This is a genomic window from Microbulbifer rhizosphaerae (genome assembly GCF_014191725.1).
GTDB classification, from domain to species: Bacteria; Pseudomonadota; Gammaproteobacteria; order Pseudomonadales; family Cellvibrionaceae; genus Microbulbifer; species Microbulbifer rhizosphaerae.
This window is the reverse complement of the sequence record NZ_JACHWZ010000001.1, coordinates 115343-173013: the sequence shown is the minus strand read 5'-3', so window position 1 is coordinate 173013 and position 57671 is coordinate 115343. Positions and strand designations below refer to the sequence as shown.

Below are 57671 nucleotides of genomic sequence, written 5' to 3'. Positions count from 1 at the left end.
GAGTGCGAGTTTATTGCGCTTGAGCATCGGTTTCCCCTTCCTTTTTTATTGATATAAAGGTTTGGTTAGAAATTTTCTTTACCTTGCACCTCAAAATGATAGCGCTGTCATTATTTAGAATGATAGCGCTGTCATTTTCGGCGTCGACAATACACAGAAAGAAAATAAAAAGCTACCGCCTCGGTGCTAATTTTGCGAAAGGTTTGATTGATTTAGCACAGGTCCGGTAAGCAATCTGGAAAAAACTTTGTGAAACAATAAGTTATAGATAATTCAAAGAATTCGAGCGAAGCGGAAAATAATTACTTATGACAGCTGAGGCATTTCCACTTATTCGGACTTGATCAGAAAACCGTCAGAATGGAAGGCTTATTCAAGGAAGTTCTTTTGAAATATCTGTCCTGCCCCACGCTTGGCGCAGGGCAGAGACAGACCGGTTAAATATTACTCAATTTCCTTGATACGCATAGAGCTGGTGTGGCCGCCCACGTTCACACGTTCGCCCTGAGTGATCAGAATCCGCTGGCCCTTTTGCAGGTCCAGGCGGGAGCCCAGCACTTCGATGATCGAGTCGGTCAGGTGACCCAGGGGCACCGAGGCGGGATCGAATTCCACCGCTTCCACGCCGCGCAGCAGCACCAATTGGCGCGCCACCCGCGGGTGGCGGGTGAGTGCGTAGATGGGCAGGTGGGTGGTAGCCCGGGACATGATGCGCGGGGTGCGGCCGGACTCGGTGAGCGCAGCCACCGCGCATAGGTTCTCGACCCGCGCGGCCACATCGATGGCCGCCTGGGCGATCACCGTGTCGATGCGGTCGGAAGCGCTCTGGTTTGCGGCCGGTCGCGGTACGCTGCCCAGGTACTGTTCCGCGCCCACGATCACCTCGGCCATGGATTCCACCGCGGCCACCGGGAAGTCGCCGGCGGCAGTCTCGGCGGAGAGCATCACCGCATCGGTGCCGTCCAGCACCGCGTTGGCCACGTCCATCACTTCGGCGCGGGTGGGTGTGGGGCTGGTGATCATGGATTCCATCATCTGGGTCGCGGTGATCACGCCGCGGTCCAGGGCATTGGCGCGGTTGATCAGCTTTTTCTGCACGCCGATCAGGGCCGGATCGCCGATCTCCACACCCAGGTCGCCGCGGGCCACCATAATGGCATCGGCGGCGAGGATCAGATCGTCCATCTGCTGGTCGTCGGCCACTGCTTCGGCCCGCTCCACCTTGGCGACGATGGCTGCCTGGCTGCCCGCCTTCTGCATGGCCTGTCGCGCGGTCTCCAGGTCCTCGGCGCAACGGGGGAAGCTCACCGCTAGGAAATCCACATCCAGTTCGGCGGCGAGAACGATGTCCCGATAATCCTTTTCTGTCAGCGCGGGGGCTGAAAGGCCGCCGCCGAGAAGGTTGATGCCTTTGTTATTGGACAGTTTGCCCCCTTGGAGCACCCGGCAGAAAAGTTTCTGCGGAGTGGTACCGGTGACTTCCAGGCGGATCTTGCCGTCGTCCAGCAGCAGGATATCGCCGGCCTTGCAGTCGCTGATCAGGGTCGGGTAGTCCACACCCACGCGGTGCTGGTCACCGCCCTCTGCCGGACAATCGGCATCCAGGGTGAATTCGCTGTTGTTCTCCAGCCAGATACTGCCCTCGGCAAAGCGGGCAATACGGATTTTTGGACCTTGAAGATCCCCCAGTACCGCGACCAGCTTGTTTTGCGCGGTGGCCGCGCGGCGCACTTCCGCCACGCGGCGGCGGTGGTCGTCGGCGGAGCCGTGGGAGAAATTGAGGCGCACGATATTGACACCGGCACGGATCATTTCTTCGATCACATTGGGCTTGTCAGTGCCCGGGCCGAGGGTGGCGACGATTTTAGTATGGCGAATCATAGTAACCAGTTAGAGTTATTTGGTGAGACTAGAGAGATTAATACCCTCTCCCGTATGCGGGAGAGGGGAAAATGAGCGCGGGCCTCACGGCCCGACGCGGAGCTGGAGCCTTCAGCTCAGCTAAGGAGCCTTCAGCCCGCCTAAAAAAGCTCCGAGCTCCCGGGGTATCAGACAGTTTCGGCTACGCGCTCCTGCAACTGCAACGCTTCCGACATCGCCAGGCTGGTGTCCAGCATGCGGTGGGAGAAGCCCCACTCGTTGTCGTACCAGGCCATCACCTTGACCAGGTTGCCGTTGACCCGGGTGTGGTTGGCGTCGAAGTGGCTGGAAGCCGTGGTATGGTTGAAATCCACGGATACCAGCGGCTGGTCACAGTAGGTCAGTACGCCGCCGCTGGTTTCCGCCGCTTGCTGCATAATGCTGTTGACCTCTTCCACGGTGGTTTCGCGCCCGGCGATAAACTGGCAGTCCACCAGGGAAACATTGTTTACCGGCACACGCACGGCCATGCCGTCGAGCAGTCCCTTGAGTTCCGGCAACACCAGGCCCACCGCCGCGGCCGCACCGGTTTTGGTGGGGATCATATTGTCGGCGGCGGCGCGGGCGCGGTAGATGTCCGCATGCACCGCATCCTGGGTGTTCTGATCGTTGGTGTAGGCGTGCACGGTGGTCATAAAACCGCGCTCGATGCCCAGCTCCCGGTGCAGCGCCTTGGCCACCGGCGCGAGGCAGTTGGTGGTGCAGGAAGCGTTGGAAACCACTTTGTGGTCGGCGGTGAGTTTGTCATCGTTTACGCCGTAGACCACAGTGAGGTCTGCATCCTTGGAGGGCGCGGAAATCAATACGGCTCTGGCGCCGGCGGCCATATGTGCCGAGGCCGAGGCCTTGTCTGTAAAGCGTCCGGTACATTCCAGCACCAGGTCCACCCCAAGTTCTTTCCAGGGCAGTTGCGCCGGGTCGCGCTCCTGGCACACCCGTACGCGGTCACCACCGATCACCAGCGCATCGCCATCGACAGATACCGGCGTGTTGAAACGGCCGTGGATGGTGTCGAAACGGGTCAGGTGCGCGTTGGACTCCACCGGAGCCAGGTCGTTGATGGCCACCAGCTGTACGCGGTCGCGATAGCCGGACTCGTAGATAGCACGGGTGACGTTGCGTCCGATTCTGCCGTAGCCGTTAATGGCGATCTTTATTTTCATCTCGCTTTACCTTCAATATTTTGGATTTTCCAATCAACCGCGCTTTCTCAACCTTTCAGCGCGGCTGCCTCTTTCGCCAAGCGGGTAATCTCCCCCCAGTTCTTTTCCACGACCAGGGAGGAAGCCGCCATCCAGGAACCGCCCACACACATCACGTTGGGCAGCGCCAGGTATTCCGCCGCATTGCCCGGGCCTATTCCGCCAGTGGGGCAAAACTGCACCTGCGCCAGGGGACCGGCAATGGACTTCAGCATGGGCACGCCACCCGCCGCCTGGGCGGGAAAGAATTTCTGGTAGCGATAACCCCGTTCCAGCAGGCGCATTACTTCAGACGGGTTCGCAGCGCCGGGCAGCAGCGGTACAGTGGAACCTTCCGCGGCATCCAGCAGTTTTTCGGTGGCACCCGGGCTTACCAGGAAGCTCGCGCCGGCGTCCACGGAACGCTGTAAATCATCACCGCTCAGTACAGTGCCCGTGCCCACATGGGCGTCCGGCAGGTGTTTGGCTATCCGCTCCACCGCCGGCAGCGCCGCCTCGGTACGCAGAGTGATTTCCAGCACGTTCAGTCCACCTTCCACCAGCGCTTCGGCCAGCGGCAGGGCGTCTTCGACATTATCGATAACCAGGACCGGGACAACTCCAGCCTGCTCCAGTATTTCGGAGATATTCTTTTGCATCATCAAATTCCAAATTGCTCTTTGTAGCGGACCTGCGGCCCACGGACCGGGCAGAAACCCGGCGTTTACGGCGCCCAGTAAACAGTGACCGATTTAAGGCCCTGCTTGAGAATACTGCGCACCGGCATTTCCAGTTCGTCGCTGCCCAGCAACGCCTCGCGGTAGACCCTGAGTTTCTCCTCACCGGTGATCAGCAGCTTGATATCCCGCGCCTGCAAAATTGCCGCAAGGGTCAGGGTCATACGCTCGGTGTGGCTGCCGGTGACTTCACTCTGCTGCGCGGTAATCGCGCGGCAGAGCTGATTGGACTGTGGGTCCAGCGCCTCCTGCAGACCCCGGGCATGGGGAAACAGCGAGGCGGTGTGACCGTCGCTACCCATTCCCAGTACGCAGACATCGAAGGGTCTGGGCAGTTCGCCGTAGGCCTGCTGGCAATCCGCCTCACCTTCCGCGGCGGTGGCGTGGGGCGTTTTCATTCCCAGGAAGGGTGCTCCCGAGGCGTTGTTCTGCAGCAGGTTGTCCTCGATAAACGCGTGGTTGCTGCCGCTGGCCGTTTTGTTCACCCAGCGCTCGTCCACCAGGGCGACTGTAATCTGCGGCCAGGGAAGCGGCCTTTTTGACAGGGCCTGGTACACGGGCTTCGGCGTGCTGCCACCGGAAACCAGGAAGGCCGCCTGACCGCGCTCCTTGATCCCCAACTGCAGCGCACTGGCGCAGTCGTTGGCCAGGGCCAGTACCAGACGCTCGCGATCCGGATAAAATTTCTCTTCTACCATTGCGCCCACCCCGATGTTATTGCGCGTTGAACCAGTGGCGCCCGTCCTGTTCCAGCAGATCGCCGGCCGCCTGTGGGCCCCAGCTGCCGGCCCGGTAGAGCTGCGGCTGATTATTGGTCTCGTGCCAGTGGTCGATGATCGGATCCACCCAGGCCCAGGCTGCGGCCACTTCGTCGCGGTGGATAAACAGAGCGGAGTTGTTGGCCGCCGCATCCAGCATCAGGCGCTTGTAGGCGTCGCTGCGGAAGGTGTCGTAGGTGTCCGACAGGGTGAGGTTCAGCTCCACCGGACGCAGCTCCATGGTCAGGCTGTCCATTTTCTTCGCCATCAGCACCAGCTTGATGCTCTCCTCGGGCTGCAGGCGGATCACCAGTCGGTTGGGTAATACATCCCCCGCCTCTGGGCTGAATACCCGGTGAGAGACTTTTTTGTACTGGATTACGATTTCCGCACAGCGCTTTTCCATGCGTTTGCCGGTGCGCAAATAGAAGGGCACACCCGCCCAGCGCCAGTTGTCGATATGGGCGCGAATGGCGACGAAGGTCTCTGTACTACTGGAGGCCGCTTCCAGCTCCTCCAGGTAGCCGGGCACCAGTTGGGTGCCCAGGCCGCCGGCCACGTACTGGCCGCGCACGATATTTTTGTCCACCGTATTACCCGCCAGCGGGCGCAACGCTTCCAGCACTTTGATTTTTTCGGCGCGAATATTTTTTGCCGACATGCTGTTGGGGGATTCCATCGCAATCAGGCACAGCAGTTGCAGCAAATGGTTCTGGACCATATCGCGCAACGCGCCGGTCTCGTTGTAGAAACCGGCCCGCCCTTCCAGGCCCACGGTTTCCGCGATGCTGATCTGGATATGGTCGATGGACTTGGCGTCCCAAAGGTGCTCGAACAGCACGTTGCTGAAACGCAGCGCCAGCAGGTTCTGTACGGTTTCCTTACCCAGGTAATGGTCGATACGGAAAATATTCTCTTCCGGGAAATAACTGGCGATCTTGCTGTTGATTTCGTCGGAGGTCTGCGCGTTGTAGCCGAGGGGTTTTTCCACCACCACCCGGGACTGACCGTTGATCAATCCCTTGAGAGACAGGTTTTCGCAGCAGGGACCGAATACCGCCGGTGGAATCGCCAGGTAGAAGAGCCGCACGCGATCCTCTTCGGCGCGGAGGATATCCGCCAGCTGGTCCCAGCGATCGTCCGGCTCGGCGATGTCCAGGGCCACTGCACGCAACAGTTGGCTGAAAGCCTGCCAGGCGGAATCGCTGTACTCGCCGTCGCGCAAATGGGTCTTCAGTGCCTCTTGGGCAGTGTCCAGGTACTGGTCGGCGTCTTCCTGGCGACGGCACACCGGAAAAATGCGGCAGCCTTCTGCCAAACTGCCCTCCAGATGGGCTCGGTACAGTGCGGGAATCAGCTTTCGCAGGGCCAGGTCGCCGCCGCCGCCGAATAACACCATGTCGAAAGGAGTAGCCATAAATTTGCTCTTAAAATTTCTGTATTTTCCCCGGTGCTCCGCCGCCATAAACGGCTATCGCGCACCGAAAAGCATCAAAACAATATGCTGCCACCGCTCTCCGCACCGCTGGCCAGCGCGCGCATATTGGCGAACAGTTCGCGTCCGGTACCGCGGGCGCTGGCAGACAGGTCGCACTCCGCCGGTTCCCGTGCAGCCAGTTCGGCGTCTTCCACATCTACACGCAGGATACCCGCCTCACAGTCCAGTTCGATCAGGTCGCCGTCCCGGATTTTGGCGATGGGGCCGCCGTCGACTGCCTCCGGGGATATATGGATCGCCGCCGGCACCTTACCGGAAGCACCGGACATACGCCCGTCGGTAATCAGTGCCACCTTGAAACCGCGGTCCTGCAGCACGCCCAAGGGCGGGGTCAGCTTGTGCAGTTCCGGCATGCCGTTGGCGCGGGGGCCCTGGAAGCGCACCACCGCAATAAAGTCTTTGTCCAGTTCGCCGGCCTTGAAGCTGTCGATCAGTGCGTCCTGGTCGTGGAACACCACCGCCGGAGCCTTCACTTTCAAATATTCCGGTTTGAGAGAGGAAATCTTTATCACACTCTTACCGAGGTTGCCCTCCAGCAATTGCAGGCCGCCGTGGCTGGAGAAAGGATCGCTGACGGGGCGGATAATCGTCGTGTCGCCGCTCTTCTCTGCGGTCGGGCGCCACACCAGGCCGCTCTTGTCTTCGTTGAGGAACGGGTCGTAGCAATAAGGTTTGAGGCCGGAGTCGCCCAATACCGTGTGTACATCGTCGTGCAGCAGGCCGGCGTCCAGCAGCTCGCGAATCAGGAGTTGCATGCCACCGGCGGCGGCGAAGTGGTTGATGTCCGCAGTGCCGTTGGGATACACGTGGCACAGCAGCGGCACGATGTCGGAGAGTTCCGCCATATCCTGCCAGGTCAGCTGAATGCCCGCCGCGCGGGCCATGGCCACCAGGTGAAGAGTGTGGTTGGTGGAACCACCGGTGGCCAACAGGCCGACGATGCCGTTGACAAAGACTTTTTCCGTGAGAATTTTCGAGAGGGGCGTGAACTGGCTGGGCTCGGTGATCCGCACCAGTTGTTTTACCGCTTCATCATTGAGCGCGTTGCGCAACTCGGTGCCGGGGTTTACGAAGGAACTGCCGGGCAGCTGCAGGCCCATGATTTCCACCAACATCTGGTTGCTATTGGCAGTACCGTAAAAGGTACAGGTGCCCGGGCTGTGGTAGGAGGCGCTCTCCGCTTCCAGCAGTTCCTTGCGCCCTACCTTGCCCTCCGCATAGAGCTGGCGCACCCGCACCTTTTCCGCATTGGACATTCCGGTGGGCATGGGCCCCGCCGGTACGAATACCGCCGGCAGATGGCCAAAGGCCAGTGCACCGATCACCAGTCCCGGGACGATCTTGTCGCAGATCCCCAGGTAGAGGCCGCCCTCGAAGACATCGTGGGACAGGGCCACCGCGGTGGACATGGCGATCACATCGCGGGAGAAAAGTCCGATTTCCATACCGGGGCGACCCTGGGTCACGCCGTCGCACATGGCGGGTACGCCGCCGGCTACCTGCGCGCTGGCACCACTGCGCATCGCAGCTTCTTTCAGCAGCTGCGGATAGGTACCGTAGGGCTGGTGCGCCGACAGCATGTCGTTGTAGGCGGTGACTATTGCCAGGTTGGGCCCGCGCCCGGAGGCGATCAGGTTTTTGTCGCGGTCGCTGGAAGCGGCAATAGCGTGCGCCAGGTTGCCGCAGGACAGCCGGGCGCTGGCGCGCCCCTCGATATGTTCGCGCTCTACTTGAGCGAGGTATTCTGCGCGCGTCTCCTCGCTGCGCTGGATAATCCGCTCGGTAACCGCCTGGATTTTGCTTTGTACCATAAAGATCCGTAACTCAACTGGTTGTGTAGGATGGGCAAAGCGAAGCGTGCCCATCGCACGCGTTAACTCGCTGTAACAGACGGCAAATCCGAGCGCTGCGGCGCCGGCCTTTGCCCGCCGGTAGCCTTCGGTCAGCGGCGCGATGGAACCGCCAGCCGGGTAGATCGCTACTTTCCAATTGTGTTGTAGCGCCGCAGCCAGCCCTTTCCCCAGTTCCACGCCACACAGGCACGAGAATAAATTTCCAAAATATGCCCCCAGACAAAAAATCTTGTGCTCATGCAGGGCAATCAGTGCATCCAAAGGTACGAAGCCAGCAGCTTGTGTAGCAGAATTGTGTTGCGCGGAAACCCTCGAAACCGGTGGCAATAGCAAGGCCGCCATTATGTAGTAAAATTACAAACACTTTCAAGCGCCTCAATTCACTTTCCCCCTGGAAGGATACCGCCGCATCTTCGGCCTTTCCCACTTCCGGCAAGCCTGCGCGCAATCTGGGGTGTAGAACCGTGCGCCGGGTGGGAAAGTTGGCGCTGTTTATTCCTCTCTAATGACAGGCATTGCGCCTCTCGCAAGAAATGATAACGCTGTCATCCAATAAGGAGCCCCATCACAAGATGGGTTGTCAATTGGTTTTGTAGTTTTCCTTCACGATAGGAACGAACGCACCTCCCCAGTCCCCGGTGTTAGAATGCCCGCCTCGGCCAAAATAAAGACAGGCGCCACCGATGAAAGCCACGATCAACGACGTCGCCGCACAGGCGGGCGTCTCCATCAAGACCGTTTCCCGGGTGATCAACAACGAGCCCTCGGTTCGTCCGGCCACCAGGAAAAAAGTGATGGAGGTGGTGAAGGCGCTCAACTACCAACCCAACCTGGCGGCGCGCAACCTGGCCGGGAGCCGCTCCTACACCATCGCATTCATCTACGACAACCCCAACGCCTACTACGTGATCGATATGCAAAACGGCATACTCAAGGCCTGCAAGGCGCGCGGTTACGAACTGCTGATCCACCCCAGCAATTCCAAATCCGCCTCGGTGCACGACGAACTGAAAACCCTGGTGGAGCACTCAAAAATCGCCGGCCTGGTGCTCACCCCGCCCTTCTCTGAAACCCAGGCGGTGATCGACACAGTCAAATCGCTCAAAGTGGATTACGTGCGCATCGTCTCCAGCGCCGCTGCGCTGGAGGACGAGGAAAACTGTATCCAGGTGGACGATAGCGCCGCGGCTTTCGGTCTCACCCGGCACCTGTTGCAGCTGGGGCACAAACGCATCGGTTTTCTCTGCGGAGGCGAGGAACACGTATCCACCTACGGCCGCCTGGACGGCTACAAGCGCGCCCTACAGCAGGCGGGTATCGCCGCGGACCCGAACCTGATCCTGAAGGGGGAATACTCCTTCGACTCCGGGGTGCAGGGGGCCACAACCCTGTTGCAGTCCGCTGAGCCACCCACGGCGATCTTTGCCAGCAATGACGAAATGGCTGCGGGTGCACTGTTCGCCGCACGTCTGATGAATATCGATATCCCGGAACAGCTTTCCATCGTCGGCTTCGAGGACAGTCCCTTCTCCCGCCAGACCTGGCCCAAACTCACCACCGCCCATCAGCCCAACAACGAGATCGCCAAGTGCGCTGCAGCGCTGGTACTGAGCAAAGCGCGCGGCAAGGGCGCAGCGGAAAGCGGCACCGCGACCAAGGAGGCGGGAATCGTGCGCGAATTCATTCCGTCGCTGGTGGTGCGGGACTCCAGCGGGCCGGCGCCGACTTGAATGCGGAATGCGGAATGCGGAATGCGGAATGCGGATCTGGCTCCATTCCACACAAAAAGGAAAGCCCTCACAGGGAGGGCAGGATGACTAGATAAGAGGCGCGCTACTTCCAGCTGCGCATCTTGTGCCCCTTGAGTGCGTAGAACAGGATAAACAGATAGCAGGGTAGCGCGATCCAGTACCCCATCCGGGTTTCACCAGTGGCCTCCGCTATGGGGCCAAAGCCGAACAGCGGAATGATCGCGCCGCCGGCGATCCCCATAATCAGCAGTGCGGAGCCCTGGGCGGTAAACCTGCCCAGCCCCTCCAGCGCCAGCGGCCAGATGGAGGGCCATACCAGCGCATGGGCCAGGCCCATCAGCGCGACAAAGGTCACGGTATCGGGTACAACCGGAACACCGCTCCAGCCCCACAGCACGCCGGCGATCCCGGTACTTTCGGAAGAGCCGAATACCGCACCCAGGACACAGAGGCTGCCGGCGACGGCGGAACCCAGCAGGGCCTGCTGCTGGCCGATAAAGCGTGGAATACCGAAGACCCCGATCAGGTAGCCGATCACCATAAACACCATGGTGTAGGAAGTCAGCGAGGAGAAGTTGGCCAGGCCCAGGCGCTCGCCGTACAGGCCGATGGTGTCGCCGGCGATCACCTCCACGCCCACGTATGTGAACAGCGCCAGCGCGCCCAGAACTACCTGGGGAAATTGCAAGACACCGGATTTGCTTTCGCTGTCTTCGGTCTTGTCTTCCTCGATATCCGGCAGGCCGGAAAATTTGACCAGCCCCACCAGCAGCGACAGCATGATGGCCATGTAGATATAAGGCATGACCAGGCGGCTGGACACCTCTTCCAGTTTCGCTGAGCGCTCCGCCTCTTCCAGCCGGGCAATCGCCTCGGTATTGAAATCGCTCAGCCCCGAGAGTACCAGGGCGGTAAATGCGATCGGAGCGAGCACCCCCGCGCCCTTGTTTAGAATCCCCATCACCGCGATGCGCGTAGCCGCGCTTTCCGCCGGGCCGAGCCTGACCACGTAGGGATTGGAAGCGGTCTGCAGGATAGTCAAACCGGCGCCGAGGCCGAACAGCCCCAGCAGAAATATCGGAAAGCTGCCCGTCTGCGCCGCGGGGATAAATACCAATGACGCTGCCGCCATAATTGCCAGGCCAATCGCCATACCATCCTTGTAGCCGGTGCGGCGCAGGATATACGACATCGGCAGTGCCATCACCGTGTAGGCGATATAAAAGGCGAAGGTGACGAACAGGGCCTGAAAATCATTCAGGTTGCACAGGATTTTCAAAAACGGGATCAGTGACCCGTTCAGCCAGGTGACAAAACCAAAAATAAAAAACAACATACCGATAATCGCCATCGGCAACAGACTGCTTCTCGACCTACTCTGGGTTGCTACTGCGGTTTCCATAGGAGCACCTTCTTTATCGTTATGATGTTTTTTGGAAATTTATTTTTAAGAGCCTGTTCAAAGGCTTCGAAAATTCGACCTCAGTGCGGGGCCGGTATGGATGCCTCTTTCCGAGACACGGGCTGGGCGCCCCCCTTAAATACGTCCCTGTACGCTCGTAATCGGCATCCATGCCTCATACGGTCCCGGAAAGAGGCATCCATACCGGCCGGGCGAGTTTCGCGCGAGATTCCAAACAGGCTCTAAAAAACTTTCCTGCCACCTATCCAGGTTTTCTCAACCTCTAACTTCTCATTCAGCAAAACCATGTCTGCAGGCCCGCCGGCTTCCAATCGGCCGGCTTTCAGCCCCAAAAACTGCGCCGGGTAGAGAGCGCCCATGCGCAGCGCCTCGGCCAACTCCACACCACACCAGTCGCGGATATTGCGTACAGCCCCAATCATATCCAGGTGTGACCCGGCCAGTTCACCGGTGGTTGAGGTAAGCCTGTCACCCTCCCGGGTCACCACCCGATCAAATAATGGAAAACTGGTTTCGTCGCTGCCCACCAGGGACATGGCATCGGTTACCAGCATGATTTTTCCACGCGGCTTGGCCTTGAGCGCCAACTGCATGGCCTCGGCGCAGACGTGGTGGCCGTCGGCGATCAGTCCGCACCAGGCGTCGTCGGTGATCAGCGCTGTTCCCACCATCCCCGGCTCGCGGGACTGCAGCGGCGACATGGCATTGAACAAATGGGTAAAGCCCGTGGCCCCCACCGCCACTGCCGCCGCGGCCGTCGCGCCGTCGGCATTGGAATGGCCCAGGCAGACTTTAACGCCCAGGGAAACCAGCTTGCGGATATCGTCCACCGCGACATTTTCCGGTGCCAGGGTGACCACCTTGACCCCCAGGTCGTCGCGGGCGTAGATGGCCAGCTCCTCTTCGCTGAGGGGACGGATAAAGTCCGCTTCATGGGTGCCCTTCTTCGGCTCGCTCAGGTGCGGCCCCTCGAAATGCACCCCCAGCACACCGGGCACACCCTCACGCAAGGCGGTGCTGACCGCATCTGCGGCCCGTAACATCACGTCCACCCGGTCGGTGATCAAGGTGGGCAAAAATCCAGTGGTGCCGTAACGCGCGTGAGCCGCGCCAATTTTGCCCAGCGCGTCCACGCTGGGGTCGTTGTTGAACAGTACCCCGCCGCCGCCATTGACCTGTACGTCCACCAGCCCCGGGGCCAACAGGCCTTTAAGGCGCTCCGCAGCGGCGGCCGCCTCGCCGCCCAGGGACTGAATACGCCCCTTGTCGTCCACAACGAGCGAAACATCGCGATGCATCTGTTCGCCGTCGAAAAGCTGTTCCGCGATCAGTGTGCGCGCCACAGGAAACTCCAAATTCAGCGGGTCAAAGGGTCCGGGTGACTTTTTTCAGCCCGGCGGGTTCGTCCGGGTTGATGCCGCGGCTGATCGCCACATGGGCCACGTCGATATAAAAACGTTGCAGCAGCGCCAGCGGAGCCACTCGCGGATGCACCCCCTTGCTCGGCACGTGCAGGTTCACCAGGGTGCCGCCGCGGCGGATGATGTCGGCGATCTGCTCGCTGTGTGCCTCGAAGGATTCGTCCTCGATGGGCACGTTGACCACGGTGAGCTTCTGCTCCACCAGGGTCACCGGACCGTGCAGGAATTCCGCGCTGGAGAAAGACTCCGCGTGGATATTGCATACTTCCTTCAGCTTCAGGGCCAGCTCCCGGGTAATGGCATAGCCGGGGCCGCGGCCCAGCACCACCAGGTTTTTTACCGACGCCAGGTCCTCCGGTCGCAGCTGGATGTCGGAGTGGACCGCCTCTTCCAGGGTCTGCGGCAGTGTGCCCACCGCGTCGAGCAATTCCTCGTCGCGAGTCCAGTTGGCCACCAGCTGCAGCACCGCGGAGAGGGTCGCCAGGTAGCTCTTGGTGGCGGCGACCGCTTTTTCCGGCCCGGCCTTCAGCGGCACCATCAGGTCGACGATATCGCCGATGGGCGCCGTTTCGTCGTTGACCAGCGCCACCGTGTAGGCGCCCGCCTCTTTTGCCATTCTGGCCTGGGCGAGGATGTCCGGGCTGCGACCGGACTGGGAGATCACCAGCACCAGCGCACCCTCCAGCTTGAGCTTTCTGCCGTATACGCTGGATACCGAAGGCGCCGCGGCGAAGGTAGGCGTACCCGTTTCGATCTCGATCAGGTACTTGGCAAAAACCCCGGCGTGGTCGGAGGAACCGCGCCCCACGATCATCACAAAACGCGGCGGCTCGCGGCGCAGGCGCTCGCCCAGTTGCGCCATGGTGTCGACGTTGTTGCGCAATTGCTCGGCGATGCGCCCCGGTGCTTCGCGGGCTTCGGTTTCCATTACGGTGGTGGCCATCGGTGTCGCCTCGGAGGGAGTTGCTGCAGTCATGGAAAGTCTCTGCTCCTCGATCAGCCAAACAGCGCTTTGCTGCCGGTGTTTTTCCCAGATTCTCCAGCATCCCGGGCCAGGGATTGCTGCGCGAAATAAACACAGCCGATTTCCGGCGCATCCAGCGGCTCCGCCAGGCGCTTCACCACATGGTGGGCGAGCCAGGGTCGCAGGCGGGGCGCCAGGCCGCCGATCATGGACAGGCGGGGCGGATTCAGTTCCAGCAGCTTGTCCGCCAGGGCGCTGATATAGGCGGCGCCGTCGCGCACGATGGACACCGCCACCGGATCGCCGGCCTCCGCGCACTCGATCACCGGCACCGCCAGACGCGCGTAGTGACTGGAGGATTTGCCGCCGATCTTCTCGAACACTTCGTTGGCGTCACTGCTGTCCAGGACCTGGAGCAGCTCGCCCTTAAGGCGCGAATCCTCCGCCAGGCCGTCCAGGGCCAGGAACAGGTACTTGACCGCCTCCATGCCCATCCAGGCGCCGCTGCCCTTGTCACCGTGGGGAAAGCCGTGGCCGCCGATCAATTTACTGCGGCCGTTGACCCAGGCGTAGCCACAGGAGCCGGTGCCGGCGATGATCACCGCGCCGTCGCCGCCACGGTGGGCGCCGAGGCAAGCCGAGTGTTGGTCGGTGGTGAGGTACATTTTCCGGAAGGGATTGGCCCAGGAGGCCATCTCGTTGTACAGGCGCGGCATATTTACACCGGCCAGGCCCACGCCCGCCACCAGCTCTCCCAGGGTTTCCGGCGGCAGCTTGGCGTCGGCGAGCGCGAGGGCGGCGGAGCGCACGATGGAGTCGATGGTCTGGGCGTAGCCGTGCAGCGGGTTGGCCGGGCCGGCGACACCGGTACCGAGCAGGCGATTGTCGGCATCCACGACAGAGGCGCGACATTTGCTGCCGCCGCCGTCGATGCCAATAAAAAGTGTACCCCTGTCTCTCAAAGCAACCATCTGTATCGGCCTCTAAGATTTTGTATTGTTATGTGTCTTTACCGGGCTTCCCAATACATTTCCCCCGGAAACCCGGCCGACGCACACCCACGACGAGTGGCGCCAATGCCAATATAGGGGAGATACTACAGTAGAAATGACAGCGTTGTCATCCAGTTTCTGTAAAAATCGCCAACAGAGGGCGCCGACCGAGTTCCTTGCTGTTCAAAAAACACAGGTTCCATGCTGGCGTTGGTGAAGTATATAGGTTCTTGTGTACCAGCTCATATCCACGGCGCCGCAGCCGGCACTTATCCGCACCTGCGGATGATGTGGCGTGCGGCGGAGTTCTGTCCTCTTCGCCTGTAAGCAGGCTCCTGAGGGGCACCATGCAGGGCCTTCCTGCAGGGGAATGCCGTTCACCAAATTGTAATAATTTCGTCACGTTTTTCTGCGATAAACCGGCGGCCAAAAACACAGGAGGTCGCCGATGGGGAGTTCGATCAGGCGCGGGGGTATCGCGCTGCTGTTCTGCCAGCTGCTGCTGGCAAATCCGCTGATCGCGGAAACACAAACACTGTTTCGACTCACCGGCTCCAACACCATCGGCGCCGAACTGGCCCCCTTGCTGGTAAAAGGTTATCTGCAACACCTCGGCGCGGAAAACATCCGACAACGCAGCGAGGGCGAGCGCCACTGGATCAGTGCACAACTCAAAGGCCGCGCTGTGGAAGTGCCCGTCGTGGCTCTCGGCTCCAGCACCGGCTTCAAAGCGCTGAACAGCGACAGTGCCGATATCGGCATGGCCTCCCGCAGAATCAAGCAGAGTGAGGTGGAGATGCTGGCGCGTTTCGGCGACCTGGCCGGCGCCGGGGCGGAGCACGTGATCGGCCTGGACGCGCTGGTGGTGGCGGTCCATCCCGACAACCCGGTATCCCAGCTGAGCATCGCACAGTTGCGCAAAATCTACCGGGGTGAAATCCGCAACTGGCGCGAACTGGGCGGCGCCGACCTGCCTGTCCGCCCCCTGCACCGGGACACCGAGTCCGGCACCCGGGCCACTTTCGATGAAGAGGTTTTTGGCGGCAGCCACCCCGCCGCAGGGGTGTACGAAGTGTCCGGCAACGCGGAGACCCACCAGATAGTCCTGCAACAGGCCGGCGCCATCGGCTACCTGCCCTACGCCGATGCCGGAGACGTCAAAAAGCTGGCCATCAAGGCCGGCAAGTTGGCGGCGGTGGTGCCGGACCCGGGCATTATCGCCACCGAGGATTTCCCCCTCACCCGCCGGCTCTACCTGTACAAGAATCCCAGCCGGCACAGGCCCCGGGTCGACGACTTCCTGCACTTCACCGAATCGCCGGCGGGGCAACGCCTTGTGGCCGAATCGGGGTTTATCGATCTCACGCCGGTCGCACTGAAAATTCCCCCCTACCCCAACGCCCCCAACGCCTACCGCGAGTTGATGGCCTCCGGCGAGCGCCTGAGCATCTCATTCCGCTTCGCCGACAGCAGCTCGGAGCTGGACAGCCGAGCGCTCAAGGACCTGCGGCGACTGCAGACGTTTATGGAAGAGCACGCCAACCGCGAACTGAGCCTGACCCTCGTCGGCTTCTCCGACCAGAAGGCCAACAGCACTATCGCCGATATCATCTCGCGTTTTCGCGCCCTCAAGGTGCAGGGCGCGCTGCTGCGCGAACACCAGTTTGGCGACAGCCGGGTACTGGCCCTCGGCGCCTTCGCCCCCCTTACCGCGGACAGCCAGCGGGCACCGGTGAAGAACAGCCGCGTGGAGGTATGGATAAACTGACTCGGCTATGCTTGTGGTCGGCTTACCGGGTGACCGCCACAAGGAAGAACCTATGACCCTAGGGGCAAATCAACTGCCGGACCGGATACTGCGCCTGCTTCCGGCCACAACCCTGTTGTTGCTACTGGCCAGCTGTTCCAGCGTGCAGCTCGCCTATAACCATATGGACCGCTGGATACGCTGGCAGCTGGACGATTATGTCGACCTCAAGGGCACCCAGAAGCAGCAGTTGGCGGCGGCACTCGACAGCTTCCACCGCTGGCATCGGCAGACCCAACTCCCCGACTACGCCAACTACCTGGAACAGCTGGCCGACCGGGTACAGCAGAGCCAGTTCACTTCGGCCGAACTGCAAACCGTGGAAAAGCAGGTGCGCGTTTTCTGGGACACCGCCAGCACCCAGTTCTACGACCTCCTGCTGCCATTGGCCGCGACACTGGACAGCGGCCAGATCGATGAGTTGGAGGAGAATCTGCAGGAAAAGCGCGAGGAATCGCTGGAGAAATGGCGCTCACCGGAAAAAATACAGCGCCGCCGGCTGAAACAGATACGCAAACACAGCCGACGCTGGCTCGGCAAACTCAGCGGCGAACAGGAAGCCCTGATCGCCGAATGGGTCGCGCAGGCGGCATACAACCCGCTGCTGCGCGACCAGCAGCGCCAGCTGTGGCAGGCCCGCGTTATCGAACTCCTGCGCCGCAAGCCCGAGGGCTACCTGCAACAGCTGCGCGACCTCATCGTAAATCCCCAGCAACTCTGGTCCGAGGAGTACCGCCGGATGCAGGACCAGCGCCACCGGCAAATCCGCTCCCTGAGCGAACGCATACTCGCCACCATCACCCCCGAGCAGCGCCTGCACCTGGAGGCCGCACTGCGCAGCCACGCCGGGGATTTTCGCAGCCTCTCCCACGAATAGGATGCAAGAGCTCCCGCGAAACTGCTAAGCTCGCCGCTTCCATTCACCGGCCAAACCAAACGAGGAAACCCCGTGCGTATCGACTCCGCCAGAAGCGACCAGTTGCAAGAGTGGGAAAGTGAACTGAGCGCGCAGTACCAGCGTATCTGCCAACACGAATTGAGCCTGGACCTGACCCGCGGAAAACCCTCCGCGGACCAGTTGCACCTGTCGGACGGGCTGGACGGGATTCTCAACGGAGACTACCGCGCCGCCGACGGCACCGATACGCGCAACTACGGCGGCCTCGAGGGCCTGCAGTGCGCCCGCGAACTGGGCGCGGATATCCTGCAGGTCCCCACCGAAGAAGTGATGGCCGCCGGCAACAGCTCCCTCACCCTGATGTACCACGCGGTGCTCACCGGCTACCTGTTCGGCTTTGCCGGCAATACCCCCTGGCGGGAGATGAAGTCGCCCAAGTTCCTCTGCCCGGTGCCCGGCTACGACCGCCACTTCTCCATCTGCGAACAGCTGGGCATCGGCATGGTGAATGTCCCCATGACCGCCACGGGCCCGGATATGGACGCGGTGGAAGAGCAGATCCGCGGGGACTCCGAAATCATCGGCATCTGGTGCGTGCCCAAATTCTCCAACCCCACCGGGGTTACCTACGACAAGGAGACCGTGGACCGCCTGGCGCAGTTGGGCCAGTTCGCCAACCCCGGCTTCCGCATCTTCTGGGACAACGCCTACGCGATTCACGACCTGGAGCATCAGGTCAATCTGCCCGGTATTCGCGAGGCCACCCACGAGAACGACACCGGCGACTCGGTGCTGCAGTTCGCCTCCACTTCCAAGGTGACCCATGCCGGTGCCGGCCTCGCCTTTGTCAGCGCCAGCGAAGCCAACCTGGCCTCGCTGAAAAAGCAGATGCAGGCCATGACCATCGGCCCGGACAAGGTGAACCAACTGCGCCACTCGCGCTTTTTCGGCGAGTTCACCCTACTCCGGGAGCATATGCAGAAGCACGCGCAGATACTCAACCCGAAATTCGAATGTGTGCAGAGCCAGTTGGAAAAGGCCTTTGCGGATACGGACCTGGGCACCTGGGAAGAACCCAAAGGTGGCTATTTCGTTTCTTTCAATACCCGCCCCGGCTGCGCCGCGGCGGTGATCCAACTGGCTGCGGATGCCGGTGTCAAACTCACCCCCGCCGGCGCCACCTTCCCCTACGGCAAAGACCCCGAGGACCGCAATATCCGCATCGCTCCCAGCTTCCCCCCCCTGGAGGAACTGGATACCGCCATGTCGGTGTTTGTGCTCTGCGTGAAGCTGGCCAGTGTGCGCAAGCAGTTGGGGATGCTTTAGGGCTGGAGAACTTTACCCTGTAGGAGCGGCGGGGCGGCCATCCGCCGTTGGCCGCAATTGGTCTCGGAATTTTCCCGTCACCGATCGCGGCCAACGGCCGCTCCTACAACGTGCTTTCGTCATTCCCGGCGTAGGCCGGAACCCCGGCGCCACTGACTGGATACCGGCCTGCGCCGGTATGACGAGTTAACCTTGATATTCAGCCGTCGAGATAGCGCCTGGCGAATTTCGGATCCACCTGCTCCAGGTCCACCACCACCAGTCCGTCCACCGAATCACAGAAATCCGGGTCCACATTGAAGGCGTGAAAGCTGGTGCCGCCGGGCCGGGTGACCGAGGCATACTTCTTGAAGAGCGGCGGCAACATCACCCCCTCTTCCTTCAGGATTTTTTTCAGCTGCGCCATATCCTCGCCGGCATCGCCACTCAGTACCGGCAAATCCTCCCGCGCCTCCGCAAAAGGCAGGCGCGCGTCCCCCAGCGGCTCATCGGTAGCGAAGTGGTGCAGAAAATAACGCACTATCGCCGACTTGGCGCGCACGGAAAAATTTCCCGGCATGGACACGGGGCCGAACAGATAGCGCACTCCATAGCGCCCCACCCAGCGGCCGATACCGGACCACAGCAGGTCCAGGCCGCGGCCGCGCCAGTACTCCGGAAGCAGGAAGCTGCGCCCCAGTTCCGCGGAGCCGGGCAGGCACTGCCGCGGCGGGCGCGGGTAGTTGAACAGGGTACTGCTGTAGATCTGCTCCGATTCCAGGCGGTCGGTTTTCGCCAGGCGATAGGCGCCGGCGATCTGTTTCTTTTCCCGGTCCCACAACAGCAGATGGTCGTAGTGGGCGTCGAAGGCATCCCAGTCGCGGCTGTGGCCGGTGCCCTCGCCCACCGCGCGGAAGGCGATTTCGCGAATGCGCGACAACTCGCGCATCACCGGGCAGTCCGGCCGCTGGCGGTAGAGCTTGACCGCAAAATCACTCTGCTCGATCAGGGTGTCGCAGCTGTCCATCACCTGCGCCACCTCTTCCCCAGGCTCCGCGGGGGCAATGATTTTCGGGCCCAGCGGGCGCGGGGATTTGTGCAGCCGGTGTACATACCGGCGCCACAGGTTGGCCTGGGCGCGGGGTGTCAGCGGCCAGTCGCGAAAGTGCTCCGCCGCCACCGCACTGCCGATGCGGATATCGATGCCCCGGCTGGTCTGCTTGAACATCTCGCGCACCAGCCACAGGGTCGACAATGGCTTGTTGACCATGGAGAGGCCGTAGAACCACAGGGAATTGCGCCCGCGCACCTGCACCGGCAGTATCGGCGCGCCGGTTTTCTCCGCGAAGCGCGCAAAGCCCGGGTTCCAGCGTCCGTCACGCACGCCCTGGGGCGTGAGCCGGGATACCTCGCCGGCGGGAAAAACGATGATGACTCCACCGCTGTTCAAGTGCTGGTAGATCCCCTCCACATCCGAGCGTCGGGTGCGCCCGTTGAAGTTGTCTACCGGTAGCAGGTAGGAGCGCAGTGGTTCAATATTCCACAGTAGTTGGCTGGCCACTGCTTTCACATCTTTGCGTACCCGCGCCACCATATCGATCAGCGCCAGGCCGTCGAGACTGCCCAGCGGGTGGTTGGAAACGATCACCAAAGGGCCGGTAGTGGGAATCCGCTCCAGCTCAGAGGGGTTTATGTCGTAACGGAAATTGAAGTAGGCGAACACCTGGCGGATAAAATCCAACCCACCCAGATGCGGGTAGCAGCGACTGAAGGTCCGGATCTGCTCCTCGCAGCAGATTTTCTTCAGCGCCGCAGAGGCCAGCCGGCGCGAAGGCTTCTGCGGTGCAGCGCTGTACCAGGGATTTTTCTGCAACAGGTTTTCAAGTTGAATCATGCCGCCACCGCCTCCGTCATGATGTGCGCCAGTTTGGGCGCTCGGTGCCAGTGCAGCAGTTCCAGGCAGCCGTCGGGCTGCTCCACCACGGCGGTCATGGAATCCACCCAGTCGCCGCAGTTGGCGTAAGTGATTTCCTGTCCCCCGGCGCCGCTGTGGCGGATGCCGGCGCGGTGGATGTGCCCGCAAATCACCCCGTCCAGGCCGCGGCGGCCGGTCTCGCGAATGGCGACTTCCTCGAAGCTGTGCATCATGCGCTTCGCCGCCTGCACGCGATTCTTCACATGGTTGGCCAGGGACCACCAGGGCTTGTCGAAGCGCCCGCGCCAGTAGTTGATCCAGCGGTTCAGGCGCAGCATCAGGTAGTAGCTGTGGTCGCCGATGTGGTAGCTGATGGGATTGATATTGATCTGGTGCTCGAACTGGTCGCCGTGGGTGACCCAGTAGCGTTTGCCGTCCCTCGCGGTGTGCACCCAATCGCGCTCCACGCGGATATTGCCCAGGCGCTTGCCCGCCCAGCTGCGCATAGGCGCATCGTGGTTGCCGGGAATATAGATAACTTCAGGCGTCCGACTGGAGAGTTCAGACAGCATGCCCAGCAACAGGGAGGAGGCCTGGCACCAGCTGCCGCGGCCCTGGGACAGGGCTTTCATATCGAAGATATCGCCGACCAGGTAGACGGTGTCGGCGCGGTTCTGGGCCAGGAAATCCGCCAGCCGTTGCGGCTCGCTGTCCCGGCTGCCCAGGTGCACGTCGGAGATCCAGAGTGCGCGATAGCGGTTGCTCATAGCAAAGTCCCAACTTTCGATTGGGGTAACTTTGCAGGGCTTTTCTTACAAAAAAGCGACGGTCAGTTGAAGCTTGTATTGCAGGGAACGCCCGGCCTCTGGTGGCCGGACGGAGCGCTACTCGGTATCGCCGGGATGGCGCATGGGGGCGGGAAACGGGAACTGGGTGACCTTGTCGCCCTTGGCCTCGACGATCTTGCCCACGCCTTCCTTTTCCACCTCGTCGATACGCACGATACTGTGCATGGGGATATAGGAGCGGGTCACCGAGGCGAATTCGCTCTTGAGCTTCTCCTCGCTGGGGTCGACCACCAGTTGAGCCTTCTCGCCAAAGACAAACTCCTCCACCTCGATAAAGCCGTACATATCGCTCTGGTAGATGGCCCGGGCGTAGAGCTCGTACACCTGGTTCTGGTTGTGAAAGATGACTTTGTAGATAGGATTCGCCATATGCGTCTCAAAAAGATCCTGGCCAGGGAAATAGTAGTGTTAACAGGCCCCTCCGGGTCGGAGCTCCGCTCGAAAAAGCGGGCAAGGATAACAGCCCCAAATATAGCCGTCTATGCAGTCCGGGACGGTATCGCTATAATGCCCCACCATTTTGACTGAACAGTTTTTGACCAGGCGCGATATGTCCGAAACCACGCCCCAAACAAGGGTGAAAAAGCTCTATATCAAGACCCACGGCTGCCAGATGAACGAGTACGATTCGTCGCGCATGCGCGACCTGCTCGGAGAGTCCCACGCCATGGTGCCCACCGACGATCCGGAAGACGCGGACGTACTGCTGGTCAACACCTGTTCCATCCGCGAAAAGGCCCAGGAAAAACTGTTCCACCAACTGGGCCGCTGGAAGCACCTGAAGGAGAAGAATCCCGACCTGATCATCGGTGTGGGCGGCTGCGTGGCCAGCCAGGAGGGCGAGGCCATCGCCAAGCGCGCGCCCCACGTGGACCTGATCTTCGGCCCCCAGACCCTGCACCGGCTGCCGGAGATGATGCAGACCAGAGCACAGAAGAACGGCGCCGTAGTGGTGGACGTCAGCTTCCCGGAAATCGAGAAATTCGACCGCCTGCCACAGCCGGAGGCGGACGGCGCCACCGCTTTTGTTTCGATTATGGAGGGTTGCTCCAAGTACTGCACCTTCTGCGTGGTGCCCTACACCCGCGGTGAGGAAGTGAGCCGTCCGGTGGGGGACGTGCTGGAAGAAGTGGCGCACCTGGCGGACCAGGGGGTGCGCGAGGTGAACCTGCTGGGGCAGAATGTGAACGCCTATCGCGGCTATCGTGGTGAAGGGGGCAGCGACGGCCAGATCGTCGATTTCGCCGAACTGATCACTTATGTGGCAGCGATCGACGGCATCGACCGCATCCGTTATACCACCTCCCACCCTGTGGAGTTCTCCGACGCGCTGATCGATGTCTACGCCGAAGTGCCGGAGCTGGTGAACCACCTGCACCTGCCGGTGCAGAGCGGCTCCGACCGCATCCTGATGGCGATGAAGCGCGGCCACACAGCGCTGGAGTACAAATCCAAGCTCCGCAGGCTGAAGAAAATCCGCCCGGACATCTCCCTGTCTTCGGACTTTATCATCGGCTTTCCCGGCGAGACCGAGCGCGACTTCGAGGCCACCATGAACCTGATCCAGGAGGTGGGTTTCGATACGTCCTTCAGCTTCATCTACTCGCCGCGCCCGGGCACCCCGGCGGCGGATCTGCCGGACGACACTCCCGCGGAGGTCAAGAAGCAGCGCCTGCAACTGCTGCAGAACCGCCTCAACCAGCAGGCCGCGGCCATTTCGCGGCGCATGGTGGGGAATACCGAGGGGGTACTGGTCACCGGCGTATCACGCAAGGACCCGGGGCAATTGCAGGGGCGCACCGAGAACAACCGGGTGGTCAACTTTCGCGCCGGCGACCTGGGGCTGATCGGCAGGTTCGCGGATGTGCTGATCGAGGAGGCACTGCCCAACTCGCTGCGCGGGGTCCTGGTGGCCTCGGAATTGGACGGTTCACTCTGACTTACCCCCAGATCTCCCCCTGTAGGAGCGGCCGTTGGCCGCGATCGATATCTGGTGTATCCGCAAAGTCAGATCGCGACCAACGGCTGCTCCCGACCGGACCGCTCCCGACCGGACCGCTCCCGACCGGACCGCTCCCGGCCGGACCGCTCCCGGCCGGACCGCTCCCGGCCGGACCGCTCCCGGCCGGACCGCTCCTACAATTACTGTAATACCTCAACGGTATAAGAGTTCAGACTGCTTAGAATCTATTCGTCACACTCTCCCCTTTCCCATACTGGGAAAATGGGTATACCCTAGCAATGAATCCCTTAAACAAAGGTGCCGGAAACCAATTTGGAAACTCATACCCTTGCTCACAGTATCACTCTTGAGCCCAACGACGCCCGCCGCCTGGCCAGCCTCTGTGGCCAATTCGATCAACACCTGCGCCAGATTGAACAGCGATTGGATATTGAGATCCGCAATCGCGGCAATCAGTTTGCCTTTTACGGGGAGCCCGACTCCGCCCGCGCCGCCGGCGAACTGCTCAGTTCTCTGTATCGGGAAACCGGCGACCGCGACCACCTGACACCGAACGAAGTCCACCTCGCCCTGCAGGAGTCCGGCGTCGAGGAGTTGCTGGAGAAGCCGGCGAGCGAGGGCGCGGAAACGGAACAGGTGGTGCTGATCCGCACCAAGAAATGCTCCGTGCGCCCGCGCGGTCTCAACCAGCGCAAGTATGTCCGCGCGGTGCAGAACAACGACATCAACTTCGGCGTGGGCCCAGCGGGTACCGGCAAGACCTATCTGGCAGTGGCCTGCGCGGTAGAGGCCCTGCTGAAGGACCAGGTGGAACGCATCCTGCTGGTGCGGCCGGCGGTAGAGGCCGGCGAAAAACTCGGCTTCCTCCCCGGCGACCTGAGCCAGAAGGTGGACCCCTACCTGCGCCCACTGTACGACGCCCTCTACGAGATGCTCGGTTTCGAGACCGTGGGCAAACTGATCGAGCGCAATGTGATCGAGGTGGCACCGCTGGCCTATATGCGCGGGCGCACCCTGAACAACGCCTTCGTGATTCTCGACGAGAGCCAGAACACCACCCGGGAGCAGATGAAGATGTTCCTGACCCGCATCGGTTTCGGCTCCACCGCGGTCATCACCGGCGACCCCAGCCAGATCGACCTGCCTCGCGGCCAGGCCTCCGGCCTGCGCCACGCCATCGAGGTACTGGGCAAGGTGAACGGCATCAGCTTCACCCATTTCGGTGCCAAGGACGTGGTCCGCCACCCGCTGGTACAGCGCATCGTCGAGGCCTACGATACCTACGAAGCGGCCCGCGACGCCCTGGCCGGCAAACCAGACGAAGACGCAGCCTAGCGCATGGATCTTCGACTCGACGTGCAGCGGCCCAGCCGCTGCTCCGGCCTTCCCAGCGATGAACAGATAGCGGCTTGGGCGCGCGCCGCGATCGGCGATGCGCGCGAATCCGCGGAACTCAGTGTGCGCATCGTCGACGAGGACGAAAGCCTCGCGCTCAACAGGCGCTATCGCGGCAAAGGCAAGCCCACCAACGTCCTGTCCTTCCCCGCCGATCTTCCCGAAGAGCTGGGCTTGCCCCTGCTCGGCGACCTGGTTATCTGCGCCCCGGTGGTCGCCCGGGAGGCGGACCAGCAGCATAAAGAACCCCCTGCGCACTGGGCACACATGGTGGTCCATGGCACACTGCACCTTCTGGGCTACGACCATATCGAGGACGCGGACGCGGAAATCATGGAAGGCCTGGAAACCCGGTTGCTGGAGGGATTGGGATTCCCCGACCCCTATACGGCAAAAGAATTGGACGAACACGAGTAACCCGGAGCATGGCCACATCCATGACCACAGACGAACCCCCAAGTAGTCGCTCTTCCGGCAAATCCCGATCGGGGGAGAAAAACTGGCTGGAAAAGCTTCTCGGCGCTTTTTCCGCAGAGCCCAAATCCCGAGACGAGTTGCTGGATATCATCAAGGATGCCGCGGAAAACCAACTGGTGGACGCGGAGGCCCTGTCCATCATCGAGGGCGCGCTGGACGTATCCAGCCAGCAGGTGCGGGAAATCATGATCCCCCGCTCACAGATGGTGGTGGTCAGCCTGCAGGACAAGCCCGAGGAGTTCCTGCCCAAAATCATCGAATCCGGCCACTCCCGCTTCCCGGTAATCGGTGAAAGCGTGGACGATATCCGCGGTATCCTGCTGGCCAAGGACCTGCTGCCGCTGGTACTGAAAGGCGTGAAGGAATTCCAGCTCGAGGACATCATCCGCCCGGCCAATATCATTCCCGAGAGCAAGCGCCTGAATATCCTGCTGCGCGAATTCCGCGAGAACCGCTACCATATGGCGGTAGTGATCGACGAGTACGGCGGCGTCTCCGGCGTGGTCACCATCGAGGATATCCTCGAGGAAATCGTCGGCGAGATCGAGGACGAAACCGACGAGGAGGAAGCGGACAGCTTTATCCGCAAGGTGGGCGACAACGATTTTATCGTCAAGGCCCTCACCCCCATCGAGGATTTCAACCACTATTTCGACTGCGAACTCAGCGACGAGGAGTTCGACACCGTCGGCGGCCTGGTCATGCAGTCCTTCGGCCACCTGCCAGGGCGCGACGAAGTCACCCGGCTGGGGAATTTCACCTTCCGCGTGCTCTATGCAGACAACCGGCAGGTGCACCTGCTGCGGGTGAGCCGAATGATGAATGCGGAATGAGGAATGCGGAATGGCGTGGGATGGATAAGCGCAGCGCACCTAGCGACAATCGGAATCAAGCCTGCACCAAAAATTGGAGCCAATCCGGGGACTGAATGAGTAAACATTCCGCATTCCGCATTCCGCATTCCGCATTGGCGGCCGCCGCCGGCGCCCTGCTAACCCTCTCCCTGGCTCCTTTCGGCTGGTGGATCTGCGGCCTGCTGTCCCTCTCGCTGCTGGCCTGGCTGAACCTGCGCGCCGCCGGCGAAGGCCGGCAGCTCGGTGGAGGCCGCAGCCTGTGGCTGGCACTCTGCTACGGCCTGGGCCTGTTCGCCAGTGGCGGCTCCTGGGTGTATGTCTCCATCACCCAGTTCGGCGGCTCCTCGGTGCCCCTGGGCCTGCTGCTCACCGGCACCTTTGTGACCATTATGGCACTGCTGCTGGCACTGCCGTTTTACTTCCTCGGTCGGTTTACCGACAACAAAAGCAGCTTCGCCCTCGCCTTCGCCGCCCTTTGGTTTGTCAGCGAGTGGCTGCGCAGCTGGATCTTTACCGGCTTCCCCTGGTTGTTTGCCGGCTACGCCCATATCGGTACCTGGCTGTCCGGCTGGGCGCCGGTGATAAGCGTCTATGGTATCGGCCTGCTGCTGGCATTCACCGCGGCGGTGATCGCCCTTGCCGCCAGCGGGCGCCTGGCGCCGCTGCTGACCCCGCAAAACAGGCGCGCGCACATCGCCCTGCTGCTGGCAGCGGCCCTCCCCTGGCCACTGGGCGCACTGCTGTCGCAGGTGGAGTGGACGGCACAGGAGGGGAAGGAAATCTCCGTGGGCCTGGTGCAGGCCAATATTCCCCAGGAGAAAAAGTGGTTGCCGGAGTTCCGCGGCGAAACCATCAGCCGCTACCAGGACGGCACCCGGGTTCTGAGCGAACGCGGCGTCGACGTGATCATCTGGCCCGAGGCGGCGCTGCCGCTGTTCTACCGCCAGGCGCCCAACCTGATGCAGGCACTGCAGCGCAACGCGGAAAATAGCGGCATCGACCTGATCAGCGGGGTACTCTACGACAGTGATGACAACGGCCTGCGCATAATACACAACTCGGCAGCGGTATTCGGCCGCAGCCCGCAGGTATATCACAAGCGCCACCTGGTTCCCTTCGGCGAATATGTACCGCTGGAGGAATGGATTCGCGGCACCATCGAATTCTTCGACCTGCCCACCTCCTTCATTCGCCCGGGGGATGAAGGCCAGCAACCGCTGCACGCCGGCGGCGCCAGCTGGGCCCCGCTGATCTGCTATGAAATCGTCTACCCGCAGGTAGTGGCGGACAGCGCCCTCTCCACCCAGGTACTGCTGACCATCAGCAACGACGCCTGGTTCGGCGACTCTATCGGTCCGTTGCAACATATGCAGATGGCGCAGATGCGCGCGTTGGAAACGGGCCGCTATCTGGTGCGCGGCACCAACACCGGCGTGACCGCCATCGTGGACCCCCGCGGGCAGATCATCGACAGGCTGCCGCAGTTCGAGCGGGCCGAACTGGTCGGCCGTATCCGCGCGGTGAGCGGCAGCACGCCGTTTATGCTCGCGGGCGTCTGGGGCGTCTTCGCACTGGCGCTGCCGATGCTTGTTTCCGCGCAGCTGTTGCGGCGCAGAAACACCTCGCAGGCGGATACGCCGCTGGTTGGCGAGGCATCGGACTGAGCCGGTAGTACCCACAGGACGCTAGTACGGCATATAAATTTGCCACTTCCCAGTCCACTTTCACCTAAACTGCGCATAAGCCGTATCACAGCGTCGGCGCCCTCTACCGTTTCGCGCCGACCGCCGATACGCCAAGCCTCTAATCAAATGCCGGCACGGATGCCTTCCCTATGCATTGTTTAATCAGCGGCGGCACTGGCCTGATCGGCCGTCTGTTTTGCCAGTATTGGCTCGCCCGCGGCGATACGATCACCGTGCTCAGCCGGCGGCCGGAACAGGTGCGCGACCTCTGCGGCGAGACGGCCGTGGGCTGCCGCAGTCTCACCGAAGTCCACACACCGGTCGATATCGTGGTGAATCTGGCGGGCGAACCCATCTCGCGCCGCTGGAACAGCAGGCGCCGCGTAGAGATTCGCCGCTCCCGCCTCGAAAGCACCGAAAACCTGGTGGAATGGACCCTCTCCCGGGAACAGCGGCCCTCTTATTTCCTCTCCGGCTCCGCGGTGGGCTACTACGGCGACCGCGGCGGCGACCTGCTTCGGGAAAGCAGCGGTCCCGGGGGCGGCTTCGCTGCGCAGCTGTGCCGCGACTGGGAGGCCGCCACCCTGCCCCTGCAGCGAGCCGGTATCTGCGTGGGCATCATGCGCACCGCCATAGTCCTTTCCACTCGCGGCGGCGCGCTGACGCAGATGCTGCCGGCCTTTCGCCTCGGGCTGGGCGGCCCGCTGAGTTCCGGCGAACACTGGATGAGCTGGATTCACGAGGAAGATATCGTGGGGCTGATGCTGCACGTCATCGACCACCGGCTGTGTCAGCCATTCAACGCCTGCGCCCCCGAAGCGGTGACCAACAACAGCTTCGCCCGCCTGCTGGCCAAGCAATTGCATCGCCCCAGCCTGGTGCGCACACCCGCGTGGACGCTGAAATTGATGTTCGGGGAAATGGCCGAGGAACTGCTGCTGGCCAGCCAGAGAATGGAGCCACGCACCGCCCTGGAAAGCGGCTACACCTTTCGCTTTCCCACCCTGGAACAGGCGCTGGAAGACCTGCTTTCCAGAGGACAGAAGACAGAAGTCAGGGGACAGATGCGTTAATTCGAAGGCCCGGAAAATGAGCACGTCGCTGCGCTCCTTGGACTCGCGCCATCCATGGCGTCGCCCGCTACGCGGGACCAGGCATCTCCAGACTGGATACCGGCCTGCGCCGGTTGACGAGTCAACGGCGCTTGATTCCGCTACGCGGCCTCTATCGGGCGGCTGAGGGCCTGGGCGAGGTAGCGGCGACCCGACTCCCCCACCACCTGCTCGGCGCGGCACTCCATGGGCGCGGTCCCCACCCACTGGGCGTGCCAGCGGTACCATTGGTGCTCGTCGCCCTCTTCACGCAGCTCGACGAAATCCACTTGGGCGGGATCGAGGTTGAACTCGCGCACAATCTGCCCGGCAAAAGTCTCGAAGTTCTTGCTGACCTGGGCCGCCCTGTCCGTGCCGCTGCACAGAAACATCAGTTGACGGTTGTCCTGCTGACCTTGCCTGAAACCCAGCCACACCGGGCGGTTGAGACGATTGTGCAATTGGATTGGGGAAAAAGACGAAGGGATGCCCGTCATCTCGAAAGTACCTCTCTCATTGTTGTCCACAGCCGTCACTCCACTTCTACAGTTGCCGGCAGTCCGATCAATCGACTGTGAGCCTACCGCCCGGACTTTGCCGGTAACGCGCTTTCAACGATCCTGTATTCGGTGTCGGGTTGACTGCTTAAGAGCTGTCATCGCCCCAAAGGTTCCTCAACAGGAGATTCTCACCGGCGGCAGGGCCGTCCAGTGGTACCACCGACGCGCCAGCCATTCCCGCCAGTACACCTGGGTGCGCAGCAGCGCCGGGGCGCTGGGCAACCAGCGCAGCAGTCCGCTCTGCGCCCGGGGCAGCAGTTCGGCCGAAGTGCCCACCGGCAGGGGCTGCACCTGCAGGCCGGAGCGGGCAAACACCTCCGCGGCGCGGGGCATATGCCACCAGTGGGTCACCAGCACCACACTTTCCACACCGGAATCGTGCAGCAGCGCCGCACTGTTGACCGCATTCTCTGCGGTTGTTCGACTGCAATTCTCGCGCCAAGTCACCGGGCGTTGAAACAGCTCCTGTATCACCCCGGCCATCAGTTCGGCCTCCGGGGCCCGCTCCCCCTCGTATACCCGCCCGCCGGAAACCATCAGCGGCAGCTGCGGGGGAGACATTTCCATGGCCCAGATCACCCGCTCCAGGCTGGTGGCAGAAAGGCGCTCGTTACCGGAATTCTCATCCCGGTAACGGCCACCGCCCAGAATCACCACCGCCTGGGGCACCGCCTCCGGCGCCGCCGATATCCTGTCCAGCCGCTCCCCGAGCCAGAAGGAGAAGGCCGGCGTTGCGCAAACCCACAGGACGGCAAAGGAGAGAATAGCAAGAGGCAGTGACAATTTGGCGAAAGGCGAAGTGGCGGGGAAAAACCACAAGACAAAGGCCAGCAACAGGCCCAGCAAAGGGAGGAACGGCGGCATCACCAGAGCGGCCAGAGTGGTGTGCACTTCCACTCCTATTCGTCCAGGCCGCCTTCGATCTGCCGGAAGCAGCCGTAGCCGCAGCGATGGCAGGGAGTTATCTGGCTGTTCTCCGGCGGCATGGCGCGGTAGCCACAGCCCAGGCACTGCAGCTCTTCACCCGCGCCGACCCGCTCCCCGGCCAGGGCCCAGGGCTGGCCCCGCCGGATACAGCGCACCAAGTTGGGCCAGGCGGTCTCGGTAGGGTCGGCGGCATCCAGCAGCCAGTCGCCGGTGCGCTCTTCCAAGGTCCGAATTTCACCGCCCAACCCGCGCATATAGTCTCCGGCACGGTGCAGATCATCTTTCAACCAGGCGCGCAGGAAGGCCACCTTATTCGCGGTGAGATCTTCCACCGCCAGTTCGTCCTCTATCAGGTTCTCCAGGTCCCGGCGCAGTTCTTCTGTCAGGTCCTCGTCTTCCGGCGGCAGCTTCGGTTCCTTCGTCACGGCATCCCTCCTATAATTCGGCGCTTCGGCATCGTAAACGATGTTGCGCCTACAGAGTAGGTTGAATATTTCCCCTCAAATTTCGATCACAGAGTATAGGTCCCCAATCGATGGAAGAGCAGTACAACCCCTCCGCAGTCGAAGCGTCCGCCCAGCAGTTCTGGGAGGAGCAGAAGAGCTTTGAAGTGACGGAGGACCCCAGCAGGGAGAAGTTCTACTGTCTTTCCATGTTCCCCTACCCCAGCGGCAAGCTGCACATGGGCCATGTGCGCAATTACACCATCACCGACGTGATCTCCCGCTACCAGCGCATGCAGGGCAAGAATGTACTGCACCCCATGGGCTGGGACGCCTTCGGCCTGCCGGCGGAGAACGCGGCCATCCAGAACAAGACGGCGCCGGCTGTGTGGACCTACGCCAATATCAATTACATGAAAGGCCAGTTGAAGGCGCTGGGCTTCGGCTTCGACTGGTCCCGGGAGCTGGCCACCTGCCAGCCGTCCTACTACCGCTGGGAACAGTGGTTTTTCACCCGCCTCTATGAAAAGGGCCTCGTCTACAAGAAGAACTCGGCGGTGAACTGGTGCCCCCACGACCAGACAGTACTGGCCAACGAGCAGGTGGAAGACAGCTGCTGCTGGCGCTGCGGCACCACCGTGGAGCGCCGTGAACTGGCGCAGTGGTTCATCAAGATCACCGACTACGCGGAAGAATTGCTCGCCGACCTGGACAAGCTGCCCCACTGGCCGGAACAGGTGCGCACCATGCAGCGCAACTGGATCGGCAAGAGCAAGGGGGTAGAGCTGAGCTTCGCGCTGCCGCGGACCATTGCCGGCGTCGACCACTTCGATGTCTACACCACCCGCCCTGACACCCTGATGGGCGTCACCTACGTCTCCCTCGCCGCCGAGCACCCCATCGCCCTGGCGCTGGCGGATGACAACGCCGCACTGAAAGAATTTATCGCCGAGTGCAAGAAGCAGTCCCTTTCCGAGGCCGATATGGCCACCATGGAGAAGAAGGGGATGGACACCGGTATCAAAGCCATCCACCCGATCACCGGCGAGGAGGTTCCGGTGTGGATCGCCAACTATGTGCTGATGGACTACGGCTCCGGCGCAGTGATGGCGGTGCCGGCCCACGACCAACGGGACTGGGAATTCGCACACAAATACCACCTGCCGATCAAACAGGTGGTGGAGCCTGCGGATGGCGAAGCCATCGACCTGGAAAAGGAAGCCTTCGCGGAGAAAGGCCGGCTGGTGAATTCCGGTCCAGGTTTTGAACAGTTCGACGGACTCGATTTCAGTGCCGCCTTCGACGCCATCGCCGAGGCCCTGAAGGCCGCGGGCAAGGGCCGCGTTACCACCAACTACCGGCTGCGCGACTGGGGCGTATCCCGCCAGCGCTACTGGGGTGCCCCCATCCCCATATTCAACCTGGCCGATGGCGGCGAGATCCCGGTACCGGCTGATAAGCTGCCGATACTGCTGCCTGAGGACGTGGAACTGGACGGTGTCCAGTCGCCGATCAAGGCAGACCCGGCGTGGCGCAAAGACGAGTTGAACGGCGAGCCGGTGGAGCGCGAGACCGACACCTTCGACACCTTTATGGAATCCAGTTGGTACTACGCCCGCTACACCTGCCCGGATTTCGACCAGGGAATGCTGGACCCGGAGCGCGCCAACTACTGGCTGCCGGTGGACCAGTACGTGGGCGGCATCGAACACGCCATCCTCCATCTGCTCTACGCGCGCTTCTTCCACAAGCTGATGCGCGACGAGGGCCTGGTGAACAGCGACGAACCCTTCGAGCGGCTGCTGTGCCAGGGCATGGTGCTGGCGGAATCCTTTTACCGGGAGACCGATGGCCACAAGACCTGGATCGCCCCCACCGACGTGGAAGTAACCCGGGACGACAAGGGCAAGCCGGTCAAGGCGGTGCAGCGTTCCACCGGTGAGGAAGTGATTCCCGGCGGCGTGGTGAAGATGTCCAAGTCGAAGAACAACGGCATAGATCCCCACGCCACAGTGGAGCAATACGGCGCGGACACCGTGCGCCTGTTCACCATGTTCGCCGCGCCGCCGGAACAGACCCTGGAGTGGCACGATGCCGGCGTGGAGGGCGCCAGCCGTTTCCTGCGCAAACTGTGGAAGACAGTGCACAGCCACCGCGCTGCCGGCGGCAGCAATGCAAACATCGACACCGATGCGCTCAACGAACAACAACAGCAACTGCGCCGCAAGACCCACGAGACCATCCAGAAAGTCAGCGATGACTACGGTCGCCGACAGACCTTCAACACCGCTGTGGCCGCGGTGATGGAACTGCTCAACGAAGTGGGCAAACTGGCCGAGCGCGAAAGCGTTCAGGGCCTGGCGGTGGAACGGGAAGCACTGCAGGCCGCTGTACTGCTGCTCGCCCCCGTGACCCCGCATATCTGCCACAGCCTGTGGCAGGCGCTGGGCAACAGCACACCGCTGGTGGACGCGCAGTGGCCACTGGTGGACGAAAACGCGCTGGTGCGCTCCAGCATCACCCTGGTGGTGCAGGTGAACGGCAAGGTGCGCGCGAAGTTTGAAGCCCCGGCCGACGCGGACAAGGAAACCCTGGAGAAGCTGGCGCTGTCCAACGACAACGTACAGAAATTTATCGGCGACGCCACGGTTCGCAAAGTCATCGTCGTGCCGGGTAAGCTGGTCAACATTGTTGCGAAATAATGTGACCGCGCGCCGCCGGGGAAACCGCACACTTCGGGGGATCGGGCAGTGAAAAATCGATTGGCAATCCTGGTGGCCGGCCTGCTGGCCACCGTTCAGGTACAGGCTGCGGAACTGGACAAGGAACTCGTCGGCGACTGGTTGAGCCTGTGCAAAAAGGCCTCGGGCAATTACCTGCAGGTCACCAGCAGTTTCACCGCCGACGGCGATTACACAGCCAAAACGGTTTTTTACACCGATGCCGAGTGCAAGCGGACCATGGGGATGGAAGTCATCTCCAGTGGCAAATACCGGCTCGGTGAGTCAGTATCCGCGGAGGGCGGCGAATCGGCGCGGCAAATCGACATCGATGTGCACGAATTACGCAGTGGCGACATGCAGTTGCCTGGCGGCAAACAGAAAATCCTGCAGATCATCACCATTATCGACGGCAAGCTGATCTTCGGCGATGCGCCTGGAATACAGGCAGTCACCAAAGGCGAGCGGCCGCAGAAACTCAATCACACTTTCTATTCGCGAAAACAATGAAACAAAACTTCAGCCGCATCCTGGTCCTGCTCACCCTCATCGCCACCGCCAGCTGTGGCTGGCACCTGCGCGGCGCGCCAAAGAACTTCCCGCCGGGCAGCCAGCTGTACATCTTCGCAGAGGACCCGCGCAGCGATATCGCCGAGGAACTGACCCGCCTGCTGCAAAACGGCGGCCTGCCCATGGCGGAAACCCCCGAGGAAGCCGACTACGTACTGACCATTCACAAGGAAATAGAGCGCAAGCGCACCGTGGCGGTGGACGCCAGAGGCCGCGCCTCGGAGTACGAACTGATCACCAGCGCCATCTACAGCGTGCGCGACAGCAGCGGCCGCGTCCTGCTGAACCACGCAGAGGCAGACGTCTACCGCACCCTGGAGTGGGACGACAACGAAGTGGTGAGCAAGGGCGAGGAGGAGATCCTGCTGCGCGAGGAAATGCGCCGCGAACTGATCGGCCGCATTATCGACCGGCTGCGCCGCATCGACGTCAATGCACCGGCGGAAGACAAGAGCTACTGATCCCGTGCGCATTAATCCCGGACAACTGCAGCAGAATTTGAACAAGGGCCTGGCCCCCATCTACATCGTCTCCGGCGACGAGCCGCTGCTGGTGCAGGAGTGCTGTGACAGCATTCGCGCCGCCGCCAGGAAACAGGGGTTCAGCGAGCGCGAACTGCTGCACGCGGAACACAATTTCGACTGGGGCCTGTTGCTGGCCTCCGCCGGCAGCATGTCGCTGTTCGCGGAAAAGAAAGTCATCGAGGTACGCCTGCCGAACGGTAAACCCGGCGACAAGGGCAGCAAGGCACTGCAGGAATTCGCGGGCCTCGCCGATGGCGACCTGCTGCTGTTGCTGGTACTGCCCAAGCTGGATCGCTCGCAACTGAACAGCAAGTGGATCAAGACGCTGGACCAGAAAGGCGTGCTGATTCAGGTGTGGCCGGTAGACGCACAGGAAATGCCGCGCTGGATTCACCAGCGCCTGCGCGCCAACGGCCTGGACGCGGAGCCGGAAGCGATCCAGATACTGGCGTCCCGCGTGGAGGGCAACCTGCTGGCCGCCAGCCAGGAAATTGAAAAGCTCAAGCTGCTCAGCACCGACAACCTGATCACCGCCGAAACCATGAGCGACGCGGTCGCCAGTTCCGCCCGCTACGACGTCTTCGGCCTGATCGACAAGGCGCTCGCCGGCGATGCCGGGGGCGCCATCAAAACCCTGCACGGCCTGCGCGCCGAGGGCGTCGAGGCGCCGGTCGTACTCTGGGCCCTGGCGCGGGAGATCCGCAGCCTGCTGGAAATTGGGGAGAAACTGGATCAGGGCCAGCAACTGGCGCGCCTGGTTCGCATCCAGAAACGCCAACCTCTGGTGCAGGCCGCCCTCTCCCGCCTGCGTCCACGCCAGTTGGAAGGCCTGTTGCTGCGCGCCCGCGCGGTGGACTCGGCCATCAAGGGCGGCAGGGACCAGGATCCCTGGACCGGCCTGTTGGAACTCTCACTGAACCTGTCCGGCAAACGCAGCATCTGACCCTAATACCGCTACCTTAAGCCGAAAATCGGCATATGTAGGATGGGCAAAGCGTAGCGTGCCCATCAAGGTCCCGGAAGATGGGCACGCTACGCTCCTTTGCCCATCCTACGACGGAAACAACGCTTAAGGTAACGGTATTAGCATCTGACCCGGATGGCACTGAGTTAAGGATAAACCCTGTGGGAGCCAGCCCTGCTGGCGAAACAAATACTGCCGATAGCACCGCCCCAATCGCCTGCTGGGCAGGCTCCCACAGTACAGGCTTCTAAGTTAAGGCTGGCCCGAAATCTTCACACCGCCAAGTACTGCCGAATCAAACCGTCGTCCAGTTTCGCCATTTGATCGGCGGCGACAATCCGCCCCTTCTGCATCAGGCGGAACTCGCGCCCGACGCGGCGGGCGAAGCCCAGTTTCTGCTCCACCAGGATGACCGTCAGCCCGTCCTCCTCGTTCAGCATCCGGATCACATCGCCGATCTGGCGCACGATGTTGGGCTGGATGCCTTCATTGGGTTCGTCGAGGATCAATACCTTGGGATCGATCACCAGTGCGCGGCCGATGGCCAGTTGCTGTTGCTGGCCGCCGGACAGGTCGCCGCCGCGGCGGTGCAGCATGTCCTTCAGCACCGGAAACAGTTCAAAGATCCGCTGGGGAATCCGGCGCGCTTTATCCTTGCGCGCCGGCAGACCGATCTGCAGGTTTTCCTCCACCGTCAGCAGCGGAAAGATATCCCGCCCCTGGGGCACATAACCGATGCCGAGATGCGCGCGCGCCTGTGCCGCGCGCCCTTCAATGGGCTTGCCCCCGAACAGAATGCGCCCGTCGCTCGCCGGCAACAGCCCCATCAGGCACTTGAGCAGGGTCGTCTTGCCGGCGCCATTGCGGCCCATAATGCAGGTGCACGAACCTTTCTCCACATCCAGGTCGAGATCCCAGAGAATCTGCGTACCGCCGTATTTCTGGTTGAGTTTTTCGATTCGGATCATGCGTCCTCCCCCAGGTAAACCTCGATCACGTCGGGATTGTTCTGCACCTGGTCCATGGTGCCCTCCGCCAGTACCGCTCCCTGGTGCAGTACCGTCACCGTGCGCGCTATGCTGCGCACAAATTCCATATCGTGTTCCACCACGATCACCGTGTGCTCGCCGGCCAAAGAGGTGAGCAGTTCCGCGGTGCGCTCGGCCTCTTCCGCGGTCATGCCCGCAACGGGTTCGTCGATCAGCAGCAGGCGCGGCTCGGCCGCCAGCAACATGCCGATTTCCAGCCATTGCTTCTGCCCGTGGGAGAGAGCGCCGGCGAGTTGGTAGCGCGCATTCACCAGCCCGATGGTTTCCAGCACGCGATCGATGCGGTCGCGCTGCTCACCGGTGAGGGCTGCAGTCAGCGCAGACCAGGCACCCTTGCTGCCTTTCAGGGAGAGCTCCAGGTTGGTGTACACCGTGTGTGCCTCGAACACGGTGGGCTTCTGGAATTTGCGCCCGATACCCAGCTGCGCAATCGCCGCCTCGTCGTGCGCCAGCAGGTCGATGTTCCGGCCGAACCAGGCGCTGCCGCTATCGCAGCGGGTCTTGCCGGTGATCACGTCCATCAGCGTGGTTTTGCCCGCGCCGTTGGCCCCGATCAGGCAGCGCAGCTCGCCGTCATTCACATAGAGATTCAGATCGTTCAACGCCTTGAAGCCATCGAAACTGACACTCAGTCCCTCGACGTACAGGATCACCTGATGTGAGACGTCCACGGCCCGCTGGCGCGGTACCAGAAATGGCCAGGTGGTATCGCGTCGCAGCAGTTCCCGTGCCTGTGCCGTTACATTCATGCCCGAGCCTCCCCAGTGATCGGTTCAGCAGGCGCATCGCCTGCGGAAACTTCGCCTGTATTATTTTCCCCTCGCGTTTCCGCATCTGTCGTCCGGCCGCGCTGCAGCAGGCCGGCGAGGCCTTTCGGCAGCAGTACGGTGACCACCACGAACAGGGTGCCGAGGGCAAACAGCCAGCCGTCCGGCATCACCGCGGTAAAACGGGTCTTGGCGTAGTTCACCAGCAGGGCACCGACTATGGCGCCGTACAAGGTGCCGCGGCCGCCGACCGCCACCCACACCACCACTTCGATGGAATTGAGTGGCGAAAACTCTCCCGGATTGATGATGCCCACCTGGGGCACGTAGAGCATGCCCGCCACGGCCGCCACCAGCGCGGAATAGACGAACAGCCACACCTTGTAGCCTTCGGTGCGGTAGCCGAGAAAACGCGCGCGCGGCTCGGCATCGCGGATGGCCACCACCACGCGCCCCAGCCGCGATTGCACGATGGCACGGCTGGCGACAAAGGTAAGCGCCAATAGCAGTGCCGTCGCCATCAACAGAGCCACGCGGGTGCCATCGGCCTGCAGGTCGAAGCCGAGCATGTCCTTGAAGTCCGTCAGGCCGTTATTGCCGCCGAATCCCATCTCGTTGCGGAAGAAGGCCAGCATCAGGGCGTAGGTGAGCGCCTGGGTCATGATCGACAGGTATACCCCGGTGACGCGCGATCGGAACGCCAACCAGCCGAACACAAACGCCAGCAGGCCCGGCACCAGCAGGGCCATCAGCAGCGCGAACCAGAACTGGTCCATACCCTGCCAGTACCAGGGCAGCTCCTGCCAGTTGAGGAACACCATGAAATCCGGCAGGTCCGGATTGCCGTAGACACCGCGATCGCCGATCTGACGCATCAGGTACATGCCCATACCGTAGCCGCCCAGCGCGAAGAAGGCGCCGTGACCGAGGCTCAGGATGCCGCAGTATCCCCACACGATATCCACCGCCATCGCCAGCATGGCAAAGCACAGGTACTTGCCCATCAGCGTGATGGTGTAGGTGCTCACGTATAGCGGCGATTCGGCGGGCAACAGCAGGTTGGCAGCCGACATCAGCAGCGTGACCCCGAGCAGGATCGCCACCAGTAGCGAGGAACCCTCGCCCGGCGCACGCAGCTGCGCCAGCGCGCCGGCCAGGTTGCCAAACAGGGATCGGTTGTGTTCCACAGTCGTCATTCGGCGGCCCTCCCGCGCTGCGGAAACAGCCCCTTGGGCCGCTTCTGGATAAACAGGATCAGGCACACCAGCACGATGATGTTCGCCAGCACCGCGCCGGTGGCGGGCTCGAGGAACTTGTTGGTCACACCGAGGGAGAAGCCACCGACGAGGGTGCCGAGCAGATTGCCGACACCACCGAACACCACCACCATGAATGAATCGATGATGTAGGACTGCCCGAGATTCGGCCCCACATTGGTCAGCTGGCTCAGCGCCACACCGGCCACCCCGGCAATACCCGAGCCCAGGCCGAAGGTCATGGCATCCACCATTTCCGTGCGTACCCCCATGGCCTTTGCCATGTCGCGATTCTGCGACACCGCGCGCACGTTCAAGCCCAGGGAAGTTTTCTTCAGGGTCACCAGCAGCAGCGCAAATACGGCGAGCGCAAACAACAGGATGTAAAGGCGGTTAAAGGTGACAGAGAACACTGGGTTGATGGCGAAGACGCCGCTCATCCAGCCGGGCGTAACTACCGGCATATTGAGCGGTGAGAAAATCGTGCGCACCGCCTGTTGCAGGATCAGGCTGATACCGAAAGTGGCCAGCAGGGTTTCCAGCGGGCGCCCCTGCAGGTGACGGATGACACCGCGCTCGATCAATACCCCCACACTACCCGAAACCAGGAACGCCGCCGGCACCGCCACGACCAGGGAGTATTCGATGGCACCGGGCATCAGCTGCTGCACCACGTAGGTGGTATAGGCGCCGAGCATGATCATTTCACCGTGAGCCATATTGATCACACCCATCACACCAAAGGTAATAGCCAGACCGATGGCCGCGAGCAGCAGCACCGAACCGAGGCTCAGGCCAAAAAACAGCTGTTCCATAAAATCGTAGAACGCTATACGGCCCTCAATTTCTTCCAGCGACTGCTGAGCAGCTATGCGAATTTTCCTGTCGCTTTCGCGCTCGTCGTCGAGCAGGCGTTGCAACTGGTTGCGCACCGGCGCTTCGAGACGCCCGCTCATCACGGCGATAGCCGACAACCGTGCGTCCGTTACGCTGGAATCGCGCAGCTCCACCATCGCCCGCGCCAGTTCAATCAGTTCGCTCACCCTGTCGCTCTGGCCGGCGTCGGCGGTGACCTGCAGCAGACGCATATTCTGCGGGCTCAGGTCATCCAGGATTGCCAGCACTGCGCCCTCCTTTTGCGCCTCAGTGCCGTGCATCAGATCAATGCGGGCAATGGCATCGCGCAGGTGGCTGCGCAGGCGGTTGTTCACGCGGACTTTCTTGATCGAACCACGCGACTGTACCCCCAGGCCCTCTCCGGTAAAGATATCGCTGCCGATCCGCTCTCCGGCCGGATTCTTTTGTACCGCCATCAACCGGCCGGTCTCACGGTGGTAGTAAAGGTCTCCCGCGAGCATGGCGGCAAAGAGCCCGCGCATCGCGCGGCCACCGGAGCGTTCGAGCTGGTCCAGCACCTCTGCGCTCTCGCGCAAGCTGGCCCGGGTGAGCCGCGCCAGTAGTACCTGGCGATTACCGCCGGGCTCCTCGGACGCCGGCGTGGCGGACGGCGCTGCCTGCTCCGAAACGACACTGCCGGCGCTCGCGGCCGGCAGTGTCGTCACCAGTGCCAGCAGCAGGCAACCGGTCAATAGCAAATGTTTCACTTGTGTAACTCCATATAATTTACAGAGGAGTTTTTACTCAAGTTTCGGAGTTAATCAGAAACCGCCACTGAACTCGCAGGCCGGGAGGGGGAGCGCTTTCCGGGACCGTATGAGACAGGGATGTCGATTACGAGCGTACAGGGATGTATTCACAGCGTGTCCCGGAAAGCGCTCCCCCTCCCGGCCCATCTCCGAACTCCGAAACTTGAGTTATTAGTACAGTATCCTGGCAAACCGGAGATGGAATTACTGTCCCTGACCTCCACAGGCCTTGGCCTTGGTGTTGTAGTTGCCGCACTTGATGGGCGCGGTCCAGTCGGCGATCAGGTCTTTGGAGCCCGGCAGAAAGTCGGACCAGGCATCGCCGGCCACCAGGCCGTCGGTTTCCCAGACCACTTCAAACTGGCCGTCATCCTGGATCTCGCCGATAAAGACCGGCTTGGAGAGATGGTGGTTTTTGTTCATCTTGGCGACGCCGCCGGACAGGTTGGGGAACTCGATACCGATCATGGCCTGCTCCACCGCGTCCACATCGGTGGTCTCCGCCTTTTCCACCGCCTTGGCCCACATGTTGAAACCGATATAGGTAGCTTCCATAGGGTCGTTGGTTACCCGCTTTTCATCGCCGGTGAATTTTTTCCATTCCTGGATGAAGCGCTCGTTGGCCTCGCTGTCCACGCCCTGGAAATAGTTCCAGGCCGCCAGGTGACCGACCAGCGGACGGGTATCGATGCCGGAGAGTTCTTCCTCGCCCACGGAGAAGGCCACCACCGGAATGTCTTCGGCGCTGACGCCCTGGTTGGCCAGTTCCTTGTAGAAAGGCACATTGGCATCCCCGTTGATAGTGGATACCACCGCGGTCTTCTTGCCCGCGCCGCCGAACTTCTTGATGTCGGCGACGATGCTCTGCCAATCGGAATGACCAAACGGGGTGTAGTTGACCATGATGTCTTTTTTGTCGACCCCCTTGGCCTCGAGATAGGCTTCAAGGATCTTGTTGGTGGTGCGCGGGTAGACGTAGTCGGTGCCCGCCAGCACCCAACGCTCCACCTCCAGGTCGTTCATCAAATAATCCACCGCCGGAATGGCCTGCTGGTTCGGCGACGCGCCGGTGTAAAAGACGTTCTTGGAAGACTCTTCCCCCTCGTACTGCACCGGGTAGAACATCAGGCCGTTCAGCTCTTCAATCACCGGCAGCACGGACTTGCGCGACACGGAGGTCCAGCAGCCGAAAATGACGTCGACCTTCTCTTTGGTGAGCAGCTCGCGGGTCTTCTCCGCAAACAGCGGCCAGTCGGAGGCCGGATCCACGACCACCGCCTCGAGTTTTTTCCCCAGCAGGCCGCCCTTCCTGTTCTGCTCGTCCACCATCATCAGGACCGTGTCCTTGAGGGTGGTTTCACTGATGGCCATGGTGCCGGACAGGGAGTGCAGCACACCGACTTTGATGGTGTCGGCAGCCATAACCGCCGCGCTCAATACGCTGGTCCCGGCGGCCAGTGCCATTCCGGCGACGAATTTCTTTACGTTCATAAGGTTGATCTCCTTTTGAAAACTTATTTGTTAACACTCGAGTTTCGGGGTTCAAATCGGGGCGCCAGGTGGGGTAGCCCTTTGTGGGACACGGGCTGGGCGCTCCCCTTAAATACATCCCTGTACGGTAACTACTCACCCCGACAGTCCCCTCTCCCCCTTTGGGGGAGAGGGTTAGGGAGAGGGGGAGCCGGTCAGGCCCTTACAGCTGCACCTGCATACCAAGGTTGATAATGTCCACATCGTCACCGGCGTAGCCGCTCGCGTTGGCATCGCCGCTGACAAAGCTGAGGTTGAAGCGTGTGTTGTGGCCGTTCACCACGTAGTTGAGCCCCAATTCGGCAGAGCTGCTGCTGTCGGCATCGGAGGGGCTGTTTTCCACCAGGCGCAGATAGGGCTGGAACTTGCCCGGGCCGGTGCTGTTGGAGAACAGGTAAGCGGCGGTGACAAAGGCGGAGTCGCCGTCAAACAGGCAGAAGCAGTCACCCGCGGGGGGCGGAGAGGCCAGCGTATAGTCGGCTTCAAAGCTCTTGTATTCCGCTTCCACCGTCAGTACGCCACCGCCGCCGAGCACGGTTTCGGAAAGCAGGTCGAGGGTGTAACCCGAGAAGTCACCGGCGCTTTCCGCGCTGCCGGTACCGTCGGCCTGGTTCTGCAGCGACAGGGCCAGAGTGAAGATGTTGCCGAGGTCGCCGTAGTAGGTGGAGCTGGTGTAGTAGCCGGGGTTGGCTTCCATGTTCAGGAAGTTATACGCAAAGCGCGCGGCATACAGGCGTTTGTCGTCGGTGTTGCTGTAGTCTTCCAGGCCGTAGAAGGCACCGGCCGCATACTGGAACTTGCCGGCCGTGCCCCAGAAGGTAACCCCTTCATCGCGGCCGATAAGACCCGCTTGGCCACCCTGGTCCGACGGATAGAGGGGCTGGCGGTACTGGTTCCAGCTCAGCGCGTAATAGGGGCCGCTCATCTCGATACGGTCCGCGGGTGTGAGCATGCGGCCGGCCCAGATATTGAACTGGGGCGCGAACTCAAACTGCGCGATAGCATCGAGCACATCGACACTGTCGCCGTCCCGCTGCTGCAGGTTGAAGGTAAACTTCACATTCTCGTGCAGTTGGCCGGCGGTATAGACGCGGATATCCGGCAGGGAAAAGTCACTGTCGCTGTCGACGGATTCGAACTGCGATCGGAACCCGGCGCCGATGCTGAACCACTGCCCCCCTTCCATTTCCACCTTCTTGCCCGCCAGTGCCGGCAGCGGTGCCGCTGCCAGCCCCAGCGCCGCCAGTAGGCCGGCGCTGCGCCACAAGGCCCCGCCTTGCCGCGCGTGCGGCCTGTTGATCAACTGTTCCATACTTGCCCCCCTTGATTATCGATCGGTTGTTTTTTGCTGCTACCGATTATTCGTCGGGGACAACAGGGGCTCCATACGCAGATTGACCTACGGAACTACGTCATTTGACGGTTTTTTCAGGGACACGACGACATATACTAAGGAAGGGGGAATTTGCAGGCCTCCGGACTGAAAGGCAGTGACCCCGGTGGTAGAGATGTTCACGGGCAACAACGATAACGACAACAGGCAGGCCATGCGACCCGCACAGCAGGTATTCCGCGTCCGGCGGCATTACAACAAGTGGGTGGGAGACGAGACGCTCGAAGATTTCGCGCTGCGTTTTACCGCCGTGCGCGGGCGCCGTTGGTCCATCGAACAGGTCGCCAAAACTGCGCTGGGCGCCACGGCGTTCCTGGCACTGGAGGCCATAGCCGCATCGGTGACCCTGAATTACGGCTTTACCAACACCGTGGCCGCGATGCTCGCAGTGGCGGCGGTGATATTCATAACCGGATTCCCGATCAGCTACTACGCTGCCAAACACGGGCTGGACATAGACCTGCTCACCCGCGGCGCCGGTTTCGGCTACCTGGGCTCCACCATCACTTCGCTGATCTACGCCTCCTTCACCTTTATCTTTTTCGCCATCGAGGCCGCCATCCTCACCTCCGCGCTGCACGCCCTGTTCGGTATTCCTCCATTTATCGGCTACATCCTTTGCGCGCTCGCGGTGATTCCCATCGTGACCCACGGCATTCACGCGGTCAGCAAGTTCCAGATCGGCACCCAACCCCTGTGGCTGCTGCTGCAATGCCTGGCGCTTTTCACGGCGGCCTGGTTCGAACTCTCCCGCGTGGGAGACTGGACTCAGTTCGCGCCACAACAGACGCCCGGCAGTCACAGTTTCGACTGGATGCTGTTCGGCGCCGCCGCCTCTGTCTTCTTCGCCATGGTGGCGCAGATCGGCGAACAGGTGGACTACCTGCGCTTCATGCCGGAAAAAACCCGCGAGAATCGCTACCGATGGTGGTTCTGGCTCACCCTGGCCGGTCCCGGCTGGATACTGATCGGCGTGATCAAAATGCTGCTCGGTTCCTTCCTCGCCTACCTCGCCTTCACCGGCGGTGCCTCCGCAAGCCAGGCAACTGACCCGGTATACATGTACCAGATGGTCTTCAACTACCTGACCCAGTCCCCCACTATGTCACTGATGCTGGCCGGCGTGATGGTGATCATCTCGCAAATGAAGATCAACGTGACCAATGCCTACGCCGGCTCCATTGCCTGGTCGAATTTTTTCTCGCGGCTCACGCGCAGCCATCCCGGCCGCGTCGTCTGGCTGGTGTTCAACGTAAGCATCGCGCTGATCCTGATGGAGCTCGGCATTTACCGCGCACTGGAAGGCGTTTTGGGAATTTTCTCGCTCGTTGCCATCAGCTGGCTCGGCTGCCTGTCCGCGGACCTGATGATCAACAAGCCGCTGGGCATCAGCCCTTCCTATGTGGAGTTCAAGCGCTCGCACCTGTACGACTTCAACCCGGTGGGGGTCGGCTCCATGCTGTTCGCCTCCGCCATCGGCATTGTCTGCTACCTCGGCTACCTCGGTGACGGGGCGAAGAACTTCGCCAGTTTTATCAGCCTGGCGATCTGCTTCGTCATGGTGCCATTGCTGGGCATCGCCACCCGCGGCCGCTTTTATCTCGCCCGCCACACCGACTTCCCCCTCGCACCCGGTGAGGTAACAGTTATTCCCGCGGTAGAAGCGCCGCCGGCAAACCAGTCGCCGCTCACCTGCTGCATCTGCGAAAACCAGTTCGAGTCCCCAGATATGAGCCACTGCCCCGCCTATCGGGGCCCCATTTGCTCCCTGTGCTGCTCGCTGGATTCCCGCTGTCTGGACAGCTGCAAGCCGGATGCGCGCTTTTCACGACAGGTTGTCGCATTGCTGAAAATGCTGGTGCCGGCGCCGATTGTCGACGGCATCGACTCGCGGCTGGGGCGCTTCGCCCTGCTGCTGATGGGCGCCAGCCTGTGCATCGCCGGTTTTTTTGCCCTTATCTACGGCCAGATGCAGCCAGCCACCGCCGCCGAGGCCAAACTGCTGCAGGACACCCTGTGGACCCTGTTCGTAGTGTTGCTGCTGGTGGCGGGGGTGCTCTCCTGGCTGTTCCTGCTTACCCACGACAGCCGCGTGGTGGCCCAGCTGGAATCCAACCGCCAGACCCGCCTGCTGCTGAACGAGATAGAGGCGCACCAGGAAACCGACCGCGCGCTGCAGCTGGCCAAGGAACAGGCCGAGAGTGCCAACAGCGCCAAGAGCCGCTACCTGTCCGGCATCAGCCACGAGCTGCGCACGCCGCTGCAGTCGATCCTCGGCTACGCACAGCTGCTCAACCAGCAACAGGATATTCCCGAGCGACACCGCAACGCGCTGCGCATCATCAGGCGCAGCAGCGAATACCTCACCGACCTGATCGAGGGGTTGCTGGATATTTCCAAGATCGAGACCGGCCGCCTCGATATCTACCGCAACCAGGTGCGCCTGCCGGAGCTGATCGAACAGATGGTGGATATGTTCCTCCCACAGGCGGAGGCCAAGGGCATCAGCCTCTACTGTCATATCCACAACCCGCTGCCATCCACCGTCATCGCGGACGAGAAACGATTGCGGCAGATACTCATCAACCTGCTCTCCAACGCCATCAAGTACACCCGCGAGGGACAGGTGGATTTTCATATCCGCTACCGCAATCAGGTGGCGGAATTTTCCATCGTCGACACCGGCATCGGTATTCACCGCAACGATATTGCGCGCATCCTCAAACCCTTCGAGCGGGTCCGCAACGGCGTTGCCCCGGTGGCTACCGGCACCGGCCTCGGCCTGACCATTTCGTACCTGTTGACGGAAATCATGGGCGGGGAGTTGCGGGTGGAAAGCGAGTTGGGTAAGGGTAGCCGCTTTACCGTTTCGCTGCTGCTCTCGTGGGTGGACTCCGCGCACCACCAGGCGATGCCCGCGCAACAAATCGATGGCTACGTCGGCCCGCGGCGCACCGTGATGGTGGTGGACGACGAGCCCATCCACCGCGGCCTGATTGCCGACCTGCTGGCCCCGCTCGGTTTTTCCCTGCTGGAAGCCCAGAGCGCCGAGGACTGCCTGGCCCTGGTAAGACAGCACAAGCCGGATCTGTTCCTGCTCGATGTCAGCATGCCCGGCATGGACGGCCTGCAACTGGCGGAAAATCTGCGCGACCAGGATATCCGCGTGCCGATCATCATGCTGTCCGCCGACGCGCAGGAACGGCATCTCAAACCCGGCGGACTGGGTGCGGACAACCCCCGTCACGATGCCTATCTGGTCAAGCCGCTCAACAACCGCAAGCTGCTCGACACCATCGGCCGCTTGCTGACGCTGCAGTGGGAGTATGCCGCGGACAAGCAGCCGCTGCGGGCGCGCCCCGGCAAGCGGGAAGCGCAGGAGCCGCTGGCAGACCATCCGTTGCTGACAGAATTGCTCGCCTACGCCCGCATCGGTTACCGCAACGGCGTACACACCACGCTGGACAAGATCGCCGCGGGTAAAATTACCGACCCGGGGCGTATCGACCAGTTCCGCCAGCTGGCCGACACCATGCATTTTGAACAACTGAGTGAAGCACTGGAAGAGAGGGAGTGTTAATGGCAGGCCCAGACAACGCCACTGATGCCGTCCGACCATCCGCACATGGCCCTTCCGCCAACTGTAGCGATATCGTCCTGGTGGTGGACGACTCTCCGGACACCCTGAGCCTGATCAACGACACCCTGGAACAGGCCGGCGTCAACGTGCTGGTCGCGCTGGATGGCAACCAGGCACTGAATATCGCCCGGCGCCTGCGCCCGGACATGATCCTGCTGGATGCGGTGATGCCGGGGCTGGACGGTTTTGAAACCTGCCGCCTGTTGAAAAGCGACCCGGAGCTGGCGGCGATCCCGGTTATTTTTATGACCGGACTCACCGATTCCGACAATATCGTCAAGGGGCTGGAATGCGGCAGTGTCGACTACCTGACCAAACCCATCCAGCCCGACGAACTGCTGGCGCGCATGCGCGTTCACCTGACCAACGCGCGCCTGACCAGCAGCGCCCACCAGGCCCTGGACTCCACCGGCCAGTTCCTGTTTACCGTCGACCTGGAGGGCAGGATGCAGTGGGCCACGCCGCAGACCTACGCACTGCTGAGCAGTGCCGGCGCCACCGAAGGCGAGCGGCAACGGCAGTTGGTAGAAGCATTACAGCAGTGGCTTTCACACCGACCTGCGGCCAGCCAGACCCTGAAACTCCCGCAGCTGCAAAAACCACTGGAAGTCCGGTTTATTGAACACCGGCGGGATGGCACCTGCCTGCTCCGATTGCAGGATGGCGGCCGACCGGCGGGCGAAGAGCTGCTGCGGGAAAAGCTGTCGCTGACCAAGCGCGAATCAGAGGTGCTGTTCTGGATTGCCAACGGCAAAACGAATCGGGAAATCGGCGAAATTCTCGCGGTCAGCCCGCGCACCGTGAACAAACACCTGGAAGGGATCTTTTCCAAGCTGGGCGTGGAGAACCGCACGACGGCGGCAGGCGTCGCCATCCGCACGCTGAATGCGGATTCCTGAGCGAAGCCTTTTTCAACCCGGGTTTGCGGCGGCCCGGACTACTCATCCCTTGTAGGAGCGGCGGGGCGGCCATCCGCCGTTGGCCGCGATCAGCGAGCGGGTGTGCTATGTGCAAATAGCGGCACAGAAAAAGACCAACAACGGAAGCCAATCTCTTGCCGTCAATACTTTATTTAAGGAGCCTATGAACAAGTCCCGAGATGCCCCTGGCTTTCAAAGCGGTTCACAATCAAGGCGCAACTCCGCGGGAATGTCTAGACCTTTCAAGACAAAAGGCTTTTCACGCCAGCTCTATTGAAACCCATCCGCATCCGTCCGCCGATAGTAGGCGCGGTGATCACTTTGCCCAAAGCGGGAACCACACACCCGCGTCCTGTAGCCTTGACGTGGCGGGGCTTTGCGGGCATTCTGCGTAAAATTTCACCAAGAGATATCAGTCTTTGGCAAAGTGGTCTTGGGGGCCACTATATAAATATTAGCACCACTTAGGAGAAAGCTTCAGAAATGGAATTAGTTTCAGAGTTTATACATAACCCCTTAGCGCAAAGCTTACTGCTTGGCCCAATAATGGGGGTGATTTTTGCTGCTTTATTCTCGGGTTTGACAAAGTCTCCCGAGGCACAAGCTCCAGCAACAGTTACTCAAACAAGAACGATCTATGTAACTAAAGTTGTCGAGAGAAGACGGTCATCTAATGAGTCAGACGACGGAATGGGGCTGTTAATAGCTGGTGGGATTGCTTTAATTTTTATAATTTGGAAATATGCTATATATTTCGATACTGTACAGTACTATTTGGCAACTTCGATATTGTCAGTATTGAGCTTTTCTGCTACGACAATAATTATTTCGTTAATTAAAGGGCATTACACATCGGATGAGTGGTGGTTTTACACAGTTGGCCCGATGATATTGCTTTGTGTTTCTATCTATATACTTAATTTGGCGAGAATAAGTTTCGACCCAAGTATTCAGCAGGGCGCACTGAACAACACCTTTTGGACCTTCTATAAAGATTGGTTAAGTGAGTATGGTCGAAATTTTATGTTTGCCCATGTGTCTGGGGTTGTAATCCTTGCATTAGCGATTCTTTTGATAGCATTCTCGTTAATTCATTACCTGAGCCTAATGAACCAGCGCTCGCCCGGCCTGACGCAAAGCTTTTGGTTTTTCTTAACAAAATCTACTTCTTTTTTTTCAGGTAAACTCTGGTTTTTATTTGTAGCTTTTTTGTTAGGTGCAGCTTACTGCTTGATAAATCCAGATCTTGTGGCAAATTGGATGACTAGAAAGTAGTGCTAACAATCGGCTGCACAGCGACCGATTTTCCGCCGCTTTGCGGCTCCAAACCGGCGCGTCGTAAGCCGGGCGTTATGCCATTAATAGAGGAACATCATGAAATCAAGGATATTATTTTTAGTAATGCTCTTATGTGCAAATGTATCACATGCGAAATACATCTATGAATATATGGATAAAGTTGAGCCTCTTCTAATGGCTGCAAAATATGATGAAGCAGATCAAGAGTTTGCCGCTATCAATAAGAGAGTCAGACAACAAGCAATAAGTGGTTATCTTTTATCTGATCACTATAAAAGAACAGTCGAGTGGCTTAAAAACATAGATAGCTACCACGCACACCTTAGAAAAATTGAATCAAATATGAGTCAATACAAGGCAGCAGGAAACGGTGAAATATCGCTTCGGAAATGCGAATCAAGCTGCGAGTATCTATATATAATAGGTATTGATAATGGCAAGCCTAAATCTTTCCCATATTCTGAAGACTTTATGACCTACATTAATAATCATAGAAACTCAGCCGTTGAAAAATTCTACGCCCTTAATGAACAGCTTTCAAAACAAGACGAGGCCAGAAAAGAAAAAGCCATAGCAGAAAGGGAGTTAAATAAAAAACAAGAGCAAGAGGACCGGCTTAGAAAGAAAGAAGAAAAGCGATTAGCAAGAAAGGCCGAAGAAGAGGCAAAAAAACAAGCTACTCAAAAAGAAATAGACCGAATAGATATATTATCGAAAGAGCATGGATATTCGGGGTATGCAAAAGTTAATATTATCAAGCTAATCTACGACACCCAAAAAAATGGGGGGCTTGAGAACTATATAAACAAGGTCGTTGGCTGTCACAAACTAAACAACGATCCTTGTTTAAAGTGGTATCCTAAGTTAAAAGCCATTCAAATATTAGATGATTCAGTTTTATACTCTTTTTCAGAATATGCGGCTAACGAGTATTTAACCTTCACCATCCTTGCAGCTAAAGAAAAAGCTAAAATTTATCAAGAAGGGCAATCATTTAAAAATGACTTTTTTGTTTTTAAGGGTATGACCTCCTATACAACTGTATCTGGCGCAAGAAAAAGCGTTCCAGTTTTTGAGGTAGCTAATTTAGGTAGCAAATAGCAGCTAACAAGTCAAAGCACTCGGACGCAGCAAAGCTGCGCCGGTGCTTGAGGCGTTAGAGAAAAGAAAACCAAGAGGAAGAATCATGTTGGTATGCGATAAATGTGGTGCTGGAATAAACGAGGGATCAAAATTTTGTCCTCAGTGCGGCGATCCTGTCACTGAAGCAGATCGGGTAACTGTTCCAGTCGCAGAATCGCAGATAGCAAATGTTGAAATATCTTTTGGTGAAAGTTCATCGGCAAACTTTACCAAGGCAGTTCAAATTTGCAAAAACATTCCGTCTTACTCAGTTACAGGCGAAGGGAAGCAAGCCCAACATAAAATCTCACTACCAATCACAGAAGTGGATTTGATTATTAACCTATATGAATTGGTTGGAAGTTGGAAATCATCTCAAATGCTCATAAATAGGCATGCTGCAACTAAGAAAGACTTAACCTATTATGGTGTTGGTTGTTATAGAAATAGACAAAAATCCTATAAGCCTGAACAGTTCTGTTTTGGTGAAAAAGAATATGAAGCCAATATTTGGGGGTGCAAAAGATTAAATATGCCAATCAATGAATGGGGAGGTGATTGGCTTGATTATGGCGAGTTCGATAAGTCAGGGGCTTGGCACTTCGATAAAGACAGAATCAAGCATGAACTAGAACTCACATTAAAAGAAAATGAATTGTGTCCGATTCTGGATAGAAAACGAGTTCTTGAAACGCTAGAAAAACTACCCGACAGCATTAACCCGAAAAGTGACCGGAACTGGCAATACAGAACAAGCTACGAGGAAGTAAACGGTGATTACAAAGAAGTTGCAGTCGGTGTGAAGCCTGTTATAAAGAAAATCAATATATATGTTGTTGGTGGCTTTAAGCCGATCTGGGATATCGAAAGTGCAGGTAATCATTCGGGGAATGAGCGCGTCATGAAGGTCAATCTCCAACTAGATGATGAGACGCCGAAACAAAAAAGGTCGTCAAAAACAAAGAAAAAAAGCGGCTCGTTGTCTTCAGTTTGGTGGATTGTCGCTGGCATTGTAGTTCTGTACTTATTGTTCAAGTGAAAATTTCTCTAACAATCACATACACTCGAACGACAAAAAACGCCGCTCCTTCGTCGCTCTGCTTTTTGCTGCCGGTGATGTGAAGCGTTAGAGCTCGATTTCTTAATCAACAAAAGGAGAACAGGAAGTGAATGTTGAAGATTTATTTATGGCGCCAGAGGATCTATTTCGTCTTGGAAATTCTACAGATCCGCGCCTCACAAATGTACGGAGACCCAAGGATATAGATACAATAGAAGTCAATGGAATTATTGTTGTTGTATCAAATGGTAAAGGAGTTTCACTTTCAACCAAGGAAAGGCTAGATTCTACTCCTATGTCTGGCTGGGTTTGGAAAATCCCTAGGCATACTGTCGTACCAACCGGACTAAAACTTATCAATGATCGCCCAGGACATTACAGTATATGTCCAGTTTCAAACATGCCTCTTGATGAGTTCAAGGGGCTTCTTTCTAAATTGGCCATGAAGTGTCAAAAGGTATTTAAGAAACAGGTTTCATAATGAGTGTTCTACGAGAGCTTAAAACCTCACTTTTAGACTGGGAAGCTAGAGTCGTTTTAGAATCTCTTTCAAGAGAAATTCAGCGACTAAAGGATATAGCAGAGAACTCTACTGATGAAGATGAAGCTGCTGATGCTGGCAATGATTGCTTGGAGGTTGTCGGCTTGAAAGAGCGCCTAGAAACAGAGGCAGCCTCTGTTTTCGGAGATCAAATCAAAGATTTCAGTCGCGACGAGGTCTAGCCAACAAGCCGAACAGAAGGACTTGGCCGATATTCAAGATATCACCCACTGGCGAAAAAAGATGGCTTAACGAATCAAGTCGCGCGCAGCCGCGACCTTATCCAAATATCTTGCAGCCAATACTTTATTTAGTACCAGAGACCACTTATACTGTATATGTATCCAGTCTCTACAATTTCCCAAAGAGGATGGATAGCAAAGGAAAGAAAGGAGGCCAAATACCGGTCTCTTTTATAAAAAAGGCGCTGGCCCTGGGTGCTACCAACACCCAAGACCAGCTAACCATCACCGACTGAAAAGGAGTCGACAATGGCTGGCGCGAAGTTTACTCAAAACCCCTCCTCCTGTCACAGCCTTCAGGCGCTGACAGCCCACCCCACCACTGACCCGGTCATCTTCTTTGACCGGTCTGCCAAGCCCCTTGATTTACTGGATACGGCCAATCACCGTCTGGGCGCTGCCCAGCGGCTGCTGGAACTCACCGCCTCTGACGACATACAGAGTGCCGATAGCCGGGCCCTCAGCGTGGTATCCGAAGCCGCCTACCTGTTGCTGTCCGACGGCTACGACCTGTTCCGGGCTCTGACCAGCGACTAGATCGGCCACCTGCCGGTGGCCGGAAAGATCCCCAAGCCCGGCCAGCAATGGCCGGGCTTGCAGGTATGGGGTCAGGCCTTACAATTCACATAAGCCGTGTCAAATGTAAGACCTGACTCCGTTGCCGCGGAAACCCTCCAGCACCGCGTTCTGGATTGCCAACGGCAAGACGAACCGGGAAATCGGCGAGATTCTCGCGGTCAGCCCGCGCACCGTGAACAAGCACCTGGAGGGAATCTTCTTCAAGCTGGGCGTGGAGAACCGCACCGCGGCGGCGGGTATCGCCATACGCGAGTTGAACATGGATTCCTGAGTGGAGCAAAAACAATTGGTTAAGCAACATGCCCAGAGCCGGAGTTGACATAGCATGGATACCGCTCTACCGCTCTACCGCTCTACCGCTCTACCGCTCTACCATGATTGTTGATTTCAAAGACAAGGGCACGGAAGACATTTTCAACGGAGAGGTGAAGTATGGTCCGCATGCCTACGCACAGGCAACCGATTCATCCCGGCGAAATACTGGTAGAAGAGTTTTTGCGCCTGATGAACATTACACAGCTTGAACTGGCAGATGCCATTCATATTACTTACCAACGTGTTAATAAGCTGGTTAATCAGAAGCGTGGCATTACACCCAGCACAGCGCTTCGTTTGGCTCGTTTTTTCGGCGTCTCGACCGATTTCTGGCTCAATCTGCAAATCAGGTGGGATCTTTACAACACAACAGGCCGAACAGAACGACTTGGCCGATATTCAAGATATCACCCACTGGCGAAAGATGGCTTAACGAATCAAGTCGCGCGCAGCTGCTACCTTATCCAAATATCTTGCAGCCAATACTTTATTTAGTACTAGAGACCACCTATACTGTATACGCATCCAGTTCATACAATTTGCCAAAAAGGATTGGATAGCAAAGGAAAGAAAGGAGGCCAAATACCGGTCTCTTTTACAAAAGGCGCTGGCCCTGGGTGCTACCAACACCCAAGACCAGCTAACCATCACCGACTATAGAGGAGTCGACAATGGCTGGCGCGAAGTTTACTCAAAACCCATCCTCCTGTCACAGCCTTCAGGCGCTGACAGCCCACCCCACCGTTGACCCGGTCATCTTCTTTGACCGGTCTGCCAAGCCCCTTGATTTACTGGATACGGCCAATCACCGTCTGGGCGCTGCCCAGAGGCTGCTGGAACTCACCGCCTCTGACGACGTACAGAGTGCCGATAGCCGCGCGCTCAGCGTGGTATCCGAAGCCGCCTACCTGTTGCTGTCCGACGGCTACGACCTGTTCCGGGCTCTGACCAGAGACTAGTCGGCCACCTGCCGGTGGCCGGAAAGATCCCCAAGCCCGGCCAGCGATGGCCGAGCTTGGGGGACTACCACCTTTATTCCCCAGCCGAGTAAGCGTATTGCGTAAAAATTGGACACACGCTAAACAAAAGGCTTTTCACGCCAACCCTATTGAACCCCATCCGCATCCGGCCGCCGTTAACCACCGCGCTCAGCGCCGTCTTTCATAGGCGCCCTTGATGCAGCATTGGCAACACGAGTGCCAATGGAAAAATGATCACCGAGGCCGATATCTCGGCACAATCGAAAATCGTCAAAAATCACAATAGAAATATGCAGCTACCTCTCCCCCTGAAAATGGGATAGTAGGCGCGGTGATCACTTTGCCCAAAGCGGGAACCGCACCTTGACGTGGCGGGGCTTCGCGGGCATTCTGCGTAAAATTTCACCAAGGATACCAGTCTTGGGCAAAGTGGTCTTGGGGGCCTCTATATAAATGTTAGAATTACTTATATAGATAACCTAGAGGGAATTTAGATGGCTGAAGTAATAGAAGAAAAAACACTGTTGAAGTCCGCAACGGTCAGCTTATTGAGAATGCAGGAGTTTGATGTTGATCACCTTCCAAGGGTCAATGAGCTTGGAAGCTCGCTTAATTTTCAGAATTCAATTGAGCCATCGAGACGGTTGATCTCGTTGTATAGACGGTTATCAACAACAGCGCTTGAAGATTTTCCTGATGCAATACTTACTCAGATAAAGGCACAGTGCGATGCAGATTACCAGAAGTTCGATCAAATCATAGCTTTTGATCCATCCGCTCAGCAAACACCATCAACGGTACGCGATACTTATATGACTCAACTTGTAAATGCATATGATCCAGCGTTTAACAAACTGAGCCCTCATATTTCATATTCTTTACATCGTTCAGCTGACTTTCAGCGATTGGATTCAGATGCAAGATCAACATTTCAACAAATTAAAGATGAAGCTAGTTCTATTCAAAAAAGCCTTGAGGCACAAAAAGAGAGTGCCGAAGGAATATTGAGCGATATTCGTGAAACAGCAGCCGAGCAAGGCGTAACTCAACAAGCAATCTACTTCCAAACTGAATCATCGGTACATGAAACTGATGCTGCCAAATGGGAGGTAAGAACAATATGGGTGGCCTCAACTTTAGCAGTTTTCGCCATAGCTTCTATTTTTTTACACAAATGGTCATGGATTGCACCGGTCAATACATTTGAAACCGTTCAGTTAGTCTCAAGTAAATTATTAATATTTGGTGTACTTGCCTATTTGTTAATTCTATCGGCAAAGAATTATTTAAATCATAAACATAACTCTATCGTTAACAAGCACCGTCAGAATGCACTCATGACATATAAGGCTATGGTAGATGCAACTGACGATCCAGGCAGCAGGGAAGCAATTCTAATTCAGGCTGCGGGTTGTATCTTTAACCCTCAAACTACGGGCTATACCATCGGCGGTGATACACCTGCGGTATCGGGCAAATCCATGGTCGAAATTCTGAGTAAGCCAATAGTTCAAGCCGCGGCCAGTTCTAACAAGTAAATGCAGTTGGTTACAGCCAAAAAACGGCCTCCACTGGACACGCTAAGGCGCGCCACTGATTGATGTTCGGCAGAGCAAGGAAATTGAAATGAATGACTTTCCCGGCGGCTCAAGAAGTCGCGTAAATAAGGCTGGCGAAAGGATAAGAGAAGCCACGGCCACAGAAGAGGATCTGCGTGTTATTGATTCATGGAGAGCTGCGCATAGGGGAGTTCTGAATACCTTTCAGGCAGTCTTAAGGATGCGCACTAGGCAGTCCCAGGTGGTTGTAGCGCAGCGACACAAGAGAAAGTCTACGATTATCGGCAAGCTTCATAGATTTCCCAAGATGCAGCTATCCAGGATGGATGATGTTGCGGGATGCAGGCTCATATTCCCGTCTATTGAAGAGCTCTATCAGTTCCGTGAAAAGTTACATAAAGCGAGATTCAAACACGAACTCAAGAATGATGTTGATAGATATGATTATATCAAGAGTCCGAAAAGCACGGGTTATCGCGGCGTCCACGATATATACAGTTACGATGTTAAATCCGATTCTGGGAGCCACCTTAAGGGATTAATGGTCGAGCTTCAATATAGAACTAATATCCAACATGCATGGGCGACTGCTGTTGAAGTTATTGGTTTTATAACGGAGAGTCAGCCTAAATTTCAAGAGGGGGATTCTCGGTATGAAGAAGCTATGGCGCTTGCTGGCGAAATACTTGCGCGCGCTTTCGAGAATAATCATGGTCCCCATCGGCAACTCACAAATGATGAGGTGGTGAGACTGTTTCTCGCAAAGGAACGGGAGATAGGTCTTCTTAATATGCTTAGAAGCCTTAATTCCTCAGATACGGATGTCTCCAAAAAGAGAAATACGATTCTGATATTTTCGGATTCTGGTGATCTTGAGGTTCACACGTATAAAGATGCAACTGATGCTCTCAGGGCATTGTTTGAGTTGGAGAGACAGGCTGACGGTCGAGATATCGTTCTGGTTAGAGCGGACACATCAGATGAGATTAGGTTTGCATTCAAGAATTACTTCTCAGATGCTACTGATTTTATAAATCTTGTAGGGCAAGGGTGCGAGATTCTATCGGGGCGTAGGGTTATAAGTGAAAGTAAGAAGAGAGTTCGGAAAAAAAAGCCAGCCGAACAAGAACAAGAAAAAGGACAGCCATAAATAGAAAAATCGGAAAGTATTCTGATGACGTTTATTATTGAAAAATTTTCGAACGTTAGAGGACACTTATTAGCAATATAGGGTTGAAGTGAGCCCCAATCAGCCGCTCAAGGTCAAAGAAACCCCCGCAGTTGAGCTGCGACGGTACTCTTCAAGGGGAAGGCAAAGAATCAGGACGTGGGCGACGGAGAGAAAAATCGCTCACACTCTCAAGAAGCAATAGCGTGTTTAAAAACCTACAAAACAGAGTTCTCAGAGGCAGGCAAAGACGGTTCGTGGGTGCTGTATCTACAAGAAGATCTAGATGCAACAAATAAGTGTCTTTCCTCCATGATTGAAATTGCAAGAAAAGACCTCCAGGTGGTGTGAATATAAATAAATGTTATGTAGCATAAGGAAAATTAAATAGTGTTTCGAAAACAGAAAAATAATCCTTACTTAGAGCCGGGAAGGCTGGGTGATATTTTGGGGCTAATTCAAGTTCTGGGATTAGATAGTTTAGTTTACCGTTCTGAGTCAGGTATTGCTGAGGATGAAGACAGGGGCGGTTTGAGGCACGAGCTAAAAGCCACGCCCTCCTCTGGAGAGTCATGGATAGCAGTAGCAAAAGAACACCCTGAATTTTTCCGTATAGATGAAGGGAAGGGATACCCGTTATCGCTCATATGTAGGCATACACACAAAACATCACCTGAGTTAAAAAGTGAACCATTTGATAAATCGATAATTTATAGGTTGATGGAGCTTGCAATAGAACTGCATGATAGGGAAGTGCGGAGATCTCAGAAGTGGACTCTATACATCCCTATTTGGGTGGCGGCCATAAGTGGAGTAATATTGATTATTCGTTCAATCATTGGGACCGCGGGAGGCCAAGCCACATAACCAGTCGATCCAAGGGACAGCCTACTATAAGCACCTTTTGTGCGGTCTCTGCGCTCCCACTTTTGCGCAAAAGGCGCTTATAGTAGGCTGCCCTTGGTCTCAGCGTTAGGTGCTCTGGGCATCCATAGAATATCGAGAACAAGTAGGAAGTTATTGATGACAAAAGAACAGGAGTTATTTATCCAGCGCTTCCTGAGTGAGCTCGAGGAAGATAATGTGGCAATATTCGCTGGTGCAGGATTATCCTCCTCGGCTGGATATGTGAATTGGAGGGAGCTGTTACGACCACTTGCT

At 58.8% G+C, this 57671-nt stretch carries 53 protein-coding genes (2 of these 53 running past the window's edge); 30 read left to right on the top strand and 23 right to left on the bottom strand.

Translation table 11 applies throughout. The features are described from left to right. From FHS09_RS00610 to edd, 7 genes are all read right to left on the bottom strand, one after another. Window positions 1–27, bottom strand: the beginning of a protein-coding gene (locus FHS09_RS00610; protein WP_183455625.1) for a TonB-dependent receptor. Its footprint begins 2547 nt before the window's first position; 27 of the gene's 2574 nt are visible here — the first part of the coding sequence; its start codon is at window positions 25–27; its stop codon lies beyond the left edge, outside the window. 417 nt (window positions 28–444) lie between these two features. Beyond that, on the bottom strand, window positions 445–1881 hold the full coding sequence (gene pyk, locus FHS09_RS00605) for a pyruvate kinase (protein ID WP_183455623.1): 1437 nt from the start codon (window positions 1879–1881) through the stop codon (window positions 445–447). 167 nt (window positions 1882–2048) lie between these two features. Then, window positions 2049–3083, bottom strand: a complete 1035-nt coding sequence (gap, locus tag FHS09_RS00600; protein WP_183455621.1) for a type I glyceraldehyde-3-phosphate dehydrogenase — start codon at window positions 3081–3083, stop codon at window positions 2049–2051. 47 nt (window positions 3084–3130) lie between these two features. After that, complete coding sequence (locus FHS09_RS00595) at window positions 3131–3760, bottom strand: bifunctional 4-hydroxy-2-oxoglutarate aldolase/2-dehydro-3-deoxy-phosphogluconate aldolase (RefSeq protein WP_183455619.1); 630 nt, start codon at window positions 3758–3760, stop codon at window positions 3131–3133. Between the two features lie 65 nt (window positions 3761–3825). Beyond that, the gene (pgl, locus tag FHS09_RS00590; protein ID WP_183455617.1) at window positions 3826–4536 is read right to left on the bottom strand and encodes a 6-phosphogluconolactonase; all 711 of its coding nucleotides are present in this window, start codon (window positions 4534–4536) and stop codon (window positions 3826–3828) included. A gap of 16 nt (window positions 4537–4552) precedes the next feature. After that, a complete protein-coding gene (gene zwf / locus FHS09_RS00585; RefSeq protein ID WP_183455615.1) occupies window positions 4553–6013 on the bottom strand; it encodes a glucose-6-phosphate dehydrogenase in 1461 nt (486 codons plus the stop codon). A 74-nt stretch (window positions 6014–6087) separates the two neighbouring features. Beyond that, on the bottom strand, window positions 6088–7905 hold the full coding sequence (edd, locus tag FHS09_RS00580; RefSeq protein ID WP_183455614.1) for a phosphogluconate dehydratase: 1818 nt from the start codon (window positions 7903–7905) through the stop codon (window positions 6088–6090). Window positions 7906–8630: 725 nt separating this feature from the next. Here edd and FHS09_RS00575 point away from each other — a divergent pair. Continuing rightward, window positions 8631–9677 carry a LacI family DNA-binding transcriptional regulator gene (locus FHS09_RS00575; protein WP_183455612.1) on the top strand — a complete coding sequence of 349 codons (1047 nt, stop codon included), beginning with the start codon at window positions 8631–8633 and terminating at the stop codon, window positions 9675–9677. 103 nt (window positions 9678–9780) lie between these two features. Here FHS09_RS00575 and FHS09_RS00570 read toward each other — a convergent pair whose 3' ends face one another. The 4 genes from FHS09_RS00570 to nagK all read right to left on the bottom strand — a co-directional run bounded on the left by FHS09_RS00570 (window position 9781) and on the right by nagK (window position 14477). Next, complete coding sequence (locus tag FHS09_RS00570; protein ID WP_183455610.1) at window positions 9781–11100, bottom strand: sugar MFS transporter; 1320 nt, start codon at window positions 11098–11100, stop codon at window positions 9781–9783. A gap of 242 nt (window positions 11101–11342) precedes the next feature. Next, the gene (nagA, locus tag FHS09_RS00565; RefSeq protein ID WP_183455608.1) at window positions 11343–12464 is read right to left on the bottom strand and encodes an N-acetylglucosamine-6-phosphate deacetylase; all 1122 of its coding nucleotides are present in this window, start codon (window positions 12462–12464) and stop codon (window positions 11343–11345) included. Between the two features lie 22 nt (window positions 12465–12486). Next, window positions 12487–13518, bottom strand: coding sequence for a glucosamine-6-phosphate deaminase NagB-II (nagB-II, locus tag FHS09_RS00560; protein ID WP_246394197.1), 1032 nt, complete (start codon window positions 13516–13518; stop codon window positions 12487–12489). Between the two features lie 20 nt (window positions 13519–13538). Then, on the bottom strand, window positions 13539–14477 hold the full coding sequence (nagK, locus tag FHS09_RS00555; protein WP_221191711.1) for an N-acetylglucosamine kinase: 939 nt from the start codon (window positions 14475–14477) through the stop codon (window positions 13539–13541). 469 nt (window positions 14478–14946) lie between these two features. On the opposite strand from nagK, the gene FHS09_RS00550 reads away from it, so the two are divergent. From FHS09_RS00550 to FHS09_RS00540, 3 genes are all read left to right on the top strand, one after another. Further along, window positions 14947–16266 (top strand): phosphate ABC transporter substrate-binding protein, encoded by a 1320-nt coding sequence (locus FHS09_RS00550; RefSeq protein ID WP_183455606.1) that lies wholly within the window; start codon window positions 14947–14949, stop codon window positions 16264–16266. A 52-nt stretch (window positions 16267–16318) separates the two neighbouring features. Next, window positions 16319–17182: a DUF6279 family lipoprotein gene (locus FHS09_RS00545; protein ID WP_183455604.1), complete on the top strand. Its 864-nt coding sequence runs from the start codon at window positions 16319–16321 to the stop codon at window positions 17180–17182. A 72-nt stretch (window positions 17183–17254) separates the two neighbouring features. Beyond that, window positions 17255–18529: an aspartate aminotransferase type Ic gene (locus tag FHS09_RS00540; protein ID WP_183455602.1), complete on the top strand. Its 1275-nt coding sequence runs from the start codon at window positions 17255–17257 to the stop codon at window positions 18527–18529. Between the two features lie 199 nt (window positions 18530–18728). Here the strand turns inward: FHS09_RS00540 and olsF are convergent, their stop codons facing one another. The 3 genes from olsF to FHS09_RS00525 all read right to left on the bottom strand — a co-directional run bounded on the left by olsF (window position 18729) and on the right by FHS09_RS00525 (window position 21640). Continuing rightward, entirely contained in the window at window positions 18729–20402 is a 1674-nt protein-coding gene (olsF, locus tag FHS09_RS00535) for a bifunctional ornithine lipid synthase OlsF (RefSeq protein WP_183455600.1), read from the bottom strand. Continuing rightward, entirely contained in the window at window positions 20399–21190 is a 792-nt protein-coding gene (locus tag FHS09_RS00530; RefSeq protein WP_183455598.1) for a UDP-2,3-diacylglucosamine diphosphatase, read from the bottom strand. The genes olsF and FHS09_RS00530 overlap by 4 nt, the downstream gene beginning before the upstream one ends. Before the next feature lie 117 nt (window positions 21191–21307). Next, window positions 21308–21640, bottom strand: coding sequence for a DUF1820 family protein (locus FHS09_RS00525; protein WP_183455596.1), 333 nt, complete (start codon window positions 21638–21640; stop codon window positions 21308–21310). A 181-nt stretch (window positions 21641–21821) separates the two neighbouring features. Between FHS09_RS00525 and miaB the strand changes: the two genes are divergently transcribed. The 6 genes from miaB (at window position 21822) to FHS09_RS00495 (ending at window position 28718) form a co-directional block, all read left to right on the top strand. Next, window positions 21822–23210 (top strand): tRNA (N6-isopentenyl adenosine(37)-C2)-methylthiotransferase MiaB, encoded by a 1389-nt coding sequence (gene miaB / locus FHS09_RS00520; protein WP_183455594.1) that lies wholly within the window; start codon window positions 21822–21824, stop codon window positions 23208–23210. A gap of 336 nt (window positions 23211–23546) precedes the next feature. Beyond that, window positions 23547–24569 carry a PhoH family protein gene (locus tag FHS09_RS00515; RefSeq protein WP_221191710.1) on the top strand — a complete coding sequence of 341 codons (1023 nt, stop codon included), beginning with the start codon at window positions 23547–23549 and terminating at the stop codon, window positions 24567–24569. A 3-nt stretch (window positions 24570–24572) separates the two neighbouring features. Beyond that, on the top strand, window positions 24573–25046 hold the full coding sequence (ybeY, locus tag FHS09_RS00510) for an rRNA maturation RNase YbeY (protein WP_183455590.1): 474 nt from the start codon (window positions 24573–24575) through the stop codon (window positions 25044–25046). A gap of 20 nt (window positions 25047–25066) precedes the next feature. After that, the gene (locus tag FHS09_RS00505; protein WP_221191709.1) at window positions 25067–25939 is read left to right on the top strand and encodes a CorC family transporter; all 873 of its coding nucleotides are present in this window, start codon (window positions 25067–25069) and stop codon (window positions 25937–25939) included. 95 nt (window positions 25940–26034) lie between these two features. Next, window positions 26035–27624 (top strand): apolipoprotein N-acyltransferase, encoded by a 1590-nt coding sequence (gene lnt / locus FHS09_RS00500; protein WP_183455588.1) that lies wholly within the window; start codon window positions 26035–26037, stop codon window positions 27622–27624. A gap of 170 nt (window positions 27625–27794) precedes the next feature. Then, the gene (locus tag FHS09_RS00495; protein ID WP_183455586.1) at window positions 27795–28718 is read left to right on the top strand and encodes a TIGR01777 family oxidoreductase; all 924 of its coding nucleotides are present in this window, start codon (window positions 27795–27797) and stop codon (window positions 28716–28718) included. A 140-nt stretch (window positions 28719–28858) separates the two neighbouring features. Here the strand turns inward: FHS09_RS00495 and FHS09_RS00490 are convergent, their stop codons facing one another. The 3 genes from FHS09_RS00490 to FHS09_RS00480 form a co-directional block, all read right to left on the bottom strand. Continuing rightward, entirely contained in the window at window positions 28859–29263 is a 405-nt protein-coding gene (locus FHS09_RS00490) for a hypothetical protein (protein WP_343057361.1), read from the bottom strand. A gap of 147 nt (window positions 29264–29410) precedes the next feature. Beyond that, the gene (locus FHS09_RS00485; RefSeq protein ID WP_343057360.1) at window positions 29411–30187 is read right to left on the bottom strand and encodes a YdcF family protein; all 777 of its coding nucleotides are present in this window, start codon (window positions 30185–30187) and stop codon (window positions 29411–29413) included. An 8-nt stretch (window positions 30188–30195) separates the two neighbouring features. Continuing rightward, window positions 30196–30648: a zinc ribbon-containing protein gene (locus FHS09_RS00480; protein WP_183455585.1), complete on the bottom strand. Its 453-nt coding sequence runs from the start codon at window positions 30646–30648 to the stop codon at window positions 30196–30198. 110 nt (window positions 30649–30758) lie between these two features. On the opposite strand from FHS09_RS00480, the gene leuS reads away from it, so the two are divergent. The 4 genes from leuS to holA are packed head-to-tail and all read left to right on the top strand — an operon-like array spanning window position 30759 to window position 35423. Then, the gene (leuS, locus tag FHS09_RS00475) at window positions 30759–33368 is read left to right on the top strand and encodes a leucine--tRNA ligase (RefSeq protein WP_183455583.1); all 2610 of its coding nucleotides are present in this window, start codon (window positions 30759–30761) and stop codon (window positions 33366–33368) included. Window positions 33369–33416: 48 nt separating this feature from the next. Further along, window positions 33417–33896 carry a hypothetical protein gene (locus FHS09_RS00470; RefSeq protein ID WP_183455581.1) on the top strand — a complete coding sequence of 160 codons (480 nt, stop codon included), beginning with the start codon at window positions 33417–33419 and terminating at the stop codon, window positions 33894–33896. After that, complete coding sequence (locus tag FHS09_RS00465; RefSeq protein WP_183455580.1) at window positions 33893–34417, top strand: LPS-assembly lipoprotein LptE; 525 nt, start codon at window positions 33893–33895, stop codon at window positions 34415–34417. The genes FHS09_RS00470 and FHS09_RS00465 overlap by 4 nt, the downstream gene beginning before the upstream one ends. A gap of 4 nt (window positions 34418–34421) precedes the next feature. Continuing rightward, a complete protein-coding gene (gene holA / locus FHS09_RS00460) occupies window positions 34422–35423 on the top strand; it encodes a DNA polymerase III subunit delta (RefSeq protein ID WP_183455579.1) in 1002 nt (333 codons plus the stop codon). Between the two features lie 293 nt (window positions 35424–35716). On the opposite strand, the gene urtE is transcribed toward holA, so the two are convergent. From urtE to FHS09_RS00430, 6 genes are all read right to left on the bottom strand, one after another. Next, window positions 35717–36412 (bottom strand): urea ABC transporter ATP-binding subunit UrtE, encoded by a 696-nt coding sequence (urtE, locus tag FHS09_RS00455; protein WP_183455578.1) that lies wholly within the window; start codon window positions 36410–36412, stop codon window positions 35717–35719. Continuing rightward, window positions 36409–37242: an urea ABC transporter ATP-binding protein UrtD gene (gene urtD, locus FHS09_RS00450; RefSeq protein WP_183455577.1), complete on the bottom strand. Its 834-nt coding sequence runs from the start codon at window positions 37240–37242 to the stop codon at window positions 36409–36411. Before urtD ends, urtE begins: the two co-directional genes overlap by 4 nt. Next, window positions 37239–38456 (bottom strand): urea ABC transporter permease subunit UrtC, encoded by a 1218-nt coding sequence (gene urtC / locus FHS09_RS00445; RefSeq protein WP_183455576.1) that lies wholly within the window; start codon window positions 38454–38456, stop codon window positions 37239–37241. Before urtC ends, urtD begins: the two co-directional genes overlap by 4 nt. Continuing rightward, window positions 38453–40120, bottom strand: a complete 1668-nt coding sequence (gene urtB, locus FHS09_RS00440; RefSeq protein WP_343057358.1) for an urea ABC transporter permease subunit UrtB — start codon at window positions 40118–40120, stop codon at window positions 38453–38455. Before urtB ends, urtC begins: the two co-directional genes overlap by 4 nt. Before the next feature lie 246 nt (window positions 40121–40366). Continuing rightward, complete coding sequence (urtA, locus tag FHS09_RS00435) at window positions 40367–41626, bottom strand: urea ABC transporter substrate-binding protein (protein WP_343057374.1); 1260 nt, start codon at window positions 41624–41626, stop codon at window positions 40367–40369. Window positions 41627–41855: 229 nt separating this feature from the next. Beyond that, window positions 41856–43004 carry a porin family protein gene (locus FHS09_RS00430; RefSeq protein ID WP_183455574.1) on the bottom strand — a complete coding sequence of 383 codons (1149 nt, stop codon included), beginning with the start codon at window positions 43002–43004 and terminating at the stop codon, window positions 41856–41858. Window positions 43005–43182: 178 nt separating this feature from the next. On the opposite strand from FHS09_RS00430, the gene FHS09_RS00425 reads away from it, so the two are divergent. The 16 genes from FHS09_RS00425 to FHS09_RS00350 form a co-directional block, all read left to right on the top strand. After that, window positions 43183–46665: an ATP-binding protein gene (locus FHS09_RS00425; protein WP_343057357.1), complete on the top strand. Its 3483-nt coding sequence runs from the start codon at window positions 43183–43185 to the stop codon at window positions 46663–46665. After that, window positions 46665–47624, top strand: a complete 960-nt coding sequence (locus FHS09_RS00420) for a response regulator transcription factor (RefSeq protein WP_183455573.1) — start codon at window positions 46665–46667, stop codon at window positions 47622–47624. Before FHS09_RS00425 ends, FHS09_RS00420 begins: the two co-directional genes overlap by 1 nt. A 504-nt stretch (window positions 47625–48128) precedes the next feature. Beyond that, window positions 48129–48920, top strand: a complete 792-nt coding sequence (locus FHS09_RS00415) for a hypothetical protein (RefSeq protein ID WP_183455572.1) — start codon at window positions 48129–48131, stop codon at window positions 48918–48920. Between the two features lie 99 nt (window positions 48921–49019). Then, a complete protein-coding gene (locus FHS09_RS00410; protein WP_183455571.1) occupies window positions 49020–50045 on the top strand; it encodes a hypothetical protein in 1026 nt (341 codons plus the stop codon). 85 nt (window positions 50046–50130) lie between these two features. Then, a complete protein-coding gene (locus FHS09_RS00405) occupies window positions 50131–51105 on the top strand; it encodes a zinc ribbon domain-containing protein (protein ID WP_183455570.1) in 975 nt (324 codons plus the stop codon). Window positions 51106–51232: 127 nt separating this feature from the next. Further along, window positions 51233–51607 carry a Tse2 family ADP-ribosyltransferase toxin gene (locus FHS09_RS00400; RefSeq protein WP_183455569.1) on the top strand — a complete coding sequence of 125 codons (375 nt, stop codon included), beginning with the start codon at window positions 51233–51235 and terminating at the stop codon, window positions 51605–51607. Then, the gene (locus FHS09_RS00395) at window positions 51607–51849 is read left to right on the top strand and encodes a hypothetical protein (RefSeq protein WP_183455568.1); all 243 of its coding nucleotides are present in this window, start codon (window positions 51607–51609) and stop codon (window positions 51847–51849) included. The genes FHS09_RS00400 and FHS09_RS00395 overlap by 1 nt, the downstream gene beginning before the upstream one ends. 309 nt (window positions 51850–52158) lie before the next feature. Next, entirely contained in the window at window positions 52159–52446 is a 288-nt protein-coding gene (locus tag FHS09_RS00390) for a short-chain dehydrogenase (RefSeq protein ID WP_183455567.1), read from the top strand. A gap of 121 nt (window positions 52447–52567) precedes the next feature. Continuing rightward, window positions 52568–52759 carry a response regulator transcription factor gene (locus FHS09_RS00385; RefSeq protein WP_281383023.1) on the top strand — a complete coding sequence of 64 codons (192 nt, stop codon included), beginning with the start codon at window positions 52568–52570 and terminating at the stop codon, window positions 52757–52759. A 161-nt stretch (window positions 52760–52920) separates the two neighbouring features. Beyond that, window positions 52921–53298, top strand: coding sequence for a HigA family addiction module antitoxin (locus FHS09_RS00380; RefSeq protein WP_221191707.1), 378 nt, complete (start codon window positions 52921–52923; stop codon window positions 53296–53298). Window positions 53299–53474: 176 nt separating this feature from the next. Then, window positions 53475–53762, top strand: coding sequence for a hypothetical protein (locus FHS09_RS00375; protein ID WP_183455566.1), 288 nt, complete (start codon window positions 53475–53477; stop codon window positions 53760–53762). A gap of 515 nt (window positions 53763–54277) precedes the next feature. Continuing rightward, a complete protein-coding gene (locus tag FHS09_RS00370; protein WP_183455565.1) occupies window positions 54278–55321 on the top strand; it encodes a hypothetical protein in 1044 nt (347 codons plus the stop codon). An 88-nt stretch (window positions 55322–55409) separates the two neighbouring features. Then, window positions 55410–56492, top strand: coding sequence for a RelA/SpoT domain-containing protein (locus FHS09_RS00365; protein WP_183455564.1), 1083 nt, complete (start codon window positions 55410–55412; stop codon window positions 56490–56492). 177 nt (window positions 56493–56669) lie between these two features. Next, a complete protein-coding gene (locus FHS09_RS00360) occupies window positions 56670–56861 on the top strand; it encodes a hypothetical protein (protein ID WP_183455563.1) in 192 nt (63 codons plus the stop codon). A 39-nt stretch (window positions 56862–56900) separates the two neighbouring features. Beyond that, window positions 56901–57377: a hypothetical protein gene (locus FHS09_RS00355; protein ID WP_183455562.1), complete on the top strand. Its 477-nt coding sequence runs from the start codon at window positions 56901–56903 to the stop codon at window positions 57375–57377. A 156-nt stretch (window positions 57378–57533) separates the two neighbouring features. Then, window positions 57534–57671, top strand: the 5' end (the start) of a protein-coding gene (locus FHS09_RS00350; protein WP_183455561.1) for an SIR2 family protein. Its footprint extends 1296 nt past the window's final position; the window shows 138 of its 1434 coding nt (coding positions 1–138); the start codon lies at window positions 57534–57536; its stop codon lies off the right edge, out of view.

What these genes read in the sequence shown, in the direction of transcription:
- FHS09_RS00375 (WP_183455566.1), top strand. Translation starts at nt 53,475, where the DNA reads ATGGCTGGCGCGAAGTTTACTCAAAACCCATCCTCCTGTCACAGCCTT.
- FHS09_RS00595 (WP_183455619.1), bottom strand. Translation starts at nt 3,760, where the DNA reads ATGCAAAAGAATATCTCCGAAATACTGGAGCAGGCTGGAGTTGTCCCG.
- FHS09_RS00430 (WP_183455574.1), bottom strand. Translation starts at nt 43,004, where the DNA reads ATGGAACAGTTGATCAACAGGCCGCACGCGCGGCAAGGCGGGGCCTTG.
- urtC (WP_183455576.1), bottom strand. Translation starts at nt 38,456, where the DNA reads ATGACGACTGTGGAACACAACCGATCCCTGTTTGGCAACCTGGCCGGC.
- ybeY (WP_183455590.1), top strand. Translation starts at nt 24,573, where the DNA reads ATGGATCTTCGACTCGACGTGCAGCGGCCCAGCCGCTGCTCCGGCCTT.
- FHS09_RS00415 (WP_183455572.1), top strand. Translation starts at nt 48,129, where the DNA reads ATGGAATTAGTTTCAGAGTTTATACATAACCCCTTAGCGCAAAGCTTA.
- miaB (WP_183455594.1), top strand. Translation starts at nt 21,822, where the DNA reads ATGTCCGAAACCACGCCCCAAACAAGGGTGAAAAAGCTCTATATCAAG.
- FHS09_RS00370 (WP_183455565.1), top strand. Translation starts at nt 54,278, where the DNA reads ATGGCTGAAGTAATAGAAGAAAAAACACTGTTGAAGTCCGCAACGGTC.
- FHS09_RS00465 (WP_183455580.1), top strand. Translation starts at nt 33,893, where the DNA reads ATGAAACAAAACTTCAGCCGCATCCTGGTCCTGCTCACCCTCATCGCC.
- FHS09_RS00395 (WP_183455568.1), top strand. Translation starts at nt 51,607, where the DNA reads ATGAGTGTTCTACGAGAGCTTAAAACCTCACTTTTAGACTGGGAAGCT.
- FHS09_RS00410 (WP_183455571.1), top strand. Translation starts at nt 49,020, where the DNA reads ATGAAATCAAGGATATTATTTTTAGTAATGCTCTTATGTGCAAATGTA.
- edd (WP_183455614.1), bottom strand. Translation starts at nt 7,905, where the DNA reads ATGGTACAAAGCAAAATCCAGGCGGTTACCGAGCGGATTATCCAGCGC.
- urtE (WP_183455578.1), bottom strand. Translation starts at nt 36,412, where the DNA reads ATGATCCGAATCGAAAAACTCAACCAGAAATACGGCGGTACGCAGATT.
- pgl (WP_183455617.1), bottom strand. Translation starts at nt 4,536, where the DNA reads ATGGTAGAAGAGAAATTTTATCCGGATCGCGAGCGTCTGGTACTGGCC.
- FHS09_RS00495 (WP_183455586.1), top strand. Translation starts at nt 27,795, where the DNA reads ATGCATTGTTTAATCAGCGGCGGCACTGGCCTGATCGGCCGTCTGTTT.
- FHS09_RS00390 (WP_183455567.1), top strand. Translation starts at nt 52,159, where the DNA reads ATGGCTGGCGCGAAGTTTACTCAAAACCCCTCCTCCTGTCACAGCCTT.
- lnt (WP_183455588.1), top strand. Translation starts at nt 26,035, where the DNA reads ATGAGTAAACATTCCGCATTCCGCATTCCGCATTCCGCATTGGCGGCC.
- olsF (WP_183455600.1), bottom strand. Translation starts at nt 20,402, where the DNA reads ATGATTCAACTTGAAAACCTGTTGCAGAAAAATCCCTGGTACAGCGCT.
- FHS09_RS00420 (WP_183455573.1), top strand. Translation starts at nt 46,665, where the DNA reads ATGGCAGGCCCAGACAACGCCACTGATGCCGTCCGACCATCCGCACAT.
- FHS09_RS00575 (WP_183455612.1), top strand. Translation starts at nt 8,631, where the DNA reads ATGAAAGCCACGATCAACGACGTCGCCGCACAGGCGGGCGTCTCCATC.
- nagB-II (WP_246394197.1), bottom strand. Translation starts at nt 13,518, where the DNA reads ATGACTGCAGCAACTCCCTCCGAGGCGACACCGATGGCCACCACCGTA.
- nagK (WP_221191711.1), bottom strand. Translation starts at nt 14,477, where the DNA reads ATGGTTGCTTTGAGAGACAGGGGTACACTTTTTATTGGCATCGACGGC.
- FHS09_RS00525 (WP_183455596.1), bottom strand. Translation starts at nt 21,640, where the DNA reads ATGGCGAATCCTATCTACAAAGTCATCTTTCACAACCAGAACCAGGTG.
- gap (WP_183455621.1), bottom strand. Translation starts at nt 3,083, where the DNA reads ATGAAAATAAAGATCGCCATTAACGGCTACGGCAGAATCGGACGCAAC.
- FHS09_RS00405 (WP_183455570.1), top strand. Translation starts at nt 50,131, where the DNA reads ATGTTGGTATGCGATAAATGTGGTGCTGGAATAAACGAGGGATCAAAA.
- FHS09_RS00505 (WP_221191709.1), top strand. Translation starts at nt 25,067, where the DNA reads ATGACCACAGACGAACCCCCAAGTAGTCGCTCTTCCGGCAAATCCCGA.
- urtA (WP_343057374.1), bottom strand. Translation starts at nt 41,626, where the DNA reads ATGGCACTGGCCGCCGGGACCAGCGTATTGAGCGCGGCGGTTATGGCT.
- FHS09_RS00380 (WP_221191707.1), top strand. Translation starts at nt 52,921, where the DNA reads ATGGTCCGCATGCCTACGCACAGGCAACCGATTCATCCCGGCGAAATA.
- FHS09_RS00570 (WP_183455610.1), bottom strand. Translation starts at nt 11,100, where the DNA reads ATGGAAACCGCAGTAGCAACCCAGAGTAGGTCGAGAAGCAGTCTGTTG.
- leuS (WP_183455583.1), top strand. Translation starts at nt 30,759, where the DNA reads ATGGAAGAGCAGTACAACCCCTCCGCAGTCGAAGCGTCCGCCCAGCAG.
- FHS09_RS00550 (WP_183455606.1), top strand. Translation starts at nt 14,947, where the DNA reads ATGGGGAGTTCGATCAGGCGCGGGGGTATCGCGCTGCTGTTCTGCCAG.
- pyk (WP_183455623.1), bottom strand. Translation starts at nt 1,881, where the DNA reads ATGATTCGCCATACTAAAATCGTCGCCACCCTCGGCCCGGGCACTGAC.
- FHS09_RS00530 (WP_183455598.1), bottom strand. Translation starts at nt 21,190, where the DNA reads ATGAGCAACCGCTATCGCGCACTCTGGATCTCCGACGTGCACCTGGGC.
- FHS09_RS00365 (WP_183455564.1), top strand. Translation starts at nt 55,410, where the DNA reads ATGAATGACTTTCCCGGCGGCTCAAGAAGTCGCGTAAATAAGGCTGGC.
- urtD (WP_183455577.1), bottom strand. Translation starts at nt 37,242, where the DNA reads ATGAATGTAACGGCACAGGCACGGGAACTGCTGCGACGCGATACCACC.
- FHS09_RS00545 (WP_183455604.1), top strand. Translation starts at nt 16,319, where the DNA reads ATGACCCTAGGGGCAAATCAACTGCCGGACCGGATACTGCGCCTGCTT.
- zwf (WP_183455615.1), bottom strand. Translation starts at nt 6,013, where the DNA reads ATGGCTACTCCTTTCGACATGGTGTTATTCGGCGGCGGCGGCGACCTG.